The organism is Thermostichus sp. MS-CIW-36 (genome assembly GCF_054059035.1).
Map to the genome: position 1 here is coordinate 1 of NZ_JBSSBR010000013.1, position 57671 is coordinate 57671.

General features: G+C 59.1%; 45 protein-coding genes, 1 tRNA gene and 1 pseudogene (1 of these 47 running past the window's edge). 16 read left to right on the top strand and 31 right to left on the bottom strand.

All coding sequences use genetic code 11. The annotated features are described in order from the left end of the window. The first annotated feature begins 209 nt into the window (after positions 1-209). Entirely contained in the window at positions 210-1520 is a 1311-nt protein-coding gene (locus ACVWVQ_RS07440; RefSeq protein WP_457507706.1) for a (Fe-S)-binding protein, read from the top strand. Positions 1521-1670: 150 nt separating this feature from the next. Here ACVWVQ_RS07440 and ACVWVQ_RS07445 read toward each other — a convergent pair whose 3' ends face one another. The 3 genes from ACVWVQ_RS07445 to ACVWVQ_RS07455 all read right to left on the bottom strand — a co-directional run bounded on the left by ACVWVQ_RS07445 (position 1671) and on the right by ACVWVQ_RS07455 (position 4065). Next, entirely contained in the window at positions 1671-3170 is a 1500-nt protein-coding gene (locus ACVWVQ_RS07445) for a cobyric acid synthase (protein WP_457507779.1), read from the bottom strand. 193 nt (positions 3171-3363) lie between these two features. After that, positions 3364-3435, bottom strand: a tRNA-Gln gene (locus tag ACVWVQ_RS07450). A 72-nt stretch (positions 3436-3507) separates the two neighbouring features. Next, positions 3508-4065, bottom strand: coding sequence for an FHA domain-containing protein (locus ACVWVQ_RS07455; RefSeq protein ID WP_414356749.1), 558 nt, complete (start codon positions 4063-4065; stop codon positions 3508-3510). Positions 4066-4334: 269 nt separating this feature from the next. Between ACVWVQ_RS07455 and ACVWVQ_RS07460 the strand changes: the two genes are divergently transcribed. From ACVWVQ_RS07460 to ACVWVQ_RS07470, 3 genes are all read left to right on the top strand, one after another. Then, positions 4335-5207, top strand: coding sequence for an inositol monophosphatase family protein (locus ACVWVQ_RS07460; protein WP_414384140.1), 873 nt, complete (start codon positions 4335-4337; stop codon positions 5205-5207). Positions 5208-5365: 158 nt separating this feature from the next. Next, positions 5366-6223 carry an ABC transporter substrate-binding protein gene (locus ACVWVQ_RS07465; protein ID WP_457507708.1) on the top strand — a complete coding sequence of 286 codons (858 nt, stop codon included), beginning with the start codon at positions 5366-5368 and terminating at the stop codon, positions 6221-6223. Next, positions 6181-7215 (top strand): DnaJ domain-containing protein, encoded by a 1035-nt coding sequence (locus tag ACVWVQ_RS07470; protein WP_457507710.1) that lies wholly within the window; start codon positions 6181-6183, stop codon positions 7213-7215. The genes ACVWVQ_RS07465 and ACVWVQ_RS07470 overlap by 43 nt, the downstream gene beginning before the upstream one ends. Positions 7216-7227: 12 nt before the next feature. Here the strand turns inward: ACVWVQ_RS07470 and ACVWVQ_RS07475 are convergent, their stop codons facing one another. The 4 genes from ACVWVQ_RS07475 to ACVWVQ_RS07490 all read right to left on the bottom strand — a co-directional run bounded on the left by ACVWVQ_RS07475 (position 7228) and on the right by ACVWVQ_RS07490 (position 11251). Then, positions 7228-8811, bottom strand: coding sequence for a CPBP family glutamic-type intramembrane protease (locus tag ACVWVQ_RS07475; protein ID WP_457507712.1), 1584 nt, complete (start codon positions 8809-8811; stop codon positions 7228-7230). Positions 8812-8909: 98 nt separating this feature from the next. After that, positions 8910-9629, bottom strand: a complete 720-nt coding sequence (gene trmB, locus ACVWVQ_RS07480; RefSeq protein ID WP_457507714.1) for a tRNA (guanosine(46)-N7)-methyltransferase TrmB — start codon at positions 9627-9629, stop codon at positions 8910-8912. Between the two features lie 92 nt (positions 9630-9721). Then, a complete protein-coding gene (locus ACVWVQ_RS07485) occupies positions 9722-10642 on the bottom strand; it encodes an L-lactate dehydrogenase (protein WP_011433746.1) in 921 nt (306 codons plus the stop codon). 249 nt (positions 10643-10891) lie between these two features. After that, the gene (locus tag ACVWVQ_RS07490) at positions 10892-11251 is read right to left on the bottom strand and encodes a hypothetical protein (RefSeq protein WP_011433745.1); all 360 of its coding nucleotides are present in this window, start codon (positions 11249-11251) and stop codon (positions 10892-10894) included. Positions 11252-11914: 663 nt separating this feature from the next. Here ACVWVQ_RS07490 and ACVWVQ_RS07495 point away from each other — a divergent pair. Further along, a complete protein-coding gene (locus ACVWVQ_RS07495; protein ID WP_457507716.1) occupies positions 11915-13930 on the top strand; it encodes a diguanylate cyclase domain-containing protein in 2016 nt (671 codons plus the stop codon). A gap of 36 nt (positions 13931-13966) precedes the next feature. After that, a complete protein-coding gene (locus ACVWVQ_RS07500) occupies positions 13967-15691 on the top strand; it encodes an ABC transporter ATP-binding protein (protein WP_414408756.1) in 1725 nt (574 codons plus the stop codon). Here ACVWVQ_RS07500 and ACVWVQ_RS07505 read toward each other — a convergent pair. The 3 genes from ACVWVQ_RS07505 to ACVWVQ_RS07515 all read right to left on the bottom strand — a co-directional run bounded on the left by ACVWVQ_RS07505 (position 15685) and on the right by ACVWVQ_RS07515 (position 18436). After that, on the bottom strand, positions 15685-16623 hold the full coding sequence (locus ACVWVQ_RS07505) for a carbohydrate kinase family protein (RefSeq protein WP_457507718.1): 939 nt from the start codon (positions 16621-16623) through the stop codon (positions 15685-15687). The genes ACVWVQ_RS07500 and ACVWVQ_RS07505 overlap by 7 nt on opposite strands. A gap of 240 nt (positions 16624-16863) precedes the next feature. Continuing rightward, the gene (locus tag ACVWVQ_RS07510; RefSeq protein WP_457507720.1) at positions 16864-17733 is read right to left on the bottom strand and encodes a M48 family metallopeptidase; all 870 of its coding nucleotides are present in this window, start codon (positions 17731-17733) and stop codon (positions 16864-16866) included. Between the two features lie 34 nt (positions 17734-17767). After that, on the bottom strand, positions 17768-18436 hold the full coding sequence (locus ACVWVQ_RS07515) for a hypothetical protein (RefSeq protein ID WP_457507722.1): 669 nt from the start codon (positions 18434-18436) through the stop codon (positions 17768-17770). 175 nt (positions 18437-18611) lie between these two features. Here ACVWVQ_RS07515 and treY point away from each other — a divergent pair, with 175 nt between their 5' ends. Further along, entirely contained in the window at positions 18612-21413 is a 2802-nt protein-coding gene (gene treY / locus ACVWVQ_RS07520; protein WP_457507724.1) for a malto-oligosyltrehalose synthase, read from the top strand. Positions 21414-21417: 4 nt separating this feature from the next. Here treY and tpiA read toward each other — a convergent pair whose 3' ends face one another. Both tpiA and ACVWVQ_RS07530 read right to left on the bottom strand, forming a co-directional pair. After that, on the bottom strand, positions 21418-22170 hold the full coding sequence (tpiA, locus tag ACVWVQ_RS07525; protein ID WP_457507781.1) for a triose-phosphate isomerase: 753 nt from the start codon (positions 22168-22170) through the stop codon (positions 21418-21420). Positions 22171-22386: 216 nt separating this feature from the next. After that, positions 22387-22797, bottom strand: coding sequence for an FHA domain-containing protein (locus ACVWVQ_RS07530; RefSeq protein ID WP_457507726.1), 411 nt, complete (start codon positions 22795-22797; stop codon positions 22387-22389). A gap of 323 nt (positions 22798-23120) precedes the next feature. Here ACVWVQ_RS07530 and ACVWVQ_RS07535 point away from each other — a divergent pair, with 323 nt between their 5' ends. The 4 genes from ACVWVQ_RS07535 to ACVWVQ_RS07550 are packed head-to-tail and all read left to right on the top strand — an operon-like array spanning position 23121 to position 26299. Beyond that, on the top strand, positions 23121-23426 hold the full coding sequence (locus tag ACVWVQ_RS07535) for a rubredoxin (RefSeq protein ID WP_457384587.1): 306 nt from the start codon (positions 23121-23123) through the stop codon (positions 23424-23426). Between the two features lie 8 nt (positions 23427-23434). Continuing rightward, on the top strand, positions 23435-24424 hold the full coding sequence (locus ACVWVQ_RS07540) for a photosynthesis system II assembly factor Ycf48 (protein WP_457507728.1): 990 nt from the start codon (positions 23435-23437) through the stop codon (positions 24422-24424). A 30-nt stretch (positions 24425-24454) separates the two neighbouring features. Further along, the gene (murG, locus tag ACVWVQ_RS07545; RefSeq protein ID WP_457507730.1) at positions 24455-25540 is read left to right on the top strand and encodes an undecaprenyldiphospho-muramoylpentapeptide beta-N-acetylglucosaminyltransferase; all 1086 of its coding nucleotides are present in this window, start codon (positions 24455-24457) and stop codon (positions 25538-25540) included. An 18-nt stretch (positions 25541-25558) separates the two neighbouring features. Beyond that, positions 25559-26299, top strand: a complete 741-nt coding sequence (locus tag ACVWVQ_RS07550) for an endonuclease III domain-containing protein (RefSeq protein WP_457507732.1) — start codon at positions 25559-25561, stop codon at positions 26297-26299. A 16-nt stretch (positions 26300-26315) separates the two neighbouring features. Here ACVWVQ_RS07550 and ACVWVQ_RS07555 read toward each other — a convergent pair whose 3' ends face one another. The 7 genes and pseudogenes from ACVWVQ_RS07555 to ACVWVQ_RS07585 all read right to left on the bottom strand — a co-directional run bounded on the left by ACVWVQ_RS07555 (position 26316) and on the right by ACVWVQ_RS07585 (position 33006). After that, on the bottom strand, positions 26316-28193 hold the full coding sequence (locus tag ACVWVQ_RS07555; RefSeq protein ID WP_457507734.1) for a chloride channel protein: 1878 nt from the start codon (positions 28191-28193) through the stop codon (positions 26316-26318). Between the two features lie 6 nt (positions 28194-28199). Beyond that, on the bottom strand, positions 28200-28988 hold the full coding sequence (gene map / locus ACVWVQ_RS07560; RefSeq protein WP_414342345.1) for a type I methionyl aminopeptidase: 789 nt from the start codon (positions 28986-28988) through the stop codon (positions 28200-28202). Positions 28989-29183: 195 nt separating this feature from the next. Next, positions 29184-29759 (bottom strand): DUF2062 domain-containing protein, encoded by a 576-nt coding sequence (locus tag ACVWVQ_RS07565; RefSeq protein WP_457507736.1) that lies wholly within the window; start codon positions 29757-29759, stop codon positions 29184-29186. Positions 29760-29898: 139 nt separating this feature from the next. Beyond that, positions 29899-30060 (bottom strand): hypothetical protein, encoded by a 162-nt coding sequence (locus ACVWVQ_RS07570; RefSeq protein ID WP_187147230.1) that lies wholly within the window; start codon positions 30058-30060, stop codon positions 29899-29901. Positions 30061-30189: 129 nt separating this feature from the next. Continuing rightward, positions 30190-30373: pseudogene (locus ACVWVQ_RS07575) on the bottom strand (hypothetical protein); the annotation flags it as partial. A gap of 251 nt (positions 30374-30624) precedes the next feature. Then, positions 30625-31686, bottom strand: a complete 1062-nt coding sequence (locus ACVWVQ_RS07580; protein ID WP_457507783.1) for a DUF1611 domain-containing protein — start codon at positions 31684-31686, stop codon at positions 30625-30627. 237 nt (positions 31687-31923) lie between these two features. Then, positions 31924-33006: a dipeptide epimerase gene (locus tag ACVWVQ_RS07585; RefSeq protein ID WP_457507738.1), complete on the bottom strand. Its 1083-nt coding sequence runs from the start codon at positions 33004-33006 to the stop codon at positions 31924-31926. 178 nt (positions 33007-33184) lie between these two features. Here ACVWVQ_RS07585 and ACVWVQ_RS07590 point away from each other — a divergent pair, with 178 nt between their 5' ends. The 5 genes from ACVWVQ_RS07590 to ACVWVQ_RS07610 all read left to right on the top strand — a co-directional run bounded on the left by ACVWVQ_RS07590 (position 33185) and on the right by ACVWVQ_RS07610 (position 44637). Further along, a complete protein-coding gene (locus ACVWVQ_RS07590; protein WP_457507785.1) occupies positions 33185-34822 on the top strand; it encodes an acetolactate synthase large subunit in 1638 nt (545 codons plus the stop codon). A 160-nt stretch (positions 34823-34982) separates the two neighbouring features. Then, complete coding sequence (locus ACVWVQ_RS07595) at positions 34983-37043, top strand: GspE/PulE family protein (protein WP_457507740.1); 2061 nt, start codon at positions 34983-34985, stop codon at positions 37041-37043. Between the two features lie 131 nt (positions 37044-37174). Then, complete coding sequence (locus tag ACVWVQ_RS07600; protein WP_414383847.1) at positions 37175-38317, top strand: type IV pilus twitching motility protein PilT; 1143 nt, start codon at positions 37175-37177, stop codon at positions 38315-38317. Positions 38318-38502: 185 nt separating this feature from the next. Further along, positions 38503-39729 (top strand): type II secretion system F family protein, encoded by a 1227-nt coding sequence (locus ACVWVQ_RS07605; protein WP_457502728.1) that lies wholly within the window; start codon positions 38503-38505, stop codon positions 39727-39729. A 72-nt stretch (positions 39730-39801) separates the two neighbouring features. After that, on the top strand, positions 39802-44637 hold the full coding sequence (locus ACVWVQ_RS07610) for an alpha-2-macroglobulin family protein (protein WP_457507742.1): 4836 nt from the start codon (positions 39802-39804) through the stop codon (positions 44635-44637). 52 nt (positions 44638-44689) lie between these two features. Here the strand turns inward: ACVWVQ_RS07610 and ACVWVQ_RS07615 are convergent, their stop codons facing one another. From ACVWVQ_RS07615 to ACVWVQ_RS07670, 12 genes are all read right to left on the bottom strand, one after another. Then, positions 44690-46519, bottom strand: coding sequence for an Rqc2 family fibronectin-binding protein (locus ACVWVQ_RS07615; RefSeq protein WP_457507744.1), 1830 nt, complete (start codon positions 46517-46519; stop codon positions 44690-44692). Between the two features lie 546 nt (positions 46520-47065). Continuing rightward, the gene (locus ACVWVQ_RS07620; protein WP_457507746.1) at positions 47066-47671 is read right to left on the bottom strand and encodes a DUF3727 domain-containing protein; all 606 of its coding nucleotides are present in this window, start codon (positions 47669-47671) and stop codon (positions 47066-47068) included. Between the two features lie 107 nt (positions 47672-47778). Then, positions 47779-48015 carry a gas vesicle protein GvpG gene (locus tag ACVWVQ_RS07625; RefSeq protein ID WP_011433717.1) on the bottom strand — a complete coding sequence of 79 codons (237 nt, stop codon included), beginning with the start codon at positions 48013-48015 and terminating at the stop codon, positions 47779-47781. A 189-nt stretch (positions 48016-48204) separates the two neighbouring features. After that, positions 48205-48594, bottom strand: coding sequence for a hypothetical protein (locus ACVWVQ_RS07630; protein ID WP_414342319.1), 390 nt, complete (start codon positions 48592-48594; stop codon positions 48205-48207). 341 nt (positions 48595-48935) lie between these two features. Next, positions 48936-50570 carry an AAA family ATPase gene (locus ACVWVQ_RS07635; RefSeq protein ID WP_457507748.1) on the bottom strand — a complete coding sequence of 545 codons (1635 nt, stop codon included), beginning with the start codon at positions 50568-50570 and terminating at the stop codon, positions 48936-48938. Between the two features lie 45 nt (positions 50571-50615). Further along, the gene (locus tag ACVWVQ_RS07640) at positions 50616-51923 is read right to left on the bottom strand and encodes a pentapeptide repeat-containing protein (protein ID WP_457507750.1); all 1308 of its coding nucleotides are present in this window, start codon (positions 51921-51923) and stop codon (positions 50616-50618) included. A gap of 57 nt (positions 51924-51980) precedes the next feature. Continuing rightward, a complete protein-coding gene (locus tag ACVWVQ_RS07645; protein ID WP_457507752.1) occupies positions 51981-53309 on the bottom strand; it encodes a pentapeptide repeat-containing protein in 1329 nt (442 codons plus the stop codon). Positions 53310-53317: 8 nt separating this feature from the next. Continuing rightward, positions 53318-54838 (bottom strand): Hsp70 family protein, encoded by a 1521-nt coding sequence (locus ACVWVQ_RS07650; protein WP_457507754.1) that lies wholly within the window; start codon positions 54836-54838, stop codon positions 53318-53320. Positions 54839-54843: 5 nt separating this feature from the next. Next, positions 54844-55473 (bottom strand): helix-turn-helix domain-containing protein, encoded by a 630-nt coding sequence (locus ACVWVQ_RS07655; RefSeq protein ID WP_168173627.1) that lies wholly within the window; start codon positions 55471-55473, stop codon positions 54844-54846. Between the two features lie 95 nt (positions 55474-55568). Continuing rightward, on the bottom strand, positions 55569-55778 hold the full coding sequence (locus ACVWVQ_RS07660; RefSeq protein ID WP_099812547.1) for a DUF2997 domain-containing protein: 210 nt from the start codon (positions 55776-55778) through the stop codon (positions 55569-55571). A 9-nt stretch (positions 55779-55787) separates the two neighbouring features. Further along, positions 55788-56162: a DUF1257 domain-containing protein gene (locus ACVWVQ_RS07665; RefSeq protein ID WP_099812548.1), complete on the bottom strand. Its 375-nt coding sequence runs from the start codon at positions 56160-56162 to the stop codon at positions 55788-55790. Positions 56163-56280: 118 nt separating this feature from the next. Continuing rightward, a protein-coding gene (locus tag ACVWVQ_RS07670; RefSeq protein ID WP_457507756.1) for a pentapeptide repeat-containing protein crosses the window boundary here: on the bottom strand, positions 56281-57671 show its 3' portion. The gene runs 307 nt beyond the window's last position; 1391 of the gene's 1698 nt are visible here — the last part of the coding sequence; the start codon falls outside the window, past its right edge; its stop codon occupies positions 56281-56283.

Sequence of the window (57671 nt, forward strand, 5' to 3'; positions counted from 1 at the left end):
CGGGCTTGTTTTGTTCTCTGGTAGAGCAGAACAGGCTCAGGGCTACTGAAAGCCCGCTCCGTACCGCTTAGCGGTCGGAGTCGGGTAGTTTACCCGCTTTGTTCCCGGATTAAGATGCAGGAAACGGGGGCACCTCCAAAACCCCAAAACAAGCCAAAAGGCAAGATTGAGTCTGTACAGCAGGCTTTTGTGCTGAGAGCTAGAGGCCGATGAACGTATCCAAAGGGCCAAGTTTTGACGGCGTGGATCCCCCGGATCCCAAGCTGATCGATGCCTGCGTGCATTGCGGGTTTTGCCTGACCACCTGCCCCAGCTACCGTGTAATCGGCAAAGAGACGGACTCGCCGCGGGGGCGCATCTATCAGATGGAGGCTCTCAACCAAGGTCAAATCTCCCTCTCGGCGGCTACGGTTTCCCACTTCGACAGTTGTTTGGGCTGTTTGGCCTGTGTTACGGCCTGTCCATCGGGGGTGCAATATGACCGCTTAATTGCCGCCACCCGCCCGCAAATCGAACGCAACTACCCACGTAGCCTTTGGGATCGGCTTTACCGCCAGTTCATCTTCTCGGTGTTTCCTTACCCGGAGCGGCTGCAACCGCTGCTGTGGCCTCTCTGGCTGTACCAAAAAATGGGGATCGGCGCTTGGATCCGAAAGGGTCTGGAAAAGGTCTCCCCGCGTTTGGCGGCCATGGAATCCCTGATGCCCCCCCTGGAGGTGGAGCAACTGCTGCCCAAGCGTTACCCTGAGCGGATCCCGGCGGTGGGAGAACGCCGTTTTCGGGTGGGACTCATTTTGGGCTGCGTGCAGCGCCTGTTTGCCCCGCAGGTGAATGAGGCCAGCATTCGCGTCTTGACCCACAACGGCTGTGAGGTGGTGATCCCGCCTGTCCAGGGCTGTTGTGCGGCCTTGCCCCACCATCAAGGGCAACTGCAGCAGGCGGAAACCCTGGCCCGCCAGATGATCGATGCCTTTGCCGATTACGAGTTGGATGCCATTCTGATCACCGCTTCCGGCTGCGGACATACCCTGAAAGACTATGGCCACCTGTTGGCCAGGGATCCCGACTACAAAGAGAAGGCAGCCCGATTTGCCGCCCAGGTCAGGGACATTCAGGAGTTTCTCGCTCAGGTGGGGTTAACGGCTCCTCTACATCCGCTGCAGCCGGAACCCCTGGTGCTGGTCTACCAGGATGCCTGTCACATGCTGCATGGGCAGCGGCTCAGCCAGGAACCCCGACACCTGCTGCGGCAAATCCCAGGGCTGGAGCTGCGGGATCCCGTCGATGCGGCCCTCTGCTGTGGTAGCTCCGGCGTCTACAACCTGTTGCAACCCCAGGTGGCGGATGAGCTGGGATCCCAGAAGGTAAAGAACTTGCTTAACACCGGTGCTCAGGGGATTGTCTCTGCCAATATCGGCTGCCGCCTACAAATCCAGAAACATCTGCGCCTACAGGGCAAAGCCGGGATCCCGATCTATCACCCGATGGAATTGTTGGATCGCGCCCTTACCGCTGCGTGACGCTTTCGCGAACAAGCTACAGGGACTTCTTCGGGTCAGGCAGAGGTAGCCGAGGCAACCGGTTGAGTGGATCCTGGATTTCCGGTCGCGCTGGCGTAACCTGGCGCAACATAGCCTCCCACCCCACTTCTCTCCCCCATCGCCGATGGGCTATTCCATCAACAGGCCCAAGTCCAGGTGAGGCTGCCACAGATCGGCCAGGCGCTCCAGCAATTGCTCCCGCTGCTGAGCATAGTGGCCCTCCAGATCCGGCAAGGGATCCCAGCCTTTTTGTCGGCGCAGCCAGTTCAGCCATTGTCGCCGCCACAGGTGGTTGTCAAACAGGCCATGCAGATAGCTGCCCCAAATCCGACCCGTGGGATCCCGCCAGCCCAGGTTCTCTTGCTCGAACAGCGGCAGGCAGCCAGAGGGATCCGCCTGGGTGGATCCCTGATGAATTTCGTACCCCTGAATGGGGGCCAGGGCAGGCCATCGGCTTTGGGTCTGCACCTGCTGGGTGACCTTGGTGGGTTGTAAAACGGTGGTCAAAGGGAGAAAGCCCAGCCCTGGGTAGGTGCCGGCGATCCCCTCCCAGCCTTCGGGATCGGCGATGGTTTCTCCCAACATTTGCAGTCCGCCGCAAATGCCGACGATATGGCCGGAGTATTGGCGCAGTTGCTCGGCCAGGCCGGTCTTTTGCAACGCGAACAGATCGTTGAGGGTGGTTTTGCTGCCGGGCAGGATGACCACATCCGGGGATCCCAAACTTTGGCCGGGGTGAACCCAGCGCAGATGGACGGTGGGCTCCGCCAACAAGGGGTCAAAATCCGAGAAATTGGCCACCTGGGGCAAACGCACCACAGCAATCTCCAGGCGCCCTTCCCTCAGGGCTTGGCCACCGGCCCGGTCGCGGCGATCTTCCCAAAGCAGGGGGTTGGCTGCAATTCCCATCGAATCCTCTTGGGGCAGAACCCAGTCCACCCAAGGCAAGACCCCGACAACTGGGATCCCGGTGTAGTTTTCCAGCCAATCCAGGCCGGGCTGCAACAGTTCCCGCGAGCCGCGAAACTTGTTGATGACAATGCCCCGGATCAGGGCCCGTTCTTCGGGTTCCAGCAGTTGGAGCGTGCCCACCACATGGGCCAGCGCCCCACCTCGGTCGATGTCCGCCACCAGCCAAGTGGGGGATCCCAAATGCAAGGCAACCCGCATATTTGCCAAGTCCCGATGTTTGAGGTTCACCTCTGCCGGACTGCCTGCCCCCTCGCAAAGGATCCAGTCGTACTGCTTTTGCAGGCGAGCAAGGGCTTCTTTAACCGCTTGCCAGGCCGGCGCAAACCAGCGCTCGTAATACTCTCCGGCGCGGTAGGTGCCCACCGCCACTCCGTTCAAGACGATCTGGGAAGTCAGGTTGCCCTGGGGCTTCAGAAGGATTGGGTTCATCTCCACCGCAGGGGGAATCCCGGCAGCCCAAGCTTGCAGAGCCTGCGCGTAGGCGATCTCTTTGCCCTCTGGGGTGACATAGGCGTTGAGGGACATATTCTGAGCTTTGAAGGGGGCGACCCTTTTTCCCGCTTTCTTGAGAATGCGACAAAGGGCTGTTACCAGCAGGGTTTTGCCCACGTGGGAAGAAGTTCCCACCACCATCAAGGATCGACCTGAACAGCTCACCCCGGATCCCTCACCCTTGGTTTCTGGTTGTTGCCATTCTCTCCGCGGCCAGTCCTGCCAAGCCAGGGCCTCCGTTGGCAAAGGCGACTCTGCAATCCCCTAGTTAACCGCCCTGCTGATGCCTAGAGCCGCACCCTCCGGTCTGCACGGGATCCCAGGGGCTTGCGCTTTGTGCTTTCGACAGGATTTTGAGCTGGGGCAGATGGATTCGAACCACCGAATGGCGGGACCAAAACCCGCTGCCTTACCGCTTGGCGATGCCCCAATTCACATTGCTTAACCAGCTTAATTAATCTAGCGATGCAGCTTCGGGTCTGTCAACAGTTGCAGTGAGCTCCTATGCGTGGGGAAGCTGAAGCTCTTCGCCAAGGTCAGGGCCAATGTCAAGAGGAGTCACGGGGAGAGTGCGGGCTACCTCAAAGAAATAGGCGCGGATCTCCGGCCCGAAATAGATGACATCTCCACTCCTCAAGTAGTGAGTGGCCACCCGCGTGCCGTTAACAAACACCCCATTGGTACTGGACTGGCCCTTGCGGTTGCCGTCGATCAGGCAATAGGTAAACCCTGTCCGGTTGGACTTGGTGGGCACCCGCACCAGGTAAGCGTGGCGACGCGAGACAAACCGATTGACGATCTGGATGGCGTTGGAGGGATCCCGTCCAAGCGTGTAGATACTCTCCCGCAGGATGTAGCTGCAGGGCCGGACAGGATGGCAGATGGACAGGGTGAACTCCGGATGGGACACCGGCCGTTCAGGGACTTGATCGAACAAATCCGCCGGCAGATCAAAGCCCTGGCTGGGAAGAGGACTTTTCCCGCCAACCTCTGTGATGGAGGTGAAAAAATCGTCGTAGCTATGTGGCAAAGGTCTTCCCCCCTCAACGCTCAACGCCATTTACAGCAGCTTGGCTTTCCAAATTCAAAGTCTTATCTATAGTTCCCCAAAACCCTACTGCTTTCAAAGGAACTCTGGTCTTGGCGGGCTGCCGGAAAACCCACAAGCCCCAGTGTACTGTACTATACACCATAGGCAGCCTTGGAGATACCCCCTTTCCCCGGAAACTGGGCTTGGGCTCAGGTTGGGCCCATTTTGGTTTTCAGGAATCCCTTGGGAGCCTCAGCCTTCGCGGGCTATCCTGAGTAACAGATTCTTGAGGTAGGGGTGTGACAGAGGCCCTGCTGCGTCGGTTGGATGTGGCCACAGAAGCTGCCCTGGAGGCAGGGGCTTTGCTGCGCAGTTATGTGGGGGGCACCCTTGCCATTGAGGAGAAACGTCCGGGCGACTTGGTGACGGCGGCGGATCGCGCTTCCGAGGATCTCATCTTGAAAATCTTGAGGCGGCACTTCCCCGAAGATGTCATCTTGACCGAGGAATCAGGCCAGCAGGGATCCCCGGAGGGTGCCTACGCTTGGATGATCGATCCCCTAGATGGCACCACCAACTTTGCCCACGGTTACCCTTTCGCTGCCGTCTCCATTGGTTTGCTGCAGGGGCGGGAGCCGGTTTTGGGGGTTGTTTGTGACGTTTTTCGCGGGGATCTGTTTCGCGCCGTCCAAGGGATGGGGGCTACCCGCAACCGCCAACCCATTCGAGTCTCCACAACGGCTGAATTGTCTCGGAGCCTGCTGGTTACCGGCTTTGCCTACGATCGTCGCGAAACCCCCGACAACAACTACGCCGAGTTTTGCCACTTTACCCATCTCACCCAAGGAGTGCGGCGGGGCGGATCTGCAGCTCTGGATTTGGCCTATGTGGCCACCGGCCAGTTGGATGGCTACTGGGAGCGGGGCCTCTCCCCTTGGGACATTGCCGCAGGGATCGTTCTGGTGCGGGAGGCAGGCGGCAAGGTGACCGCTTATGATGGCAGCCCGGTGGATGTTTACAGTGGCCGACTGTTGGCCAGCAATGGCTGGTTACACGCTGCTCTGCAAGAAGAATTGGCCCAAGTACAGCCTTTGCCGGTCTCCTTTCCCATGCGGCGGGATCCACGCCCAGCCTATCAGAACCGGGAAAGCTCCCCAGTTGAGTTGAATTGAAGACAGAAGTAGCTGACGAATAATCGAGGAATAATCAAGAAGATTCCAAGAACCCTATGTTGGGCAGGGTAGATAGGAGATTGGTTAGCAAGCTCCACAGAAAACAGCGACATCGCTGCCGGGCGGCACAGTTCGGCCTGGCTCTCCTCTTGGGAGCGATGGCCCTTGGGGTCGCCACTGCTGGCCCCGGCTACCCTCAGCCGGAACAAGGGAAGGTTGCCCCCACCGAGCGGGCACAGCCCCTCGATTCCCGTTGGGCTGAGATCCAGGCCCGGGGGCGCATTCGGGTTGGCTTGGATCCCAGTTTGGGGCCGGCCTATCTCTATACCGACTTGGAGCGACAAACCTACGCCGGCTTCGAGTGGGATATCCTGGAGGCGTTGGCCCAAATCCTTCAGGTGCAGGTGGATCCCATCTATGTGGCCTGGAGCGAGCAGTTGGCGGCCTTGCAAGCGGATGAGGTGGACTTGATCTGGGGGGCGCGGGAAGCTTTGGGCTTGGATCCGGAGCAGTTTCTGGCCACCCGGCCCTACTATCTCAGCCCGCAGCGCTTGGTGGTACGGGATCCCTTCCCCGCCTCCGGGCCAGAGGAACCGGCCATTGAAGCACTGTCGCAATTATTTGGCCGCAAAGTGGGCATTGTAGTTAACAGTACGGGGGCAGCCCTGCTGGAGGCGTACAACGAGAGGAGAGGCAACGCCATTCGTCTCTTTGCCACCAGCAACCCTGAGCGCTTGTTTGCTCAGCTACAGGCTGGCCAGTTGGATGCCGTGCTGGTCGATCAGCCTGTTGCCGCCCTAAACCTGCGCCAAGCTGGATCCCGGCTGCGCCTGGTGGGGCCGCCCCTGTTCCCCATGCCTCTGGTGGGAGTAGTATCCTCTCAGCATCCTTCCCTGAAGGAAGCTGTGGATGGGGCGATTTCCAGCCTGATCGAAAACGGAACCTTGCAGCAGATTTTAGAGAAGTGGCAACTATGGGATCCAACTCTAATGTCCCCCGCCTCAACCGAGGACTAGCCCGCTACGAGACTGACCATTTCGCCATCTTGGGCGTCCCTCTCACCGCCGACTCCAAGGGGATCCGGCGCGGCTACCTGCAGGCGGCCAAGGCCCTCCACCCGGATCGGTTTGTGGGGGATCCCGAAGGTGCAGAGCGCGCCAACATCCTCTTTGCCAAGCTGGTCAACCCGGCCAACGAAGTGCTGACCAAAGAGCGGGAGCGAGGGGAATACGAAACTGTGCTCAAAATGCGGATTAAACGCCTTTTGGAGACAACGCCCCCCGACCTTTGGCCCTCTGGGGAAGCTGTCAAAGGCTTGGCCGAGCGCCCCGATTGGCAAGAAGAGTATGTCAGGCGGGTGGAGAAGCTGGCCAAAGAACAATACAGCTCCATGGAAACCCTGCTCGAGAAAACCGAGCAGTTGAGCGAGCTGAACCTGGCCTATTTGTTGCTCAAAGCCGGCTACCAAGGGATCCCGACCGCTTCCCCCAGCCGCACCACCTTGGGAGGGATCCCGGTGCCACCCCCCACCAGCTCTCCTGTTGCTCCGCCCACCCGTCCCCCTGTTCAGCCCGTTCCCACCCCACCTCCGGCTCCCAAGCTCAGCCCTGCGGAAACCCGCTTTATCCAAGCCTTGGACATGATCGAGCGCAAGCAATACCGGGATGCAGTGCAGTATCTGAACTTCGCCATCAGCGCTGAGCCCAACGTGGCCCGCTACTACCTGCACCGGGGCATTGCTCACCTGAAGCAGGGGAATGCTGGCATGGCCAAAGCAGACTTTATGCAAGCCAGTCGCCTAGAACCTGCCAACGCCGAGTTGATGGCAGAAGTGCGCCGTTGGATGCAGCAAGTCACCACTCAACAGCCCGTTCCCGTCCCCAAGGACTCCGTCCCGCCAACGCGAGTGGCCAGCCGTCAAACGTCACAGGCTCAGAAAGTGGTGCCGCCTCCCCGCAAAGAAGACAACGGCGGGTTCTTGAGCCGCCTCTTCGGCAGGAAAAAGTAGGCAGAGCTCCCCTTAACGCGCACCCCCTAGCACCAGCAGCGTGACCAGGGATCCCGTATTCCAGAGGCTGTGCAGTAGGATGGGAGCCAGCAGGTTGCGGCTGTGGCTGTACACCACCCCCAGCACCACCCCCAGCATGGTCAAAGGCAGCAGATCGGAAAGGTTGAGGTGGGCAAGGGCAAAGGTGAAGGCGCTAAGCCCAATGGCGGCCCCCATAGGCAGGTAGCGGCTTAGAGTAGGCAGCCAAAAGCCCCGGAACAGCACCTCCTCAAAAACAGGGGCACAGACAGACACCACGGCCAAAAACACCAACCGCGCCCCCCAGCCATGGCTGTCCAGCAGCAGAGGCAGAATAGGGTTCCCACCCCCTGCCTGGGGTAGCAGCAACTGCGACAGCGCCGCTGCCAGCACCACCAAAGGCAAGGCCACCCAGTAGCCACACAAGCCCCACAGCAGCCAAGGGTCCCACAACCGCACCTGCAGCACCCTCTGCCAGCCGGGGTAGGTGTGCAAGAGACGGTACAACAACCCCGCCCCCAGCACAGCGCCGGAGTTGTAGGTGAGAAACAGGGCTACCGCCTGCTGCCAAGGGCTGAGCTGCCGTGCCCCCAGGCCGAGAATGATGATGTAAAGTCGAGGCACCAAAGCGTTGAGGGCGATAAACCCCAAAAACCAGCCGGTCAGCACCGCTTGCGCCCCGATCCCCGGCCAAGGCACTTCCCAAGCAGGGCCCAGGAGCGGACGTTTGCGCCAAAGGCTCCAGCCCAGCCAGCCCAACAAGAGCATCAACCCCAGCAGTGCCCCCAGCACGGGGATCCCGCCCACCACCGCCAGTCGAAACAGAGCCGCCAAGGCCAATTTTTCCTGCTGTTGGTTGAGGGCATTTAGGCTATCGCTGCGCTGCTGCAGTCGGTAAAGCTGTTGCAGAGCCACCGCCTCAAACCAGCCATCCAGATGATTGCGAATCTGCACTTCCGCTTCTGGCAAGATGCGCCGCGGTGTTCCCCACAGCCCTTGCAAAACCCGCGCTGCCCCCTTTTGGCTCGATTCCAGCTCCACGGGACGTTCCAGGTCGATGATCTGCTGCCATTGCTGCCGAGCAGCTTCCAGATCTTCTTGGTAGGCATAGAGCAAGCCAAGGCGCAGCCAAAGCGCATCCAGCTCCGTCTGCAAATCTTGCATGGAGGCCAGAAGGGCAGGATCCACCTCTGGAGATTGGGCCAGTTCTGGGCTGGCCGCCTCAGATTCGCCAGCAGGAGTTAAACGGGCCAGCCGTTTCAAACGTTTCAGGCGTTCGGTGTAGTTATCGGCGGTCTGCTGATAGCGATTTTGGGCCACCTTGAACACATCCTGACCCAAAAGCGCCCGTGCCAGATCCTGATAGCGGGGATCATCGAGGGTGCGGGAAGCTTGCAGGGCGAGATCGGTTTGCAACAAATCCAACTGCGTTTGGGGCGGCGGCTGGAACCAACTGCTGGAAAGAGAAAGCCCGACAATCACAATGGCCAATAGGCTCAGCAGGTTGAGGATCCCACGGCGAACAGAAAACCAAGCAGAGGAGGGGTCGGCAGAGGCCGTGGTTTCAGAGTGAGACATTGCGGCGACGGATCCAACTCAAGCGGGTTATATCCTATCTTCTGTATTGTCTTGGCGGAATGGAGTTGTTATTACTGCATTACGGATTTGTCCTGTTGTCACCGTCGCTCCAGCCAATAGCGATAGATGGGCAGGCCCAGTTGTAGGCAGTGCCACTCCCGCTCCGTGGGGATGCCGAGGGGATTGGAGTCCAAAGGCCCCTGGTGGGGATCCCAAAACTGCGGATGCTCTAAAAATCGAGCTGCCATTTCTTCGGCCACCTCTTGGATATCCGATTGCAGGAAGACGGGGCTGCCCGGTCGCAGCAGCAGAGCCAGATCCGCCACCAGTTGGGGTTGGACGATCCGCCGTTTGTGATGGCGCTTTTTGAACCAGGGATCCGGAAATAGGATGGTTACGCGGCTGAGATCCCCCGGCGCAAACAGATGCCGCAAAGAGACATTGATGTTGGCAAACAGAAAATGGACGTTATCCAGCCCCAGCTCATCCCGCCAGGCATTGGCCCGCTCCACCAGCGCCTGCCGAATCTCTACCCCCAGGAAGTTCCAGTCGGGCTGCTCCTGAGCGAGGCGCAGCAGAAATCGTCCGCTCCCTGTGCCGATATCCAGATGAAAGGGCTGCCCCAGCCGCCGGTATACCCGTTCCCAATGGGGTGGGGGGGCGGGCTGCTGATACTGTGCCTGCAGGGGATTGACGTGCTGCCGTACCCGGTGACCGAGGCCCCTCTGTAAGGGGATCCCGGCCCAAGGCGGAGAAGGGGGGCGCTTCTCCAGTTGGCCCTCAGGCGATTGCTGCCCCTGTTGCACCTCTGCTTCCATAGACCACCTCCTGCCGCCAGCTGCGGCCCTCGCCCACTGACCAAGGGATCCCCCAGCTTGGAGGGGAGCGACAAAAGTCCAGGAGATCTAGGCTACCACCGGATGCTGTCGATGACTTGCCGCAAGATCTGGGCCGAGCGGTGCAGCTGCTTGCGCTCGCTCTCGGTGAGGGACATGGCCAGCGTGCGTTCCACCCCCTGCCGCCCGACCACTCTGGGCAAGCTGAGACAGACCTCTGGCAGATCGTACTCCCCTTGGGTGAGGCTGCTCACGGTTAAAACGCGGTGTTGATCCCGCAGCAGGGCTTGGACAATTTGCGTCACCCCTAACCCGATGGCGTAGCTGGTGGCCCCTTTGCGACGGATGATCTCGTAGGCAGCGTTGCGCACCTGCTCGAAGATATCCCCCAAATAGGCGGGATCCCAGTCCGGCGAGAGTTCCCCAATCGGGGTGCCGGCGATGTTCACCTTGCTCCAAACGGCCACCTCGCTATCTCCATGTTCGCCGATGATGTAGGCGTGCAGGCTACGCGGATCCACCCCCAGGCGCTCCGCCAAAAGATAGCGAAAGCGGGCTGTGTCCAAAACCGTCCCCGACCCAATTACCTGCCCTGCCGGCAACCCCGACAACTTCAGGGAAACGTAAGTCATGATGTCAACGGGATTGCTCACCACCAAAAGGAGTGTGTCAGGGCAATGGGCCATCAAGGCCGGGATCAAGCCTTTGAAGATCTCGACGTTGCGCTGCACCAAATCCAAACGGGTTTCTCCAGGCCGCTGCTTAGCCCCTGCCGTTAAAATCACTACATCTGACCCGGCGCAATCAGCCAGTTCCCCTGCTCGTATCCGCGTCGGCTCCACAAAGGGGATCCCGTGCACCAGATCCATCACTTCCCCTTCCAGCTTGTTGCGGTCGATGTCGTGAAGGACCAGCTCATCCAGAGTGTTCTGGATTACCATCGAGTAGGCACAGGCCATGCCTACCTGGCCGGCGCCGATGATGGATCCCTTCAAAAGGCGGCGAGAAGTCAGCCCCTCGACCTGCTGCTGGGAGCGCTGCTTGGGTTGGTGCTTAGAAACAGTCATGGCTGCAGCCGCTACTCTTCGTTCTCCAGCTTAAGCCTGCCTAGAGGAAGAAAAAAACAGGCTACCGCTCTCCAGAAGAACTGGAAAGGCGAGAAGAGGCAGGATCGGTTGCCGCAGCGGACTGGATCCATCTGAAACAATAAAAACAATAAATAGCCCTCTAACCTTCAACAGTCCTCAACCCGGCTGCTGGGTTAGCCGCTGCCAAAGCTGCGGAGGAATGCGCTCGTGAGGACACTTTAGGGACTGAATCTGAGCTAAATCTTCCGGCATGTAGTGCAAGGCTACCCGCGCTGCCGGATCCAAAAGGCTGCGCCGTCGTCGGTTACATTGCTCCGCTTCTCCCAGAAACACGTCCAGCCAGCCATCTCGCTCTTGGTAGCGAATCCTCAAAGCAGAGAGAGAAGGCAGAGCAGAGGAAACTTCTTTGCGGTAGAGCCGAAAGCCCTGCTCCAGACTCCAGCCCAACCACCACTGAGGCGCCAATTGCCCCAACTGCCTACACCACACCCCCGCCTGAACCTGTTGCCATGCCATGCTTGCCACTCCGCGACCCGCTCTCCCGAGGGAACTTAACTGCAAATCTTTAGCAATTGCCATTTGGGTAAGCACTCTACCAGACCTCCCTAGCTTGATGCAAGTCTTTATCAAAGAGGATCCCTACTTTGCCGGCACGCTATTGAAAGCTAATCTCAATAGAGCTATGCTGTTACTCGGTTGAGTGGTGGAGTTGTATCCATCAGTCTTCCTCTCTTGCCTTGGATGCATCGGGGATCCCACGCCCGCGGAATTAGCCATCCTGGGTCTGGCAGGGATCCCTTTTCCAGGGCTAGCTGAGGTTCTTTCTAATGAGAGCCGTTCTAACTAATAGGAGCCTGGTTCCTTCCCAAGCGTGTCGATGTACGGGTAGAACAAGTTCGGGAGCCAGAAGCGGTTTAACCTTGAAAACGGCAGCGCAGGTCTCCTCACGCCGGCAGGACAGAGTTCTTGATTAACCTCAAGAGTTGCTTCAAAGAATATCCCCTCCGGAGCACCCAAAAGCCCGTGCCAGCCCGGGGATCTTTTGTATCGAGAGACACAGAAACTCCCCCAACAATTTCATAGGATGACCATAGAATGGCAGAGACAGCGTGAATTCATAGCTGTTTTTTTCGGCTTGCCCTCCCCGTTGCCCGAGCGTCTACTGGGTGTTCCTAGCCTATGGTTGAAAGGGGGACTGCTGGGCCAGACCAGACTGGCAGCGTTTATGATGCGCTGACGCGGGCCGATCTGTGGAATCCCCAGGTCATGTACCGTGGGCGCCCGGTACAGGCTCGGGGACGGGCTGTGCTGCGCACCATGTTCGAGAGCGTCAGCGATGGGTTGTTTGTCCTTGAGTGTCTGCCCCCGGAGCCAGAACAAGGCTCGCCCCAGCCGCGCTATCGGTTTTTGGTGGGTAACCCGGCCTTTCGCAGGATGTTTTTTCTCTCCTCTCGATCTATCGAGGGAGAAGAGCTCCAGAGTTGTCTACCGCCTTCTCTGGCTGCGCAGATTCAACTGCACACCGAACACTGCCTCAGCCATGGCCGGCAAGTGAGCTTTGAGCTGAGCCTAACGGCCTCTGCCGCTCCCGACCCAGAGTCGACCCATGTTCTAATCGTTACCCTTTCTCCAGTAGTTGAGGAGAACAAGCCAATCAGCCGAATTGTCGGTTCCTGTCAGGACATCACAGCACGCAAGCAAGTGGAGTGGCAGCTACAGCGCAGCCAAAAGCAACTGTTGGAGCACAACCGGGCTCTGATGGAGCTCACCCGGCACAAAGCCCTCAGCCAAGGAGACTTACAAGCTGCTCTGCAACAGATTTGTGCTACAGCCGCCCATACCCTGGGGGTGGCACGGGTGGGGGTCTGGCTCTACACGTCGGAGCGCTCCAGCATTCGCTGCATCAATCAATTCGAGATCACCCCAGACAACCCCGAGGGATCCCATACTCAAGGGGCGGAGATCTGGGCCAAAGACTATCCCCGTTATTTTCAAGCCCTGGAGCAAGAGCGCACCATTGCCGCCGACCGAGTGGTGGCGGATCCCCGCACCGCCGAGTTCGGCAATTCCTACCTGACAGCAATGGGAGTGGTCTCGATGCTGGATGCCCCCATTCGACTGGAAGGACGGATGGTGGGTGTTCTCTGCCACGAGCACATTGGATCCCCTCGCCACTGGACCTTAGAAGAGCAAAACTTCGCCGGATCCCTGGCGGATTTGGTGTCTCTGGCCCTCGAGATCTCGGAGCGCCGGCAAGTGGAAGAGGAGCTGCGCCAGGCTGAGGAGCGCTATCGCAATTTTTTCGAGAATGCGGTAGAGGGCATTTTTTTCACCGATGCGGCAGGTCGGTATCTCTCCGCCAACCCGATGCTGGCCCAGATCTGCGGCTACAGCTCCCCCGAAGAATTGATGCGCGAGGCGAAAGAGGCGGGCAAGCGGCAGCTCTATGTGGATCCCAGCCAGTGGGAGGAATTTGTGCGGCTATTGCAGGAACAGGGATCCGTACGCGGCTTTGAGTACCGGCTGCGGCGGCGGGATGGCTCGATCATCTGGGTCCGAGAAAAGGCCCGTTTGGTTAAAGATAAAGCCGGAAATATCCTCGGCTATGAAGGCATCTGCGAAGACATCACCGCCCAAAAGCAGAGCTTAGCCTACATGGAGTTTCGCGCTCATCATGATGCCCTGACAGGTTTGGTGAACCGCGAATCCTTTCGAGAGCGGCTGCAGCAGGCCCTGCAGCAATACTACAGTGAATCACTGGCCCTCTTCTTTGTGGATTTGGATCACTTCAAAGACATTAACGATACCTTCGGCCACGGTGTCGGCGATGCCCTGTTGCAGGGGGTAGCTGAACGGTTAACCAAGTGCGTTCGCCCTGGAGATATCGTCGCCCGCTGGGGAGGGGATGAGTTCACCCTGCTGCTGCCCCGAATTGGCAGCCCCACAGTGGCAGCGCGTCTGGCTCAGCGGATTGTCGATGCCTTTCAAACTCCCTTCTCCTGCGAGGGCCATTCCCTTTCCGTGACCTGCAGCATTGGCGTCGCCCTCTACCCCCAAGACGGCGTAGAAGTGTCCACCCTTTTGCACCATGCCGACTTGGCCCTCTACCAGGTCAAGGAAAATGGCCGCAGCGGCTTTCGACTCTATCGGCCAGTTTCAGGGATCCCGGCAGCAGTCCGCAACACTATCCTGTAAGCTGGTTGGGTCAGAGGCCCTTCTGGTTTGTGATTTGTGCATCCAGGTCGTAGCTATCGCCGTCTCATTCCCTTCATTCGGCCCCACCTGTGGATGTTGTTGCTGGGGCTGACCTGCACCCTTGGCTTTGTGCTAACCATGCCCGCCCTCGCCTACTTGATCGAGTGGGTGGCCCGCTCCATTGGTGCCGGGGATCTGGGGCAATTGCGGATGCTGGCCTTGATTGGGGTGGTGTTTTTCTTGGTGCGCGGCGCTTTCCAATATGGCCAAGACACCCTGATGGCAAGGGCCTCCTTGCAAATGGTTTTGGAATTGCGCCAACAGATCTATGCCCACCTGCAGGCACTGGATCTGGATTATTTTTCCGGCAGCCGCACCGGCGATCTGGTCTATCGCCTTACGGGGGATCTGGATCGGGTGGGAGAGGTGGTGCAACGATTTTTCCATCGCTTCATCCCCAGCGTGCTCACCATCTTGGCGGTGGTGGCCTACCTGTTCTATCTCAACGGCATTCTCACCTTGACCACCTTGCTGATAGCCCCCCTGATGGGAGCCTTGATCAGTTGGTTTGGGGATCGCCTTTTGTTTCGCTCCCGCCTCAACCAAGAGAAGATGTCGGATTTGGCCGCCCTCTTGACTGAAGTGTTTGCTGGCATCAGCCTCACTCGCGCCTTTGCGGCTGAGGACTACGAAATTCGCCGCTTCAGTGCCATTGCCGAAAGCAACCGCCTGGCCCGGTTTCAGACCGAACAGATGAGAGCCATCCAAGACCCGGTGGTGGGTTTTCTGTACGCCATGAGCGTGTTGGGGGTGTTTTGGGTGGGCGGCTGGCAAATTAGCCAGGGCAACCTGACCGGCAGCCAGTTTCTCGGCTTTATCGCCGGTGTTGCCATGTTGATCGACCCTATTGTTCACATCACCAACAACTACAGCGAGCTGAAACAGGGTGAGGCTTCGGTGGAGCGGATTTTCGAGCTGCTAAACACCCGCTCCCAAATCCGGGAGCTGCCCGGGGCCCGCCCCATGCCTCCCATTCAGGGTTGGGTGGAGTTCGACCAAGTTTCCTTTGCCTACAAACCGGATCAGCCGGTGCTCAAACAGATCAGCTTTCAGGTGTCTCCCGGCGAGATTGTGGCCCTGGTGGGATCCTCCGGCGCCGGCAAATCCACCCTGGTGAGCCTGATTCCCCGCTTTTACGATCCCCAGCAGGGCTGCATCCGCATCGACGGCATCGACATCCGCACCGTCACCCTCAAGAGCCTGCGCCGGCAGATCGGCATTGTGCCGCAGGAGATCACCCTGTTTTCGGGAACCATTGCCAGCAACATCGCCTACGGACAAGAGCATTTTGACCTGGAAGCGGTACGCCAGGCGGCCCAGGTGGCCAACATCGACACCTTTATCGAGAGCTTGCCCGATGGCTACGCCACCCGCGTGGGAGAACGGGGGGTCACCCTCTCCGGTGGACAACGGCAACGGCTGGCCATTGCCCGCGCCGTGCTCCTCAACCCCAAGATCTTGATCCTGGACGAGGCCACCTCTGCTTTGGACAACGAGTCAGAAGCGTTGGTGCAGGAAGCGCTGCAACGGCTGATGCAACGCTGCACCGTTTTTGTGATTGCCCACCGCCTCTCGACAGTGCGCACCGCCCACCGCATTTTCGTCTTGGAGCAGGGGCAATTGCTGGAGCAGGGAAATCACCGAGAATTGCTGGGCAAAGGGGGTCGCTACGCCCAGTTTCACCTGCGCCAGTTTCATTGAACCCTTGGCCTCTGGATCTCCTGAATCTCCCATGCCTGCCAGAAGGGCCGGTAAAACTCCGGATCCGCAGGCGCTCCCCCCGGGATCCCACAGATGGCCGCTGCAAATTGCACGGCCCGTTGCACCAGAATCGCCTCCGGCCATCCCCGCAACAGCCCCAGGATGGCCACGGCGCTAAATGCATCTCCCGCCCCCACTGTATCCACCAGCTGAGGCGCGGGCACTGGGTCGGCCCGATGGATCTGAGTAGGGGTGATCAGCAGCGCGCCTGCCGCTCCCAAGGTCAGAAATAGACCTTTCAGGTTCAGATGAGCCCGGAGGATCTGTCCTTGCTCCAGCAGGTCTCCAGGAGGGATCCCTTCCAGTTGGGCCACTTGCTCCAGCTCTGCCTGGTTCAGCTTCAGCCAAGTGCAGGTGCGCAGCATCTCCTGGATGGCGTCTGGATGCCACCAGGGATCCCGCAGGTTGAGATCCAGAAACACGGGACAGCCCAAAGCGGGGATCCCCTCTTGAAAGTGGCGATGGGCTGCCTCCCGGCGGGCTGCCAAGCTGCCCCGGTAGAGCAGGCTGGGCTGGAGAGCTTGCAGAGCCCCGATATCCAACTGGATGTAGTCGTAGGCTTGGTCGGGCAAGATGGCGAAGGTGGGGATCCCTTGCTCATCCAGGGTTACTTGAACCTTGCCGGTGGGGTGAACAGAATCCTGCTGCAGACCCTCCAGGCGCAGCCCCTGCCGTCGCAAGGCCCCCAGCAGCTCTCTGGCGGCCTCGTCCTGGCCAACACGACTGAGCAAGAGGGGATCGGATCCCAGCCCCTTGAGGTTCCAAGCCACATTCAAAGCTGCTCCGCCCAGCACAATCTCTGTGGGGAAGCAGTCGAAAAGCACCTCCCCCAAGATGAGCGGCAAACCCAGGGGCACATGAGAGGGATCCATCTTGAGCACTCAGCTAGAAATCGCAGGAGCCCCGTGCTGTACCGGTAGGATCAGTGTCGAGAGGAAAGTCCGCCTCCATGGTTATAATTGTACTGCGGACACCAGAAACGGTTGTTTAAGGCACTGGTAACGGTCGATTGGGGGTGCTGTAAACCACCCCAGAGGCTCGTGGTTGGCTTGCCAACTGCAGGGCTACTAAAAGCCCGCTCTGTACTGCTTTAGCGGTCGGAGTCGGGTAGTTTACGAAGCAGCCGTTGATGTCCGCGGTGCGGAGCCCAATCCCTGGAGCTCCAGGATCTGCTGATAGGTGTTGCTGCGGAACCAACGCTCGATTTCTCTGGCCCGTAGCACCGGCAGCGGATGGGTGCGCCCCACCGTTTGCATCTGCTTCAGCTCCATCTGCCACAGATCCCCGTCCAGCTCGTCGTAAGTACGGGCCTGCTCCAAAAAGGCGTCCACGTTCAGCTTGGAGGCCAATTGCGGGGATCCCCCACACAATTTCATCAACACCGAGATCACCGTCTTGGCATCTTGGGTTACCAACAGCGCCGCCCGGTCACAGGTAAACTCAGCACACCGCAGCCAGTGCATTAGCTGATCCTGCAACGCCTGATAAAACAACCCCCCGAAGGGGAGCAAGCTGGTGGAGAGCATGAGAATGTTGGCCATCGTCAAGTAGACCCCGTGATTGCACTTCAAGTGGCCCAACTCATGAGCGATCACGGCCTGAATTTCCGGCGGCTCCAACAGATCCAGCAGAGAGCTGTGCAAGACAATGAAGGGCTTTTTCCCCTGCATGGCAAAGGTGTAAGCATTGGGCGTGGGGTTCTGCCGCACGTAGAGCTGGGGCACCTCCAGATCCAAGATGCGACAGGCCTGCACCAAAAGCTGATGAATTTCCGGCAACTGATGCTCGTTAATTTGGATACTAGAAGCAATGTTGTCCAGATAAAATATCTGTCCTGCCGTTGAGCCAAGCCAATTTTGAATCAGCAGGCCCAGCCCCGGCACTTGCTGCAGAGAGCGGGTGGCCTGCAGATCCACAGGATGACGAAATTGGTCGGCCCGCAGGCCCAACAGAATGCGAGGTTCTCGTTGAATGGACGACATAGACAATAGACAACAGAGGGAGAAAGGACTTCGGTTACAACTCGTAGGGCACAAACTGGCGGTGGCGATTCAACAAAAATAGCCGCTCCGGCGGCGGATCCGGCAGGGTCGGCTTGTCAGTAAAATCAAACGGGTTTTCTCCAGAGGGGATCTCCCAATAGACCACATGATCTTGAATGCGAGTGCCATCGGTAACAAAGCGCCCAGTATCGGCGGCAGCACGCTCAGCGCGGCGATAGAGTCGCCCTTGCCAGGTCAAGTGCGGGGGCAGCCCCAATCCCAAAAACAGTTGCTGCCGACTGGATTCCTGGTTGAACACCGTTTGCAGGCGATCCGCCCAGATCCTTGCCAGATCTGCCGGTTGGGGAGCAGCATGAGCCTCTGCATCGGCTGGAGTTACCTCCAACAGCAGTTGCTGGTTCAAAAGAATCCGAGCGGCTTGAGCTGGGGGATCCCCGCTGCCGGTCGTCGAGGGATTGGGACTGGGGATATCCAGACTGACCTGCACCTGAGGGCTGCTGGCCTGTAGCAAAATCTCTTCCAACCGTTGCTTCAGCAGACGGAGGCGAGCGGGGGCATCGGGGGTGCGCAGGGTCAAAACCAGCTCACTCCCCACCCGAAACTCGCTTTCTGCCCAGGTTGCCTCACTCCGCCAACTCCCCATCAGCCCACCCGCGAGCAGGATCCCTGCCCACCTCGCCATCCTTGCCGGCCCCCTTACCGGGGTTGAAGCGCTCCTCTGTGGCCTTGACAAGTTCACTAACCTCGCCTCTCCCCTGCAGGACTCCTTGATCTTAGCCGCTACCCTAGATACATCTGTTCTCTTGACCCTATGCCGTTGACAAGCTCGGCTTCTTTGTCATTGTTCTAAGGTCATCATGCGGATCCCGACTTCCACCTATCGCATTCAGTTTCATGCTGGGTTTGACTTCGACGCAGCACGACAGATTGTTCCCTACCTGAAGTTGCTGGGCATCAGTGACTTGTATGCCTCTCCCATCTTCCAAGCCCGCAAAGGCAGCACCCACGGCTACGACGTGGTGGATCCCAGGCAGATTAACCAGGAACTGGGGGGAAGCGAAAAGTTTGAGCTCTTGTGGGAAGCCCTCAATCAGCAGGGAATAGGCTGGATCCAGGACATTGTGCCCAATCACATGGCCTACGATGGCCAGAACCAGATGCTCATGGATGTTCTGGAGAGTGGCCCCAACTCAGATTTTGTTGACTACTTTGATGTGAATTGGAATCACTCTTACCTGGGGATCAAAGGCAGAATCTTAGCTCCCTTCTTGGGAGATTTCTACGACAAATGTTTGGAGTCGGGTCAAATCCAGCTTCGTTATGATGCCGATGGCCTAAGTATTAACTACTACAACTTGAGGTTCCCCCTCAATATTGACACCTATGCGGATGTTTTTACCTACAACCTGAGCAAGCTGCGGCGAAAATTGGGACGCAGCCATCCCGACTACGTCAAGTTACTCGGGATCCTCTTCAGCCTGAAATTCATTCCCAGCAAGGAAGATCTCCTAGAGCGCACTGATCAAATTAGCTTTGCCAAGCATTCGTTGTGGGAACTCTACACTTCTAGCCAACCTATCCAGAGCTTTTTTGACGAGAACATTGCCATTTTTAACGGCAAGCCAGGGGATCCGTCGAGCTTTGACCTGCTGGATAGTCTTCTGGCGCGGCAACATTTCCGCCTTTCCTTCTGGAAGGTGGGTGCTGAGGAGATCAATTATCGTCGTTTCTTTACCATTAACGAGCTGATCTCGCTGCGGGTGGAAGATCGCGAGGTGTTTCGCAAAACCCATCAGCTTATCTTTAAGCTTGCAGAACAGGGGCGTTTTAGTGGTTTGCGCATCGATCATATCGATGGGTTGTTCAATCCCGAAGAGTATCTCCATCGCCTGCGGGAACGCTGCCCAAATCTCTACATCGTAGTAGAAAAAATACTAGAGGCTAATGAAAGTCTGCCCCAAAGCTGGCCGGTTCAGGGCACAACGGGCTATGATTTTTTAGCTAAGCTCAACGGCATCTTTTGTCAAGAAGAAAATGCAGAGGCTTTTGACTCTCTCTATCAAAATTTCACAAATCTACGGCATTCCCCAGAGCAGGTTATCGAAGATAAAAAACGCCTGATCATCGAGCGCAACCTGTCAGGAGATATGGATAACCTTGCTTTTTTGCTCAAACAGATCACCAGCCACCATCGCTATGCCAATGACTTTACCCTCTACAGTTTACGTCGAGCTTTGGTAGAAGTTTTGGTGTGCTTTCCGGTCTACCGCGTCTATATCCACGAAGGGATCCTCAGTCCAGAAGGTCAACAGGTGGTTCGTCAAGCTGTGGAGAAGGCCAAGGAGAACCTGCCCGTTTTGGTGAATGAGCTGAATTTTATTCAGCGCTTTCTCTGCCTGGAGTCTCTGGACAATTTATCAGACCAGGAGAAAAATGAGCAGATCCATTTTGCCATGCGCTTGCAGCAGTTGGCTGGCCCTCTCATGGCCAAAGGGGTAGAAGATACTGCTTTTTATGTGTACAACCGCCTTTTATCTCTCAATGAAGTCGGCGGGGATCCCTGTCGCTTTGGCCTTTCGGTGCAAGAGTTTCACCGCTTTAATCAAGAGCGGTCAGCTCGGTGGCCTCTGTCCATGAATGCTTCTGCTACCCACGACACCAAGCGTGGCGAAGATGTGCGGGCCCGGCTGAATGTGCTTTCTGAAATCCCCGCCGAGTGGGAAAAGCACATCAACCTTTGGCATGAACTGAACCTCGGCTACAAAGTCCGCAGCAAACAAGCCAAGCGCTCAGAACTGCCGGATCGCAATGACGAGTATTTGCTCTACCAAACTTTGCTCGGCTCCTATCCCTTCCAACCGGAAGAGGTACCCCAGTTTGTACAGCGGGTCAAAGATTATGCCATCAAAGCAGTGCGGGAAGCTAAGGTCCACACCGCTTGGCTTCGCCCCGATACCGAGTACGAAGAAGCCACTACCGCCTTTATCGAACGGATCCTTCAAGGTCCTAACCCCTTTTTGGAGTCCTTTTTGCCTTTTCAACGGAAAGTTGCCCACTTTGGCATTTTTAATTCTCTCTCACAGACGCTGATCAAGCTCACCAGCCCTGGGATCCCGGATATTTACCAAGGCACGGAGCTGTGGGATTTGAGCATGGTGGATCCCGACAATCGTCGGCCTGTGGATTTTTCCCGTCGCCTCGCCTATCTAGAAGAAATTCAACGGCGGGTTAAACAGGATCCTCTCCAACTCATCGCGGATTTGCTACTACACCGCAGCGACGGACGCATTAAGCTGTTTCTGATTTACCACGTGCTCAAGGCCCGCCAGGAACAGCCCCAATTGTTTCTCGAGGGCAGCTACATTCCTCTGCAAATCAGCGGATCCCATGCTGACCATGTTGTGGCTTTTGCCCGTCAGCACGGTAAGCAGGTATTGCTCACGGCGGTGCCGCGTTTCCTGACAAAGTTGATCGACGAAACCCAAGATCCTCTGGGAGAATCCGTTTGGGCAGATACCGAAATTCATCTGCCGCGTTGGAAGCGGCTGGACTGGGTGAACGGGCTAACCCAGGAAAGGATCCCTGCCGGCGAAACCTTGCCGGTGGGCGTTGTCTTGAAATCCTTCCCGGTAGCCCTGCTGTGGGGACAATCCCGCTAGCGGCCTAGGCGGGAGCTAGGGCCTGAAAGTTGACGATGCGGGCAAACTCTTGGGGGTCTAGGCTGGCCCCTCCCACCAACACGCCGTCGATCTCAGGCTGGGCCATCAGCTCATCGATGTTGCCGGCCTTCACCGAGCCGCCATACAAAATGGGCAGTTGGGCATTGCCCAGGTGTTGCCGGATCAAGCCGATGACCCGGTTGGCCTCTTGAGCTGCACAAGTATGGCCGGTGCCGATGGCCCAAATGGGCTCATAGGCAATCACCAAGTTCTCCAGATCGATCCCCGGCAAGGCGCGATCCAACTGCCCCACAATCCAAGACTCGGTCAAGCCTTGCTCCCGCTGCTGCTGGCTTTCTCCCACACAAAGGATGGGGGTGAGCCCGTGCCGCTGGGCGGCTGCCAGACGCCGATTGACGGTTTCGTCCGTCTCGCCGAAGTACTGCCGCCGTTCGCTGTGGCCGACGATGACATAGCGCACCCCCAATTCCGCCACCATGGGGCCGGAAATTTCCCCGGTAAAAGCTCCCTGATCCTCCCAATGTAGGTTTTGTGCTCCCACGGCTATGTCGGATCCGCGGCTTTGCTCTGCCACCACCGCCAGGTCTGTAAAGGGCACACATAGGATGATCTGCCGCTGGGATGCTGACCCTGACGGCGATGACCGTAAAGCCAGGCCCAACTCTCGCAGAAACTCGCGAGCCTCAGCCTGAGTCTTGTGCATTTTCCAGTTGCCGGCGATGAGGATGGGGCGCAAGATGGATCCTCCCTTAGAGACAACAGAAGGAAGGGATCCCGCAAGCAGAAAGCCCAATAAAACAGCAGGGATCCCAGCTTTGTTTTTTCGTATGACACAGTTTACCAGCAAGCGATCCCGAAAATACGGCGACGGGATCCCCTCTCCAAGCGCCGGTTAACCCTTCAACCAGCATGCAGACGGGACAGGCCAAGACCCAACAGGGAAGGCAGCTTCCTACAGCCCAACGATCTGGGTGTTTTCAAAAGTAGCCAGGATTTCATCCAGATCCTTGTTTTGCACCGAGTAGGTAGCAGTGGCATCGTTGCCAAACTGAATTTCGTCCCCGTCCTCCAGATCCCGAAATTCCACCCGTTGCCCACGCACGTAAAGGCCGTTGGTGCTGGGGGTGCCCTGAATGTCTCCGTCGATGATTTGGTAAGTGAACCCATTGGGAGAAGAGGGGGATTCTGTTTTGACCAAAATGGCGTGGTAGCGAGAGGCGTACTGGGAGTCGATGCGAATGCTGTTGCGTGGATCCCGGCCTAAGGAGTAGAGCTCAGCCGTCAACCAGTAGGCTTTTGGCCCATGACGATCCTTGACGATGAGCACGTGATTGAGGGCTGGTCGGCGAGGGGGCGTGGTCATGAAAGGCACCCGCTTGCACAACACTGAGGGCAAGATACCCAAAACATAACATAGGATCCCCCAGGTGGATCCCTGTGTCCACCGGATAAGTCTCTTCAGGTCGGCATCCCAGGCTGGTGCGGGATCCCCCTGAGCAACAAGAAAGGGTCTGAGTAGATTTTTGTAACAATTCCTCTCATAATAGGATCGACGATGCAGATGGATCCCTGACCATGAATGGCTCGCAACCGGATCCCAGTGCTCAACCCCGTTCTCCCCAGACACCGAAGCTCATTGAGTTGCCGGAAGATGAAACCGATGCGCAGCTCAGCGATCCCCTGCGGATGCAGCGCTACGAATGTCGTTCTTGTGGCTATGTTTACGAACCGGCCAAGGGGGATCAGCTCAATCGGATCCCGGCGGGCGTGCCGTTTGAGGAATTGCCAGCCGATTGGAAATGTCCGGTGTGCCGAGCCGACAAGCGCTTGTTCCAAGCAGTGGGTGCCAAAGGCAAGCCTTCGGGTTTTCAAGAGAACTTGCGCTACGGCCTGGGGGTGAACGTGATGACCCCTGCTCAAAAGAACCTGCTGATCTTCTTGGGACTGGCGCTGGGATTTTTATTTTTGATGAGTTTCTATTTCGTCGAGTGAGGGTCAAGATGTTCAAACCCCTGAGGCTGGTGCTGCTGATTGCTGTCTCGGTGCTGCTAATGGCGGCGCGGATGCCCAACATGCGGGTGGTGCCCTGGGAGCAGGTGGAAGTGCCCACCCAGAACATTCTGCTGGACATTGCCTTCACCGGCACCACCCCTTCCCATGGCTGGTTGGTGGGAGACAAGGCGACGCTGCTGGAATCCCGCGATGGGGGTCTGCACTGGCAGGTGCGGGAGCTGCCGGGTCTGGAGCCGGAAGCCTACCTGGACTCCATTAGCTTTGCTGGGGCAGAAGGCTGGGTGGCCGGGCAGCCGAAGATCCTCCTCCACACCCTAAACGAGGGATCCGACTGGACTTCCATCCGCCTTAACAACCAACTGCCAGGGGAGCCGCTCTTGATCCAGGCTCTGGGCCCTGGCGCCGCCGAAATGGTGACCAATGTGGGGGCCATCTACCGCACCGAAGATGGCGGTCAGACCTGGCATGCCCAAGTGGATGAGCCGATTGGGGCCATCAAAAACATTGCCCGCGGCCCTGAAGGCGAATATCTGGCGGTGTCGTCGCGGGGCAGCTTCTACTTTCTGTACACTCCTGAAAGTCGCACCTGGAAGCCCTACCCGCGGGAAAGCTCCCGCCGCATTCAAAACATGGGCTTTGGCCCCCACGGCAGCGCTTGGAAATTGAACCAAGGGGCGGAGATCGCCTTTACCGATGACTTCACCTCCGGCCAGTGGTCGTCGCCGCTGCGTCCAGGGCGGGCCCTCAGCTTTGGCTACCTCAATGCCGCCTATCAAAACGACCACGACCTGTGGGTGGTGGGGGGTGGCGCTACCCTGATCCACAGCCCTGACGGTGGCAAAACCTGGGAACAGGCCAAGAAACTCAGCAACATCCCCGCCAACTTCTACAGCATTGAGTTTTTCGGCCCCGAGCAAGGGTTTATTCTGGGGCAACGGGGCACCCTCTTGCGCTATGTCAGCTCCAACAACTCCTGAAGGTCTCAGGGATCCCTAACCGGCACACGGGTGGACACACGCGCCAAGGATCCAGCTTCACGCCCTCGGCTGCTGGTTGCTGCCAGCGGCACTGGTGGCCACATTTTTCCGGCCTTGGCCGTTGCCGAGCAGTTGCCTGACTGGCAGATTGAATGGCTGGGGGTGCCGGATCGCATGGAAGGGAAGCTGGTGCGGGAGCGGTATCCCTTGCACCGGGTCGTCATGTCGGGCTGGCAGGGATCCCCTCTCCACAGGCTGCAGGCCTTGGCCCAACTGGCCCGTGCGACCCTACAAGTGCGCCGACTCCTTATGTCGGGACGGTTTGATATTGTCCTGACCACCGGTGGGTACATTGCCGCTCCGGCCATTTTGGCCGCCCGTTCGCTGGGGGTGCCGGTGTTGCTGCACGAGTCCAATCGGATCCCGGGCAAAGTGACCCGTTGGCTGGGGAGATTTTGTCAGGTGGTGGCGCTGGGCATGGCGGAGACGGCAGAGCATTTGCCAGGGGTGGCCGCCCAAGTGGTGGGCACGCCAGTGCGGGCCGAGTTCTACACGCCCCAGCCTTTCCCTGCCGACCTCCCCATTCCCGACGGGGATCCCCTCATTGTGGTCATGGGGGGCAGCCAAGGGGCGCGGGGCCTCAACCGCATGGTGGCCGCCTGTGCCGAAGCTTGGCTGGAAACAGGGGCCTGGATCGTGCATTTGACCGGCGACAGCGAGCTTCAACCCACCCATCCCCGCTACCGGCCCTTTCCTTTCCGTCGAGATGTAGCTGCCCTGCTGCAGCGGGCCAACTTTGCCATTAGCCGGGCCGGGGCCATGAGCCTGGCGGAGTTGCTGGTCACCGCCACCCCGGCCATTTTGATCCCCTATCCCTTTGCTGCAGAAGATCATCAGTATCAGAATGCTCTGGCCTTCGTGGGGCGCAGTGGGGGGGTGGTCATGCGAGAATCCGAAGAGAATCTGGACTTGCTGCGGCAAACGGTGTTGACCTGGTTGGCCCAGCCGCAGGTGGTTGCCCAAATGGCCGCCCACTTGCAAGCCACAGCTCCCCCCAATGCCAGCAAGGTTCTTGCCCGCCTGTTGCAGGAAATCCGCCAGAGTTCTGCCCGTTAAGCCGTGGTACAGCCAAGATTGGACAGCCTTTCCCACTGCCCGCCTGCGCCCGCTCAAGCAGCGGAGCCCCCTGCCCTGCTGGCGGAACTCCCGCCCGCCGACAGGATGGAATCGCTGTTGATGCGGCTAGAGCAGTGCTTCGGGATCCCCCAGGGGGCTCCCAATGGGCTTTCCCCCCGCCCGGATCTCCTGGACGAGTTGGTGGGCACGATCCTTTCCCAGAACACCACTGACACCAACAGCAGCCGTGCCTTCCGCGCCCTCAAAGCCGCCTTTCCCTCTTGGGAAGCGGTCTTGGCCGCCGATCCGGCAGATCTGGCCCAGGTGATCCGCTCCGGCGGCTTAGCCCACCTCAAGGCAGTCCGAATTCAGGAGATCCTGGCTGCCATTCAAGAACGACAGGGATCCCTGAGCCTCGACTTTCTGCGCAACCTGGACGACGCCGGCGCCCTCGATTTTTTGCTCTCCCTGAAAGGGGTAGGGCTGAAGACCGCCACCTGTGTGTTGTTGTTCGGGCTGGGTCGGGATCTCTGCCCGGTGGATACCCATGTGCATCGAGTGGCCAACCGTCTGGGCTTGGTACGGGCCAAACATCCCGACGACACTTTTGCTCAGCTTTCCCCTCAGATCCCCAGAGGCAAAGCCTATTCCCTGCACGTCAACTTTGTCCGGTTGGGCAAGCGCATCTGCAAGGCCCGCATGCCCGAATGTGGCCGCTGCCCGCTGCGTCCCACCTGCCCTTCTGGGCGGCAGCGCTGATCCCGACAGCAGGGCTCTATTCTGCGGGCGCAGTAGAAGCATCTGGGATCCCCTCTTGTCCGTTCCTGCCGGCGTCTCTCTCTGCTGGGGGAACTTCCAACTCCAGGGCTTGCCGCACCGATTGAATCTCTTGGGAGAGCAGCACCCGCTCTCGATCCAACAGGCCGACGATCTGCTCCGGGTCTTCCCGCGAGACCACTGGCAATTGGCGCAAATCGTATTCGTACATCGGCTCAGCTGCCACTGCCACCGCCTCATCGGGGAAGGTGGTGAGAACCGGAGATTGGCTGACCTCCTGCACGGTCAGCTCCGCCAACTCCGCCGCCTCCTTGTGGGCCAAGGCCCGCTCCAGATCTTCCAGGGTGAGAATGCCCCGCAGCCGCTCCTGTCCGTCCACCACCAACGCGCTATGGCACTTTTGCTGCAGCAAACTCTCCAGAGCTTCTCGCAGCGGTGTGTCTTGCCGAAGCAAAAGAGATGGGGGCACCATCACCTCTTGCACCGTCAGCTCTCTAGGCTCCTGCCCAAGGACTCCTTCTCCCGGAAGCATGGCGTGGCGATAGCGACGGGCGGAAGGGTAGATGGCCGGCGAATGCAACTGCTCCGTCAGCCAGATGCTCAAACCCACTGCCGCCATCACCGGCAGCGCAATGTGATAGTCCCGCGTCATCTCAAACAGCAGCAAGATGGCCGTCAGCGGAGCCCGCACGCTGGCCGCCAACACCGCCGCCATGCCCACCATGGCGTAGGCAGCAGGGGGAGACAAGGCAATCAAGGGCAAAGCTTGAGATAGCACCTGACCGTAGCCTGCCCCCAGCACTGCCCCCATGAACAAAGCCGGGGCAAAGGTTCCCCCCACAAAGCCGCTGCCCAGGCTCAAAGCGCTCAGCAACAGCTTGCCCAATAGGAGCAGGCCCAGATGGCCAAGAGAAAAGGGAACGGCCTGCAGAATCGACTCAATGGTTTCATAGCCCACTCCCAGCGCCAACGGGATCCCCAAGCCCGCGCAGCCCAGGATCCCGCCCCCCAAAATGGGCTTGCTCCAAGCCGGCCAAGCCGCCAGGGGGCCACTGTTGAACAGGTGCTTGCCCCACTCCAGGGTGTAGCTGAAAGCTATAGAAACCAGGCTGGCCAAAAAGCCCAAGCCGAGATACAGAGGTACCTCCAGCAAGCTGTGGATCTCGTAGTCCGGCAAGACAAAAGCCGGCTGGGTGATGGTGGGCAAAAGAAAAGCGGGTTGTGCCCCCAACCCCACCTGGGCGATCAAGGCGGAGACCACCGCCGCCAACACCACCACACTGACAGCAGAAGTGGTGAAGGTGCGGGCCAAAGCCAGCTCCAGCGCCAAAAACACCCCGGCAATGGGCGCGTTAAACCCTGCCGCCAGGCCAGCCGCTGCTCCGGCAGCCATCAACAGTTGCACCCGCTCCCGCGAGAGGCGTAGGTTTTGCCCCAGCAGGGATCCCAGCAAAGCGCCACTTTCCACACTGGGGGCCTCAGGGCCAAGGGAAGCTCCCGCGCCCAACGAGATGGCAGCCGCCAAGAGCTTGAGCGGGATCCACCAGGGCTGAAGTGCCAAAGGACGAGCAGGACTCACCAAGCCGGAGAGGCTCAAGTTGGGAAAGGGCACAACTGCCCCCAAAGCGCCGATCAGCAGGCCCCCCAACACCGGCGCCAAAGCCAGCGGCCAGGATCCCAGCAGCCACAGGCCATAGTGTTCTGCAGCCCTGCCGAGGCCATCGACGAGGGTGTCCTGCAGCAGATAGCGCCACCAGCCAATCAAGTAGCGAAATCCAACCACCAACAGCCCCGTGGCCAACCCCACTGCCGCCGCCAGCAGCAGCAGCAGGTTCTCGGAGGAGAGGCGCAGGCGGAGAGCGGGGGCGCTGTTCATGATGGCTCAAGGGCTTTGGGAAGGCAGGGTTAAAATTTCTACACCGGTTTCGGTAACGGCGACTGTATGTTCAAATTGCGCCGAGAGCTTGCCATCCAAAGTGACCGCCGTCCACCCGTCGGAGAGCACCTTCACCTCCCAGGTGCCCTCGTTGATCATCGGCTCGATGGTGAACACCATGCCGGGGCGGAGTTTCTCCCCTTTTCCTCGCTCGCCGTAGTGGGGGATCTGGGGGGCCGTGTGGAATTGCCGTCCCACCCCATGCCCGACAAAATCCCGCACTACGCTGTAGCCCTGGGCCTCGGCGTATTCTTGAATGGCAGCGCCAATGTCGCCGACTCTCCCCCCCGGCTTTACAGCAGCAATGCCCCGCCGCAGACATTCTTCGGTCACCTCCACCAGGCGCCGCGCCCGCTCAGAAGGCTGTCCGACAAAGAAGGTTTTGGAGGTATCGCCGTGGTAGCCATCCAAAACCGGGGTGACATCGATGTTGATGATGTCGCCTTCTCGCAGGATCTGCTTGGGGCTGGGAATGCCGTGGCAGACCACGTGGTTGACGCTGGTGCAGATGGACTTGGGAAAGCCATGGTAGCCCAAAGGGGCACTTTTGGCCCCATGCGCCCGCGTCCATCGCTCGGCCTCGTCGTTGAGCTCTTGGGTGGTGACCCCTGGCCGCACCATCGGCTCCAAGTGCTTGAGCAGATCTGCTGCCAGGCGACAAGCCCGCCGCATTTTCTCCAGTTCCCGTGAAGAGAGCAACACAATGGGCTGAGGGGCTTGCGTGAGCTGGTTCATACCCGTCTGCAAAGCGGATCCCAACTGCTCCCCCCATCGCTGGGAGCGACGGCTGAGGTCTGTCAACAACGCTCGCATGTCTTCCATCATGAGACCTTATCTGTGAAAAGCTCTGTGAAAACGGATGGATCTCTGCACCTGCAGACTGTCCAGGATTGGGTTCTCAGTTGGGATTCTGAATCGCCTTGCGCCCATTCACAGACCCCTGCCGGCCATTTTCTGCCGCCGACGAATCCGCTGCACCAACCACAGCCCCAGAAAATAGCTGACAAGGGATCCCCAAAAACCGACAAATGCACAGCCGACAAACAGCGTGCCCGACATCTCCAAGCCCCACTGCATCCAGTTTTGCCAAGTGGCCGCCACCAGCTCTGTGGAAGGGGATCCCAGCAGCCATTCCCCCACCCGGTAGTTAAACGTATAGATGGGCACATAGGTGAAGGGATTACTCACCCAGGTTCCTGCCGCCGCCGCCAGCTTGTTGCCCCGAAACGGAACAGCCAACACCAGAGCGGCCAACGTTTGAAAGCCAAAGATGGGGAAACAGCCGGCAAAAACCCCTACCGCCAAGCCACGGGCAATTTCTTTTGGCGACGATTGCAGCCGCAACAGGCGCAGATAAAGATAGCGCAGCCAACGCTTCCAGGAAGGATCCCGGCGGGCTAGGGTCGGCCCTGGTTGAGATCCAGAGTAGGATCCAGAATAAAGCCCAGGGGATCCCGGCGAAGGCCAGGAGAAAGAGGGCAGCCTCAACCAAAAGAGGGGGCTCATGGTGGCAAGGGGGCAACTGAGAGAAGGTGTTAAGTCCTGTAAATCCAGTGTATCTTTCCTGCCGTCGGCGACAAAGGGCCATTGGCAAATCCGGGCCAGCAGCAACGGGGTGACGCCGGGGGATCGGTTTACGGAGTGGTCACCTGAGCTTGTCCACCAAGGCCAGCACGAAGTTAAGACCCAAGTAGGAAACCAGCACCACCAAGAATAGGAACAGGGCAATGTTCAGCCCGGATCGCAGGGCAGAGGGCAGGGATCCCGATTTCATCTTGGGGTTAGGCCTTTCGGGGGGAGTTGTCATCTGGAGTTCTGGGGAAGACTGTGAATCTAGGATCCCATCTTGGCTGTGCAGGTGTACCCATCGGCTTACTTTCCGAAGATTGAAGGCCTGATACATTTACGCTGAACACTGCTGAACATCACTGTTCAACTATGCAGCGATAGCATTCTGTTTGTTTCCAACCAGAATGGCGGTATCCCGCAAAGCTTTGAGTAGAATACCCAAAGCGCAGTTTCCGTGTCGTCTTACTACCAATTTTCTGCTTTGCTTTGGCTACCATGTTGGCAGACTCGAAAGTAAACAGAAAGATCAACTGGTAGTAATCCGTACTGAACATATTATACATTATTTTCAGTATAGTTGAGCTTATTATTGACTAGAGTCATGCTCTTCTCTGAACACGGAGCAAGCCCAGTTCCTGGCCCCCGGCCAATGGGAGCGACTTGGATCGAGAATACCTGGCTGAGGAGATCGCATCTCAGAGAAGACAACGGCACCGGGAACCATCTGAATCGCTCACCTGTTGAAGATGATGAGTTTTTCCCAGATGGACAATGGGAGTGGATCCGCTGTCTGCAAACTGAGTTATCCTGCCGCCAGAATTGCCTCCAACAAGGGATCCGCCCCAAAACGCACCACATCCGTACAGGGCCGTCCGGTCTCGGCTTCCACCCGGCGGATCTGCTCCAGGGCTGCTTCTTCCTCCCAGCCGAAGGTATTGAGGGCAATCCCCACCACGGGCGCGGGGGCAAAAGCCCCGGCAGCTGCCGCCACCTGTTCATACAGCTCAATCACCTTGGGTAAGGGCGGGATGGGCACGTAGTCTATCCCCTTGATGTGGGTCTGGCCGGCGCGGTGTACCAGGATAAGGTGGGTGGGCTGGGATCCGCGCAACAGGGGCAAGGTGGCCGTAGAGGCGGGGTTGAGCAGGGATCCCTGACCTTCCAGGTGCAGAATGTCGTGGTCAGAGCCATAGCGTAAGATCAGTTGCTCCACCGCCCCACTGGCATAGTCCACCCGCACCGCATCCAAAGGGATCCCCTCGCCGCCGATCAGAATCCCGGTTTGCCCGGTGGCCAAAAAGCGGGAGCGCAGGCCCCGCCTCAGGCTGGCCCGGTGCAGCTCTAGGCTGGTGGACATTTTGCCCACGCTCATGTCGGTGCCCACCGTCAACACCCGTTTACAGGGCAGGGTGCGGGCCAGGGCTTTCCCCACCGACAGGTTGGGGGGCTCGCGGCGAATATCCCAGATCCAGGCCCCCGGCTGCAACCACTGCCGAAACTGGGGATCCTCGGCCAAAGGCGTGTGCAGCCCATTCACCAGAGACAGGCCAGCTCGCAGGGCCAGGCCCAACTCCTCCCGCCAGTCTGGCGGCAACTGCCCCCCTGAAGGGGCGATCCCAATCACCAGAACTTCAGGCCGGTGGGCCAGCGCCTCCTCCACCGAGGCCACGATGGGAATGTCTTTGGCAATTCCGGTCAGATGGGCCAGGGATCCCCCCGCCTGCTCCCGGTCGATCACCGCCACCACCGGGAAGGAGCCGTAGCGCAGCAGCCCCAGCCCCGTTTTCCCATGCTCCCCCAGCAATCCCCCGTGGAGCAGGATGGCCACGCGACTTTCGCTGGACAGGGATCCTGGCTTTCCCATCATTCCTGATACATTCACGCTGAACTCTCCTGAACATGGTTCAGGAAAGAAGCGATCGCATCCTGCCTATCTCTGAGCAGGAAGGCGGTATCCCGCAAAGCCCTGAGGAATACCCCCCGAGCGCTTTCCCCCTTCACTTCCCGGCAACCGTTGCGGTGGACTCAAGGATCAGGGGGAAACTTGGTCTACTATATCCCTCTCAATGACTTTTGCCAAACCGCCTAAAGCTCAGTAAATTCAGCAAAGTTCAGGGTTTTGGGGGTTAGAGGCATGCTCCCTCAGCTCTACCCCCAAACCCGGTCGGTCGGTGGGGAGCAGGCAGCCGTCCTGCAGGATGGCCCCGGCAAAGGGATCGTCGATGAGGTTGAGGTGGCTATCCAAGTCCAGGTAATCCACCAGGGGAGCCAAGTGGGCTGCCGCTGTGTTCCCCAGAGCTGTGTTGCTGTAGCAGCCCAACATCACCTGTAGGCCGTGGGCTTTGGCGGTGTGGATCATGCGCCAGGCTTCGCTGAGGCCTCCGCACTTCATCAGCTTAATGTTGATCCCGTGGACGCGATCCACCAGAGGGGGGATATCGCGGCTGTCCATACAGCTCTCATCCACAAAAATGGGCAGCTTCGACTCGTGCCAGAGGGTGATCAGCTTCGCTTCCTGCCCCCTCTCCAAAGGCTGCTCCAGGTAGCTCACCCCTTGCCCCGCCAGCCAGTTGCTCATGCTCAGGGTTTGCTCCACCGTCCAAGCGCCGTTGGCATCCACTGTAATCAGGGATCCCAGCGGGATCACCTCTTGTACAGCAATCAGCATGTTCTGATCCGCCATCAGTCCTGAGCCGCTGCCCAGCTTGATCTTAAAAGCCCGCGCTTGGGTCTGTTCCATCCAGGCCAAGGCGCGCTGGCGGGCCGCCTGCGGGGTGGAGATGCCGATCGTCATCGTCGTGGGCGGAATGCGGGAGCGATCCAGCCCCCACAACTGCCACAGGGGCCTCCCCAGCCGTTTGCCCATCCAATCGTGCAGGGCCATATCCACCGCTGCCCGCGCTGCCGAAGGGATCCCGGCCCGCAGCAGTTCTGCCTCGATTGGCTGTCGCTCCCAGGGGGAATGGCGGCGCAGGATCCCTTTGGCCACCTCCAGACCCATCAGGATGTCGTCCAGAGACTGGTGGTAGTCGTCGCTCACCGAAAAAGGGCAAGCCTCTCCCCACCCTTCAACTCCCTCCTCCTCAATTCGCACCCAAGCCAAGGTTGTATCGCTGTGGGTACCTCGGCTGATGGTCAAGGCGTAGCGCTTGTGAACGGTGAAAGGTTCGACGTAGAGCCGCATGGGCATCTCCAGAAGAGGAAGCTTGGAGGGGCAATTGGGCCTGGGCCGCCCCTTTGAGCTTAGCTTGGTTCCCAGCCCAGCCTGCCCCCGTCCCCAAGCCCAGAAAACAAGTTATCCCTTGCCCCGTCCGCCGTCTATGGTGGGATCCAGATCCACCGTTCTCCATACCCTTGCCACCATGAATACCGCCGAACTGCTGGTTCGCTGCCTGGAAAATGAGGGGGTGCAGTACATCTTCGGCGTTCCTGGCGAAGAAAACCTGGAAGTCCTGCAAGCCCTGCGCCGCTCCTCAATTCGCTTTATCACCACCCGCCACGAACAGGGGGCCGCCTTCATGGCCGATGTCTATGGCCGGCTGACGGGCAGAGCGGGGGTGTGTCTCTCCACCTTGGGGCCGGGCGCCACCAACCTGATGACCGGAGTTGCCGATGCCAACCTGGATGGAGCACCCCTAGTGGCCATCACCGGCCAAGTCGGCACCGACCGCATGCACATCGAATCCCATCAGTACCTGGATTTGGTGGCCATGTTTGCCCCCGTCACCAAGTGGAATGCCCAGATCGTGCGCCCCAGCATCACCCCGGAGATCGTGCGCAAGGCTTTCAAATTGGCCCAAGCCGAGAAGCCCGGGGCCGTCCACATCGACTTGCCGGAAAACATCGCCGCCATGGAAGCCAGCGGCACTCCCTTGAGGAGAGATCGCCTGGACAAAACCTACGCCTCCTATCAAAGCCTGAACGAAGCGGCGTCCCTGATCTCCCGCGCCCGCAACCCCTTGATTTTGGCCGGCAATGGGGCCATTCGCGCCCAAGCCAGCAGTGCCCTCACGGAATTTGCCACCCGCTTGAACATCCCCGTGGTCAACACCTTCATGGGCAAAGGGGTGATCCCCTACACCCACCCCTTGTCCTTGTGGGCCGTTGGCCTACAGCAGCGGGATCTGGTCAGTTGTGGTTTCGACCGAACCGATCTGTTGATCGCCGTCGGCTACGACCTCATCGAGTACTCTCCCAAGAAATGGAACCCCGACGGCACCATCCCCATCGTTCACATCGCCGCCCTGCCGGCTGAAATCGACAGCAGCTACATTCCGCAAGTGGAGGTGGTGGGAGACATTTCCGACTCCCTGATGGAGATCCTGCGCCGCTGCGATCGCACGGGCAAGCCGGATCCCTATGGCATCAGCCTGCGGCAGAACATCGTCCGCGAGTACACCTGCTATGCCCAGGATCAGAGCTACCCGATCAAGCCCCAAAAGCTGATCTACGACCTGCGCCAAGTCCTGCAACCGGAAGACATCGTCATCTCCGATGTCGGCGCCCACAAGATGTGGATGGCCCGCCTCTACCACTGTGACAAACCCAACACCTGTCTCATCTCCAACGGCTTTGCCGCCATGGGCATCGCCATTCCGGGGGCCTTGGCCGCCAAATTGGTGCATCCCGACCGGCGCATCGTGGCCGTGACCGGAGATGGGGGGTTCATGATGAACTGCCAAGAGCTGGAAACTGCCCTCAGGGTGGGCACCCCCTTTGTCACCCTCATCTTCAACGATGGCGGCTATGGGCTGATCGAGTGGAAGCAACACAATCAATACAACGAGGCTGCTTTCGTCAAGTTCGGCAATCCAGACTTCGTCAAGCTGGCGGAGAGCATGGGCCTCAAGGGCTACCGTGTCGAAAAGGCTGCCGAGCTGATCCCCATCCTGAAGCAGGCCCTCGAGCAGCCGGTGCCCACCCTCATCGACTGCCCTGTCGATTACAGCGAAAACCTTTACTTGACCCAGCGGTCGCAAGCGCTGGTCTGCGAGACTTAGGGGGTGAGGTGGATAGGAATGCGAGATTTGAGCCGAGTTGGGGCATAGTAAGCCTAGGGTTGGCGGCCTCTGGGAAGTCCAGACTTATGTATCTTTACCGTTGACCCTTAGCAGCCAAGTGCAGTGAAATAGAGGCATTGTGTGTGGGTGACCCGCCAGCATGAGCGATCTTCCTTCCCCTCCCTTTACCTCGCGCCGCGCCGGCGCTGCCAGCAAAGCTCTGGCCATCGCCAACGTCAGCATTACCCCCTTTGGCCGCAAGTTAAAGGAGCTGGGCTTTGCCGACGATAAGCAGATCCAGGACATCCAAAACGCCCTCAAAGCGGATCGAGAGGGCAACAGCAAGGCCCTGGCTCTGGTGGTCAAGGATATCGTGGGCAAAGAGATCACCCCTGACCTGGAGCGGGCTTACAAACGGCAGCAGCTCTTTGAACTGAAAATCATCTACGGGATCCCCTCCCTGGATGTCGACCTGGAGCCGGTGGAGATCTCCGAGATGATTGGGCTGATCGACTTGATCTTGCCCCTCGACATCTGCAACCGCTACAAGTTCTTGCCCATCCGCCGCCAGGATAACCAAGTGATGGTGGCAATGGTCAAGCCGGACAACCTGCAGGCGTTGGATGACATCCAACGGCGCTTTCGCATCCAAGGGCTGAAGCTGCAGCGGCGGGTCTTCACCCAGCGGGATTTCGAGACCCTGATCAACCGCTACATGGATGTGCAGGCGGATTTACTTGCTGTTAAAGGGATCAACGACGCTGTTGCCCAGCAGGAAGAAGAGGTGGTGGTCAATACCGCCGAAATCGATCTGGACAGCATCGAGGATGTGGCTGCCGATGAGGTCGGCGAGGGATCCCTGGAGCAGCAGGTCAAATCGGCAGATGATGCCCCGATTATTAAACTGTCCAACCAGATCCTGGTCAAGGCCCTGCAGGACGGGGCGTCTGACATCCACATCGAGCCACAAGAAGAATACCTGCGCATCCGCTTCCGCAAAGATGGGGTGTTGCGGCAGGCTTTTGAAAACTTTCCCAAGAAGATCGTCCCCGCCCTCACTGCCCGCTTTAAAATCATCTCCGACCTGAACATTGCCGAGCGGCGCATGCCCCAGGATGGGCGGATTCGGCGGGTCTTCAAGGGGCGCAAGGTGGACTTTCGGGTCAGCACCCTGCCCTCCCGCTATGGGGAAAAGATCGTGCTGCGGGTTCTGGACAACTCCGCCACCCAACTGGGGCTGGACAAGCTGATCACCGACCCAGAGACCTTGGAAAGCTTCAAGGAGATTGTCAAGCGACCCTTTGGCCTAATCTTGGTGACCGGGCCAACGGGATCCGGGAAAACCACCACCCTCTACTCGGCCCTGGCGGAGGTGAACGACCCGGGCATCAACATCAGCACCGCCGAGGATCCCATTGAATACTCGCTGCCGGGGATCACTCAGGTGCAGGTGATCCGAGAAAAGGGCATGGACTTTGCCATGATCCTGCGGGCCTTCTTGCGGCAAGACCCGGATGTCATCCTGGTGGGGGAAACCCGCGACCACGAGACGGCCAAAACCGCCATCGAAGCCTCCCTCACGGGCCACTTGGTGTTGACCACGCTGCACACCAACGATGCCCCTGGCGCCATTGCCCGTCTGACGGAGATGGGGATCGAGCCATTTATGATCTCCAGCTCGTTGCTGGGGGTGTTGGCCCAGCGCTTGATGCGCCGGGTGTGTACCGAATGTCGGATCCCCTACCACCCCACGCCGGAGGAGCTGGCCCGCTATGGCCTTACCCTCAGTGGCGACGGCGAGCAGCTCACCTTCTACAAAGCCAACAAGCTCTCCCCCAAAGAAGTGGAGCAGCGCAAGGCCACCGGCAAGCCCATCTGCGAGAAGTGTGGGGGCGTGGGCTACAAAGGTCGGGTAGGGGTGTACGAGTTCATGCGCATGAACGACCGCCTTGCGGACTTGATCAACAAAGAGGCCCCCACGGAGGTGATCAAAGAAGCGGCGGTGGAAAGTGGCATGAAAACCCTGCTGGCCTACAGTTTGATGCTGGTGAAGCAGGGCCTCACCACGCTGGAGGAGGTGGATCGGGTGACCCTCACCGACAAGGGTCTGGAAAGCGAGCTGAAGGCCCGTGCCAAGGCTCTCAGCACCTGCCGCAACTGTGGCGCGGCCTTGCATGTGGACTGGATGGACTGCCCCTATTGCCTGACCCCGAAGTTTTAGGAAGTCGGCTTGGCACTTGACGATGTTGGGGTGCCGACTATAACAGTCCTATACAGTTGCCTTTCTCACATGGCTTTGGCCGGCGGCTCTTTTGATAGACAGTTCTACTCGCCTTTGGAGAACCCAACCCTATGCCCCAACTGATGATCGAAGACCTCATGGAAGCAATCGTCCAAAAGGGCGGTTCCGACATTCATATCTCGGCGGGTTTGCCCCCCTACTTCCGCATCAATGGTCACCTTGAGCCGACAGAGCATGAGCCTCTCTCGGCAGAGGAGGTGCAGCGGTTGATCTTCAGCATGCTGAACAACAACCAGCGCAAGCAGCTGGAGCAAAACTGGGAATTGGACTGCTCCTATGGGGTGCGGGGGATCGGGCGCTTCCGCGTGAACGTCTACCGCGATCGCGGCACCTATGCTTGCGCCATGCGGGCCCTGGCTTCTGAGATCCCCAACATCGACAAGCTGGGCCTGCCGGATGTGTGTAAGGAAGCAGCTCGCCTGCCGCGGGGCTTGGTGCTGGTAACCGGCCCAACGGGATCTGGCAAATCGACTACGCTGGCTTCCATGATCGACATGATCAACCGCGAACGGGCCGAGCACATCCTCACCATCGAGGATCCCATTGAGTACATCTACACCCCCATTCGCAGCATCATCCACCAGCGGCAACTGGGGGAAGACACCAAGAGTTTTGCCAATGCCCTGCGGGCAGCGATGCGGGAGGATCCGGATGTGATCCTGATCGGGGAGATGCGGGATCTGGAGACCATCCAGTTGGCCATTACCGCCGCCGAGACGGGCCACCTCTGCTTTGCCACGGTACACACCAGTTCTGCCGCCCAGACGGTGGATCGCTTGGTGGATGTGTTCCCGCCCGAGCAGCAGCAGCAGATTCGCGTGCAGCTCTCCAACTCCCTCAAGGCCGTCTTCTCCCAAACTTTGGCCCGCCGCCTTAACCCCAAACCGGGAGAGCCTGGACGGGTGCTGGTGCAGGAGATCATGGTAGTGACGCCGGCCATTGCCAACCTGATTCGGGAGGGCAAAACTGCCCAGATCTACTCGGCTATCCAGACGGGGGGCAAGCAGGGCATGAAAACGCTGGAGCAAGATCTGGCTAACCTTTACCTACAGGGCAAGATCGACTTCGATACGGCCATGTCTAAGACCTCTCGCCCCGAGGAGTTGCAACGGCTTTTGGGCAACGTTACCGGGCCCTCGCCAGCCGCGGCTGCCCAGCAACAGCGGCCACCAGCAGTTGCCGCCCGTCGCTAAACCTCGTTGCCACCAGGCAGTGCTGGGATCCCGGGGTGAGGGTTCATTGCCGATCTCTAGCCGCTGACTTGATTTGTGGCTAAGCTCTAGCTGAGAGATTGTTGATCTGCCCAAGGTTTGGGCTGACTTCTCTTTTGCACCTGCGAAACATTTAAAGCCATTTCGTTCTAGCCGGGGGTACAGCCATGCCGCGCTACAAGGTTCGGGGGTTAAAGGCCGGTCAGCCGGTACGCCTGACGGTGGTGGCCAACAACTTGACCGAGGCCCGCGCACGGCTGCGCCGAGATGGGATTTTCGCCAAACAGGAGGACATTCAGGAAGAAAAGCCCTTTTTCTCCTTGGAGACGTCTTTCGATTTGTCGATGCTGGGATCCATCGACATTCGCGACAAGGCGGTGTTTTCCCGGCAGTTCGCTGCCCTGATCAACGCCGGCGTGTCGATGGTGCGCTCTCTTACCATCATGGAGGAGCAAACCGGCAACCCCAAGCTCAAAAAATACCTGAGGGCCATTCGCTCAGACGTGGAAGCCGGGAAAAACCTTTCTGACTCCATTCGCCCTTTCCCGGATGCCTTTGATGGCCTTTACTGCAGCATGGTGCAGGCAGGAGAAGTGGGGGGGGTTCTGGATGAAGTGCTCAACCGTCTGGCCAAGCTGCTGGAAGACATGGATCGCCTGCAGAAGCAGATTAAATCAGCCATGACCTATCCGGTGGTGGTGACAATTTTGGCAATCCTTATTTTTTTAGGGATGGTGCTGTTCATCTTGCCCACGTTTGAGAGCATCTACAACGACTTGGGAGGGGAGCTGCCTGCCTTCACCCAGTTTTTTATCAACATCAGCAAGTTCCTGCGCACGCCCCAGTACAGCTTGGGGCTGGTGGGCTTTCTAGGGGCCGTCTATTTTGCTTTCCGGCGCTTTTACCGCACCCCTGCCGGCAAGGAGACCATCGACGCGCTGGCCCTCAAGCTCCCTATCTTCGGGGATCTGATCCAGAAGTCGGCGGTGGCTCGCTTCTGCCGCACCTTTGGCGCTCTCACCCGCTCCGGGGTGCCGGTGCTGACTTCCTTGGAAATTGTGCGCGACACCTCCGGCAACCAGGTGGTGGCCAACGCCATTGACGCCGCCCGCCAATCCATCTCAGAGGGAGGGCAGATTGCCCCTGCTCTGGACAAGGCCAAGGTCTTCCCAGTCATGGCCATTCAGATGATCAGCGTGGGGGAAGAGACAGGGGAGCTGGACGCGATGCTGATGAAGACGGCGGATTTCTACGAGCTGGAGGTGGAGGAGGCGGTACGCGCCCTCACCAGCCTGCTGGAGCCGTTGATGATCGTGATCCTGGGCGGTATGGTGGGCTGCATTATCGTGGCCATGTACCTGCCCATGTTCAACGTCTTCGAGCTGGTGAAGTAGTGGATTGGGCTGACCCTTGAACCCCCAGGGCGGCCAGGGCACAGGGTAGGAGCAACAAAGGAAAGGGATCCCATGCTGAGGCGATGGTTAGCGGCCCTGGTGCTGTTGTTGGGGGTGGGGCTGGCAGTTTTGCTTTCCGAACAGCCGACGGGATCCCTGGCGGGACGGGTGGAGCTGCCGGCAGGGGTAGCTCTGGAGAGCGTCCGGGTGATCGCCGCCGGCCCGGTCACGCGCAGCGCCAGCTTGGCCTCAGATGGCGAATATCGCTTGGATCGATTGCCTGTTGGGGAATACCAGGTGACGGTGCAGGGATCCGGCCTGGAAACGGTGGGCAGCCAGGGATCCGTTCTGGTGCGGGAGGGGGCAACGGTTCGGATCCCCACCTTGCGCCCTCAGCTTGTCCCCCCCGGTCTCTATCTCTACAGCACCAGCCAGGTGTTTACGACCGCAGAACCGGCGCGGCTGCAGTGGCGGGCCACCAGCCTGGGCTCGGTGCAGCTCAGCCTCTATCGCTTTTCCCTGACAGAGCTGCAGGGATCCCCTCTCTTGCGAGATTTGGCGGATGCTGGCTATGGCTCCCTGGATCCGGCTCTGTATCCCACCCTGCGGCGGGAGCTTGTGCGCAGTTGGCAGCAGCCGGTGCCACGACGAGCGGGAGAGGGGTGGACAGCCCAAACCTTGGAGCTGGGGATCCTGCCGCCGGGGGCCTACTGGGTGGAGGCGGAGGGCCGGGAGCCGCTGAATGCGGCTGCACCCTTGCCCCGTTTCGACCATTGGTTTTTGGTGAGCGATCTCGGCCTCATCCAGAAGCAGGATGCCAGCCAGTTGGTGGTGCAGGCGGTGCACCTGCGGGAGCTGCGTCCCCTGGCCGGGATCCAGATCCAAGTTTTCGGGGAGAGGGGGGATCCCTTGGCGGCCACCACCGATGCAGAGGGGCTGGCCCGCTTTGGACTGCCGGCGGGAGCTAGCTCCTCCGTGGTGGTCTATGGCCGCAGCGCCGACAACAGGTTACAGGCTTTGTCCCGCAGCTACGCCTATGGCTGGAACCAGCCCCACCGCATCTACGCCTACACCGACCGTCCCCTCTACCGTCCCGGCCAAACCGTCTATTTCCGCGCCCTGGTGCGAGAGCAAACCCGCCTCATGCCGCCTCCCCCAGGACAAGCAGTGCGCCTGACCCTCACGGCCCCCAACGGGGATGTGTTGAGCGAACAAACCCTGGCCACCAATGCTTTTGGCAGTGTCCATGGGGAGTTTCAACTGCCAGAAGAAGCGTCCCTGGGCAGCTACGGCCTGGAGTGGCAGGTGTCAGGGCCGCAGGGATCCAGCCGCGAATACACCTCTTTTCAGGTGGAAGCCTACCGCAAGCCGGAGTTTGAGGTGGCGGTGGTGCCCGACCGACCTTGGCTGGTGCGGGGGGGATCCCTGAAGGTGCAGGTGGAGGCCGAGTATCTTTTCGGCGCGCCGGTGGCCGCTGCCCAGCTTCGCTACCGAGTTTACAGCAGCCCCGACTGGAGCCTGCGCTATGGGCTGTTGCCCCGTTCTGCCGAGGAAGACTATTTCGCCGACGACCTGGGAGAGGAGCAGGGCTACTACGGCGGCTACGGCCAGTTGGTGGCGGAAGGGGAAGGGGTGACGGATGCCCAAGGGCGGGCGGAGTTTCGCCTGGATCGCCTGCTGCAGGATCTCAACTGGGAAGAAGACAGCTACTGGGGCCCCCAAGAGGTGCAGCAGTTGCGCATCGAGGTGGAGGTGACCGACATCAGCCGTCGCACCGTGACCGGAACGGCGCGGGCCTGGGTAACAGCTGGCGAATTTGCCCTCTTTGCCGAGGCCGACCGCCACCTGCCCGCTCCGGGGGATACCCTCACCTACCGGCTGCAAGCCCGCGATTACGATGGCCGCCCCGTCAGCGCCACCGGAGAGCTGAGCCTGGAGCGCTGGCGCTGGGATCCCAAGAGCAGCACCTACCAACGGCAAGGTACCCTGCTGCGGCAGCCTTTTCAGATCGTCAACGGGGAGGGCAGCCTCACCCTCAGCTTGCCCGCCGACCTGGAGCCGGGAGACTACCGGGTGCGGTTGACGGCATGGGATCCCCCCCGTCAAAGTGCTCTGCACCGCTGGCGCGAACGGGTGCAGGAGGTGGACTATCTCTGGGTGGTGGAGCCGGGCAGCCCCCTGCAAAGTTGGGGATCCCTGCCCAGCCTGGAGGTGGTGGCGGATCGGCAGATCTACCAGGTGGGGGAGGAGGCCCAGATCCTGATAGTCTCGCCGCTGCCGGATGTGGCGGTGCTGGTGGGCATTGAGGGATCCCGGCTGCACCAGGTGCAGGTGCTGCGTCTCCAGGGGCATACGGCCACGCTGCGGCTGCCCATCCGCGGCGACTATCGTCCTAATCTCTACGTCACTGCCACTGCCATCGGCCCAGAGCGGCGGCTGTACCGAAGCGAGGCCCTGCTGCGGGTCTCCCCCTTGGATCGCTTTTTGCAGGTGGAGCTGCAGACCGATAAGCCCAACTATCGACCGGGCGAGACCGCCCAAATCCAAATCCGCACCCGCGATGCCCAAGGGCAGCCGGTGAGCGCCGAGGTGGGCCTAGGGATTGTAGACAATGCCCTCTACCTATTGCGACCCGACTTCACCCCGGATATTCGCCGCTTCTTCTATGGGCGCCAGTACAACCAAGTTACCACCACTACCTCTTTCCCTCAGCAATATCCCGGCGGTGCTGACAAGCTGGCCGGCCAAGTGCGGGAAGACTTTCGCGATACCGCCGCCTGGTTTCCGGATCTGGTCACCAATGCCGATGGCCTGGCTCAGGTGCAGGTGCGCTGGCCCGACAACCTGACCACCTGGCGCTTGACCGCCCGCGCCGCCACTGCCGACACCCAGGTGGGATCCGCTCTTGCCACAGTCTCGGTTAGCAAAGACCTGTTGGTGCGCTTGGCCGCTCCCCGCTTTTTCCGGGTGGGGGATCAGCTCACCTTGGCGGCCATTGTGCAAAACCGCACGGGTCAAGCCCAAGCGGTGGAGGTGCGGCTGGAAGTTCCTGTTCCTGCCGGTGGGATCTTGAAATTGCAAGGCCCGGAACGACAACGCCTCACCGTGCCGGCCCAAGGAGCGGGGCGGGTGGAATGGCCTCTCCAGGTTCTGGGGGCCGGAGATACCTCTCTGCGGGTCTGGGCGGAAGGGAATGGGCTGAAAGATGCGTTGCAACTGCGGATCCCCAGCCAGCCCTTTGGGGCGGCGCATCGCTTCTCCCAAGTGGGCCAACTGGGAACCCCGTCTGGCTTGCGTGAAGGGGAGTCTGGCAGTCTGGAGTTGCCGCTGAATTGGCCCGCCACCTGGGTGCCGGGATCCCGGCAGCTACATCTGGAACTGGCTGCCAGCCCGGCAGCAACCCTGCTGGGGCCGCTGGATTACCTGGTGGAGTTCCCCTACGGCTGCACCGAGCAGACCTTGAGCCGCTTCTTGCCCGCCCTAGCCGTCGCCCAAGTCAGCGAGCAGTTGGGCTTGAACCTGCGCTGTTGCTCCGCAACGCCGACGCGACCGCAAACCCTGGAGCGGCTGCCTCGAGTGCTTCGATCCGGCTTGCAGCGGCTGGAGGGATCCCAGAACTACGATGGGGGCTGGGGCTGGTGGGCCCATGACCGGAGCAACCCCTATCTGACCGGATACATCCTGCAGGGATATCATCTTGCCCAAGCTGCTGGCTATGCCCTCAAAGAGTGGCGGGTGCGGCAGGCCTTGGACTATCTGGCCGCTCAACTGGCCCAGCCACAAGCCCTCTCCCCGGATCTGCAGGCTTTTGTCGCCTACAGCCTGGCCCTCTGGGATCCCGCTTTGGTAACTGCCGACCTGCCGCCGCCGGCCCAGCTTTCCACCTTTGGCCTGGCCTACCATGGCCTGGCTGCCCTGCAACTGGGCCAGAGGGATCTTGCCCAGGCAGCCCTGGATGAGGTTCTGGAGCGGCGGCAACAGGATCCCCAAGGGCGCTGGTTTATCCCGGCTGCCTCTTCCTTGGCAACCCACGAGCGCTCCACCTACGACGACATGGAGGTGGCCGGCCCGCTTTTGCAATTGGCCGTTCGCTTGCAGGATGACCGGGCTGCCCAGATTGCCGAGGCCCTTCTCCAGCAGCGGCAAAACAACCGCTGGCGCACCACCAAAGCCACCGCCGATGCTCTCCTCGGCCTGTCCGCCTACTACCAAGCCCAGCAGCAGCAGCTTCCCGGCCCCGGCGAGGTGCGGGTGTTGGATGGGACAACTGGATCCCTTCTCGGTCGCTGGCAGGCCGGCGCTGGGGATCCCCGCTATGGGCTGGATTGGGCTGACGCAGAAGTGGGGAACCTGAGCAGCCTGCGCCTGGAAAAGTCCGGCCCCGGCCCCCTTTACTACAGCTTGAGGGGAGAAGCCTTCGTCCCCAACCCTCTGCCCTCTCAAGCCCAAGGCTTTGCGGTGAGCCGCAGCTACTTCCGCCTACAGCCCCAGCCCCAACCCAACGGGAAGATCCGCTACCGAGAGCAGCCGCTGCGCCCTGGCGACACAGTAAGGGCCGGAGAAATCCTCCTGGCCCGGTTGACGGTGGAAGCCGAGCGGGACAGCCACTACGTGGTGGTCGAGGATCCCCTGCCCAGCGGCGCCGAGATCACCTCCCAGGATCTGCGAAAGTTCACCGGCTTGGCCCCAGACTACTGGTGGGACTGGTTTTGGACCCGCCAAGAGAATCGGGATGACCGCGTGGCCTTTTTCAGCACCGAGCTCAAGCGGGGCCGCCATGAGTTTGTCTATCTCTTCCGCCCGGAGATCCCCGGCCAATTCCAGGTGGCTCCTGCTTTGGCCGAAGAAATGTACGACCCCAGCCGCTATGGCCGCAGCGCCCCTTACTCCCTCAAGGTTCTTCCCTAGATTCCCTCAAGCCTGCTCGTGGCATGGGCCAGAAACGAAGTAACCAGTTGCGTCAGTGTGGCCCAAGGGCTGACGCAATGAGCAGCTGCGCATGGCTGGGCCGCCCCCAAAGCACCTGCTCCTGTTTGTAAACGACCATGCCGGGCGGGGATCCCTTGGGTTTGAACACCAGTTTCGGGCGAGTGTAGACTACCGGCACCTGTTCGCTGAGGCGACCGCGGCTGAAATGGGCCGCCAAATCAGCAGCCGCCTGCAGATCTTCGCTTTCTGCTACAGCCCCGGGGGGCAAGCGCAGCAGCACATGACTACCGGGGATCTCCTGGGCATGAAACCACCAATCGTGTTCCTGGGCCACGCGAAAGGTGAGCTGGTCATTTTGCAGGTTGTTGCGCCCCACCCAGATGGAGAAGCCACTGGGGCTGGTAAAGCGATGGGGATTGAAGGTTGCCGGTGAGGCATGTTTTGAGCTCGCCCGCAGAGACTCTGTCCCGCTGTTGCGAGTGGGACTCTCCAAGTAGCGCTGTTGAATCAGCTCGGTCTCAATTTCCTTGAGGGTGGTCAAGTCTTGGGGATCCCGATAGGTTTCCAGCTGCTGTAGAGACGCTTCCACCTGCTCGAGGTAGAGGATCTCTTGGCCGAGCGCCTCTTGTAAAGGTCGGAGGGCATCCTGGGCCCGTTTTTGTTTGCGGTGCTTGCGGTAGTAGGCTTGGGCATTGAGAATAGCATTTTTCTCAGGGTCGAGAGGGATCTTGACCGTCTGGCCGCTGGCAAAATCCGGCAGCTCGATGTGATGCAACCCTGGCCGCCAGAGGTGGAGGTGGGCCATCAACAAGTCGGCAGCCTGCTTGGAGGCTTCCGCTTGGGTGGAGTCGGCCAGCATTGCCTCAAATTGCTCTCGCCGCTGATGGAGCTTTTTCAGCAGGGTGGATACCCTTTGCAGCAGACGGTGGCGCTCTCGCTCAAACTGTTCACGATTAAGCTGAGCCTGGTAGTAGCTTTCCAGAAGTTGGTGCAGGTTGAGTCGAGAAGGTTGTTGCAGGGACTCCGTCCCGCTAACGGGAACGGCACCGCTTGCCCAGCCGAGAACGGTGTATCCCTGGGGAGTGGGAGCTGGGTCAAACTGGCCTGTTTCCAGACGGGTTAACCAGTCTTGCCACCTGGCAAACAGTGCCTGCCAATCGCGGGCAGAGAGGTGATCGGTGGAGGTTTGGGGCGGGATCCCAGCCTGATGACACATCGCTTCCACCAAATGCCGACTGAGGCCGCGATAACAGCGCAACAGCCGTTGGCCGATGGGGCCGGGGATCAGGGCAACGCGCTCTTGCCAGCAGGAGAAGGGCTCGGATCGCTGCGGGATCGGGTCGGTTAGGGCCGGAGGAGCCTCGTAGGGCAGGCCCGGCTGCACTGGACGGATTCGCGATTGGCGCTCGCTTACCCCATGGCCACTGGCCAGGATCATGCCCGCCTCGTCCACCAAAATGGCATTGCTGTGCTTGCCCATCACCTCCAGGTAGAGATGGCGATAAGGGGGATCCCCGGGCCGAGGGGCAAAGCGCAAGTCAATCACCCGTTCCCAATCCTCCAGCAGAGCCAGCTCCGTCAGAGCCAAACCCTTCAGGTGCCGTTGGAGGAACTGGCTAAATTGAAAGCCATCCGGCTCTTTGGGAGGAGGCTGACAGAGGTGGAGACGGGCCGCCTGAGGATGCCAGCACAACAGCAGGCAGGGGCGGGCAGTGAGGGTGCGCAAGCCGATGACCACCGTCCACAGATCGGTCTGTTGGATCCATTCCACGCGGGCAGGCAACACTGGATCCCGACCTGTCTTAGCCTGGGTTAGATCGGCGAGCACAGCACGCAGGGTGGTTAAATCAACCGGCTGCATCCCTGTTGCTGATACATTTACGCTGAACACTGCTGAACATCACTGTTCAACTATGCAGCGATAGCATTCTGTTTGTTTCCATTCGCGTTAGCGGGACGGAGTCCAAACAGAATGGCGGTATCCCGCAAAGCTTTGAGTAGAATACCCAAAGCGCAGTTTCCGTGTCGTCTTACTACCAATTTTCTGCTTTGCTTTGGCTACCATGTTGGCAGACTCGAAAGTAAACAGAAAGATCAACTGGTAGTAATCCGTACTGAACATATTATACATTATTTTCAGTATAGTTGAGCTTATTATTGACTAGAGTCATGCTCCTTCGCTACGCAATGCTCAGGCGGCTGGTCTGAGGCTGGCTTATTCTGACCCTTGGCCCGCAGATCCGACGCCCCCGACAGATGTTGAGACGGGTCTGGAGTGGCTGGTGAAAAACTCTGGGCAAGTTTTACCGGGTAGTTTCACCACCTCTATCCCTATGGTGCTCCGCACCGCCGAGGCGACTGGCTGGGCAGGAGTATCCAACTCGGCAGAACAGAAGGGGTTGACCGCCTAATCTTCGTCTTCATCTTCTTCGTCATCTCCATCTTCCCATTCCTCATCGAGATCCAGCAGCAGGGCATAGAGCTGATCAAAAAGCTCTGGCGGCTCATCGGGGGTGAGCAGGTAGGGATCCCCTTCGTCAGGCAGAGCGGCGTAGAGCAAAACGGGATCGAGGGGGGTAAAGATGCCGTATCTCTTCTCTTGGTAGAAAAAGGTAGCTAGCAGTTGAAACTCCTGGGCATCTTCCTCGCTCTCGCCCAGCTCGAACACATCTTCCTCTTCGACTGGGGGCAATTCCCCCTGAACCGTGAGGATGTCGAAGCCATTTTGCTGCAAGGTGAGGTTCAACTCCCCCAAGACAGCCTGGATGGTGGGCAGGGCAGCCTGTAGCTCTTCGGGATCCGGCTCGTCCAGGATCCCTTCCATGTTGGCATCGCCGTTCACCGCTTGGCTGGGTTCTTCTTCCCCTTCCCAAACCAGCACTTTGATCACAGCATCAACGGGAGTCACCAGAGCATAGGTCTGCTCGTCGATGACCACCTGACGCAGGATCTCGCACTTGAGAGGCTGGTTTTGCTCGTCGCGGAGCACCAAGGTTTCATGGGATTCAGTCATTGAAAACAGCCCAGGGTAGGAAAGACGGGGGTGTACAGAAGCTCATTCTCCCATGTTCTGCCCCCCTGCAATGCTGAGGGATCCCTTCCAGGCCCACCGGCAGAACTCTATGCTTCGGCTTCTCCTTCTGCTTGGGTTAAGGCTTCCAGAGCCAATAAAATCTCCTCTTCTCGGCGGGCGTAGGTTTCTTCGTCAATTTCTCCCAAATCTAGCTGAATTTGCAGGGCCGTAAGTTCTTTTTGCAGGTTTTCTTTGCTATCCAGCTGTGCTTCGGCGCGTTCTTGGATCTGCTCTGCTAGCCAAAGCAAACTTTGGGCCGGCCACGTCAACAGTTGCCAAACCATCCCAGGGCCCCTAAAGCAGATGATGAGTCTTCGTAATCCTATCAATTTGGATTCTCAGGTGGCCATTGCCCCGGCCTAGCCGTGAAACTTTTTGTTCCCTTCCTCCCCAAGCTGGAAAGACTGGGACACGCACGAAGCGCCAGGGGAAACACTGGCTATTGGTGCTCAGGCAAGTCCTAGCCGCGAAGACTAATCCTCTCGCTGGTGCTTCTCGATCCACTCCATGAGCTCCCCCTCGGAATGGGTACACAGGCGCTCTCCCGTGATTGGGTCTTGGACAGACCACCAGACCATGCCGCTGCCATCTACCCACTGCCGCACCCGCAGTTCATCGCAGGCCGCCAAGACTGCCTTCAGGCTCTGCCAAAGGTGGCGCAGTCCTCTGAAGAGCGCTGAAGAGAAGGGATCCCTGCCGCCGTACTCGGCTGCCAGCTGCCGCTCTTCTTGTTTCAGCAGCTCCATCAAGCGGGTGTTGTTGGCCGCCCTAGCTGCTTCCAAACGACGGGCCAGGGAGGCTGCTATGTTTTGGCGATGGCGGGCCAGGAGACTTGTCCCCCTCATTTCAGCGATTGCACTCATAAGGCTGCTCTACATACCAGTACCTCTACACGATCAATCCTACCAAAAAATCTGTAGTCAAGGATACGAAAAGTGCAAAACCATCGGTCCTGCACGCTAACGTGCGGGATCCGATCCCAGTGCCCTGCCTGGGAGCTGCCGGAAGTTAATCCAACAAGGGGCCACCTGAGCAGCTCAGATCAATCGGCGGCTTCCCCGGACGGATTTAACGGGGGCTAATCCACAGGCAGCAAATTCAAGCGGAGCGGCAACCGGAGTTTTTCTGCGTCTTGCAGGAAAAAATGCTTGCAAGCCTACTTCCACGGAGCTGCCACAACTCGGAACGAGCCGACCAAAACAGCTTAGGCAGGAGGTGGAGAGGAAAAGGATGGGGGACTATCAACTTCAATGTAGCCTAACCCTCTCTTCTGGACGATGGTCCGTAGCTCCTGAATCAACTTTTGATCTTGGGAAGCGGTACGTGCTCCTGACTCGGCAGCCCATTCTTTCAAGCTTTGAATTTGGTCACGAGCGATGGCAGCTAGAGGAACCGTTTGGCGAATGGCGGTCAGGATATCTTCTTGGGTGAACTCGCGGGGTGGATCCTGATTAAAGGCCATGTGCATGGCATCGTAAATGGTCTGTTCAATTTCCGCCCCGCTGAAATCTTCTGCAGCCATGGCCAGCTCAGTATAGGAGAAGTCTCGTACTCGGTTGGACCGTAGCCGTTGGACATGGACTCGAAAAATCTCTTCCCGCTCCCGTTGGTTGGGCAAATTGACGAAGAAAATTTCGTCAAACCGGCCTTTGCGCAGCAGCTCGGCCGGCAAGATGCGGACATTGTTGGCGGTGGCAACAATAAAAACGGGTTTGGTTTTTTCCTGCATCCAGGTGATCAGGTTGCCGAAGACCCGCTTGCTGGTGCCCGAATCCCCTGAAAACTCGCTGTTGACGCCGCCAAAGGCTTTATCCAACTCATCAATCCACAACACACAAGGGGCCATGGCTTCGGCAATTTGGATCATCTGGCGCACGCGGCTTTCGCTTTCGCCGACGATCCCGCCGAAGAGTCGCCCCACATCCAGCCTGAGCAAGGGCATGCGCCACTCGCGGGCTATGGTTTTGGCACATAGAGACTTGCCGGTGCCCTGGATCCCGGCCAGCAAAATGCCCTTAGGACTGGGCAAGCCATAGGCACGGGCCTGGGCACTAAAACTGTTGCGGCGCTGCCGAATCCAGGCTTTGAGGTTTTCCAGGCCGCCGACATTTTGCAAGGTCTCGGAGGGGTTGTAAAACTCCAGGATTTCCGTCTGGCGGATGTATTGTTTTTTCTCTTCCAGAACAAGGTCAATATCGCCCTCGCTGACCTTGCCCTTGGCGGCTAGGGCGCGGGCCAGGATCCGCTCAATGCGCTGCCGGGTCAGTCCTTGGCAGGCTCGAACCAGTTGTTCCCGCGCCGGGCCGCTTAGCTCCAGTTGACGGGCAGGGATCGCGCGGGTAATGATCCGCTCAATTTCGGCGATGCTGGGCAGGGGAAAATCATAGACCACAATTTCCTCGCGCAGCTCGGCAGGGACAACGGCTTCTTGGCTCAAGAGGATGATGGACTTGCGGCTGTGGCGGCTCTCTCTGGCCAGGGTTTTCAGGTAGCGGATGACGGGGTAATTGTCCGAGCGTTCCGGATTTCTCAGGGTGGGGTTTAGGTCTTTGAGAACACAAATAACCGCCTCGTCCTCTTTGATGGCGCCGATGCGGCCCAGAGCAGGCATCAATTGGCCTTTGTTTTGGCCGTTATCTGACCAGCCGGAGACGATATCCCAGATTAGGAGTTTGCGCTTGGGCTTGAGGGAATCGGCTAGAACTTGCAGGAGCTCCTCTGCCGGGGCTTCTTCGGGAGTAACCAGGTAGATCAAAGGGTAGCGGGCGCGAACCACTAAGTCCAGCAGTGTGAGGATGTCTTGGTGATTGCTGGCAAAGGCGAGATCTGAGGGACTCATGGATCCACTGAGAGCGGCTGTAGGTAGTGTAGCCAAGGGATCAGGCTAGGGATGGATGGCTCCGTCGGGGAGGATGGCCCCTTTCAAGTCGGCGAATTGATCCCAGCCGGGACTTAGTTTTGCGCCCCATAGGTTTGCCCCCTTTAGGTTCGTGCCACCCAGCTTTGCTCCCCTCAGGTCAGCCCTGCTCAGGTCGGCCCCGCTCAGGTTGGCCCCGCTCAGGTCAGCCCTGCTCAGGTTGGCCCCGCTCAGGTTGGCCTGGCTCAGGTTGGCCCCGCTCAGGTTGGCCTGGCTCAGGTTGGCCCCCCTCAGGTCGGCCCCGCTCAGGTCGGCCCCGCTCAGGTTGGCCCCCCTCAGGTCGGCCTGGCTCAGGTCGGCCTGGCTCAGGTTGGCCTTGCTCAGGTTGGCCCCGCTCAGGTTGGCCTGGCTCAGGTTGGCCTGGCTCAGGTTGGCCTTGCTCAGGTTGGCCTGGCTCAGGTTGGCCCAGCTCAGGTCGGCCCAGCTCAGGTTGGCCCCGCTCAGGTTGGCCCCCCTCAGGTTGGCCCCCCTCAGGTTGGCCCCACTCAGGTCGGCCCAGCTCAGGTTGGCCTGGCTCAGGTTGGCCTCAATCAGGTCGGCCCCGCTCAGGTTGGCCCCCCTCAGGTCGGCCCCGCTCAGGTTGGCCCCACTCAGGTCGGCCCAGCTCAGGTTGGCCCAGCTCAGGTCGGCCCCGCTCAGGTTGGCCCCACTCAGGTTGGCCCCCCTCAGGTTGGCCCCCCTCAGGTCAGCCCTGCTCAGGTCGGCCCCGCTCAGGTTGGCCCCGCTCAGGTCAGCCCTGCTCAGGTTGGCCTGGCTCAGGTTGGCCCCACTCAGGTCGGCTCTTCTTAGGTCGGTCTTGCTCAGGTTGACCTCAATCAGGTCGGCCCCGCTCAGGTTGGCCCAGATCAGGTTGGCCTGGCTCAGGTTGGCCTGGCTCAGGTTGGCCTGGCTCAGGTTGGCCTCAATCAGGTAGGCCCCCCTCAGGTTGGCCCAGCGGAAATCCCGCTCTCCCGCTTTATACCTTGCTCGGACATCTCCAACCTGTCGGAGGGGAAGTCGATGGGACTTTGCCACCTGCACCTGCTGCGGATCCTTCGATTCCAGCAGCGTCTCCCAAGCCGCAAACTGCACTTCCCAGTTGGGATCATTTCGCAGGGCTTGGATGACAAGATCCGCTCCTTTTGCGCCATATTGGAGAGCCCTCTTAATTGCTCGGATTCTCACCTTGGGATCCGGGCTAGCTAGAGCTTGCTGAATAGCCACCAGGCCACCCATGACTGGATCAAATCCACCCGGCCCTTGTCCCCCCAAAACAGGATCGAAGTTCTCGGCCACTGAATCACCTCCCTCATTCTTCCAAGCGACTCTCTACAAACCTTGGGGCCACAAAGTCTAAGGATGGCGTGTCCCATCGGGGAGAATTGTGTCCGTCAAATCTTTGAACCATCCCCATCCAAGATTGAGCCTGGCACCTGCTAGGTTGGCCCCTCTAAGTTGAGTACCCCACAGCTTGGCCCAGCTTAGGTCAGCCCCACTTAGGTTGGCCCGGCTCAAATTAGCCTCGTCCAAATCAGCCCCAATGAGCCGAGCTCTGCTCAGGTTGGCCCCAGTGAGGTTGGCACCTCTCAGGTTGGCGCCTATCAGGTAAGCCCCAGCCAGGTTAGCTTCTTGCAGATCGGCCCTGCTTAGGTCGGCCTCAATTAGGTTAGCGTCGCGCAGGTCGGTTCCATATAGGTTGGCTTCACCCAGGCTAGCTCTGCTCAGGTTGCTCCCGCTCAAGTTGGCCCCGCTCAGGTCAGCTCCGCTTAGGTTCTTCAGGCCGGCCTGACTGTTGACGATTTCCCAGACTAACCGCCACTTGGGATCTAGCCGGGTTGCTTCAGAAATAACCGACTCCCTCAAGTTAGCCCCGCTCAGGTTGGCCCTGTTCAGGTTGGCTCTGCCCAGGTCAGCCCCCCTCAGGTCAGCCCCCCTTAGGTCAGCCTCATTCAGGTTGGCCCTGCTCAGGTTGGCCCAGAAGCTCAGGCTGGCCTGGCTCAGGTTGGCCTCAATCAGGTTGGCCCTGCTCAGGTTGGCCCTGTTCAGGTTGGCTCTGCCCAGGTCAGCCCCCCTCAGGTCAGCCTCACTTAGGTCAGCCTCAATCAGGTTGGCCCTGCTCAGGTTGGCCTCGCTCAGGTTGGCCCAGCTCAGGTTGGCCTCGCTCAGGTTGGCCTCAATCAGGTCGGCCCCGCTCAGGTTGGCCCCCCTCAGGTCGGCCTCGCTCAGGTTGGCCCCCCTCAGCTTGGCCCCCCTCAGGTTGGCCCAGCTCAGGTCGGCCCAGCTCAGGTTGGCCCCGCTCAGGTTGGCCCCCCTCAGCTTGGCCCCCCTCAGCTTGGCCCAGCGGAAATCCCGCTCTCCCGCTTTATACCTTGCTCGGACACCTCCAACCTGTCGGAGGGGAAGTCGATGGGACTTTGCCACCTGCACCTGCTGCGGATCCTTCGATTCCAGCAGCGTCTCCCAAGCCGCAAACTGCACTTCCCAGTTGGGATCATTTCGCAGGGCTTGGATAACAAGCTCGGCCCCTCTGGATCCGTACCTCAGAGCACCCTTGATTGCTTGGATTCTCACCTTGGGATTCGGACTGCCCAGGGCTTGCTCAATGCCCACCAAGCCTCCCATGACCGGATCGGATCCGGCTGGTTGCTGTCCACCCAGAACAGGATCAAAGTTTTCCGCCATCCCTAACCTCAAGTTAACCTTCCAACCACCTGCTGCTGCATAAGGGTCTTTTGAGTTTGCAAATCTACTACCGTTACCCGCAAAGTTCGCCCGGCATCGACGGCAAAGGTGACCTGCAAACGATCCACTCCCACCCGCCCTAGCGGCTTGAGGGGAATGGAAAGCTGGTTGTGGATCCCAAGGGGACGAAAGCTAGAAGCTGCGGTGCTGTTGCGGATCTGCATCCGACCGTCGGGATCGTAAACAACCTCAGTTGCCCCTTCCTCGGCCATCTCACCAACCACCAGGTTGATGTGGCTTTGCCCATTGGCGTTGGCCTGCAAGGGAGGCAGTTCCACCGTGGCAGGATAAGCCGTGCCGCTCTTAAAGAGAGGGAAAAAGTCGGGCGCCTGCAAATAGGGATTCCAGAGCCGCAGGGCATAGGTATGGCGGAGATGATCTTGAAGGCGGGCAAACTGGGTGAAGGCCAGAGCGCCGTGGGCCACTGCCTCAAACGGCTTGTGGTACTTGACCTTGTCGCGGCCAAAGAGGCTAATGACCTGATGCTGCACTCCTGGGATGAGGCTGGTGCCACCCACCAACACCACCTGGTGGATATCTCGTTTAGAGATCCCTTTATTGTGGGCTTTCTCGATGACCTCATCGATGGCTTCTCTCAGCCGCGTCAGCAGGCCGCGCTCTTCCAACAGCTCCTGGAGTTGCTCGCGCTGAAGCGTTAAAGTGTGGGTCTCAAAGGAGTCTTCATCCAGCCAGGCCTCGCTGGCCTGAGAATGGCTGGAGAGGCGGATCTTGAGCCGCTCGGCAACCTCGCACAGAACCTGGAAGCTGCTGGCCGGGACCTGCTGTCGCTTGCGGCCCAACTGCTCCAGCACCCATTCGGCAATCCAGATATCGATATCGACGCCGCCACAGCCATAGGCCCGGTCAGTTTTGGCAATGACCTCAGCTCGGTAAGCAGTGCCCTGCTCTGGCTTCAAGATTTTGACCAAAGAGAGGTCGAGAGTTCCGCCCCCCAAATCGATCACCAAAATCAGGGATCCCGGCTGCTGGATCCCGTAGCCCAAAGCAGCCGCGGTGGACTCGTCGAGGAACACGACCTGTTGGATCCCTAGGGAGCCAAACACCTCTTGCAGGTTGTGCAAATAGCCCTCGTAGGCTCCCACCGGCACGGTCAAGATCACCTTATCGGGCTGCCAGCCCTCTGCCTGGAGTTTGGCAAGAAGCTGCTGCAGAAAGATCCGCGTGGCCTCTTGGGCTGTGTAGGCCTGTCCATCCACATAGGTTGGAGCCGGCTGGAATTGTTGAGAGAGATCCCGCTTAAAGCCTTTGAATAGGCGCTTGGGATCCCGTTTGGCCTGGGCAGGTGCCCCAATCAAAAATTGCTGATTTTGGCCGACAAAGAGAACCGAGGGAATTAGAGGGGGGCTGCCGTCGTAGCGGTGGGTGATCCCTGGTATATCGATTGCAAGGGGTTTTTGGTTTTGGTAGGCACAGACCACCGTATTGGAAGTGCCAAAATCAATAGCCAACGTCGTCATGCTGCCAAGGAAGGTAGAGTGCGACTGACTTTGGCTCGAACTAAAACTTGATCCCTAAGTCGATAGCCCACAAAGCGAACGTAGACCGGCTCTCCCGCCTGGATATCCTCTTCATCGGGCTGGTGGCTTTCTGGGTCATAGGCCACCTGTTGCCACACCTGGCCAATGGTTTCCAACTGCCAGTCTTCCAACAAGTTGCCCAGACAGGTCAGCAAAGCCAAGACTTGCTGCGCGGGGTAATCCGGTCGCCTCTGCACAACCTGCTGCAGGGTAGGATATTGCACCAAAAGAGGCTTGAGCTTTTCCACCAGTTCGGCGCGGATTTGATGGCGCAATTGCCCTTCCTGCTGTTCTAGCTGTTTGTGCAGCCGCTGCAATTCCTGAGCCGTTTCTACAGACTCCGATGCTAGCTCAATTCCGCTAAAATCCTGAATAAGGTTCGGCAAGGGTACTTGCAAAATGCTGGCCGCTCGATTGAGATCGGCTAACTTCAGCTTTTCGGCCTGTCCAGTTCTCAGGGCATTTAGGGCTCCTCGACTCAGTTTGGCCTTTTGTCGAAGCTCTCGCCAGGTTGAGATACCGGCAGCCTGCATGAGATTGCGCAGCAGGGCATCATGACTTTTCATTTCAGAGTTACGACTCCAAAATGGAATCCTAGCCAGAGTCTTTTGGATCCCTTTGGTTAAACTAGACAGGGGATCAAGAAAGGGGTTTGGGGCATTCATAGACGCTCCACCTGACGCTGGACATCTTCTTCTATGACTGGTACCTGGTCATATTCAGGCAACAGTTCCCTTTTTTGAACTGTGCCCAATGCCCTTTCTATTTCCTCAGTTAGTTCAAGGCAGCCCTTGCCTTTGACATTGAGCACGCGCTCAATCACGTTGCCATCTTTGTCGATGATGTATTCAACCTGTTGATATTCCGCCATAATGCCTCCTCAAGCCCAGCGCCCCAACACAATCCTGATCTGCCCTTTTTCATCCACAGATTCCGACTCTACCGTAAATCCCTTCTCCGCGGCCGTCGCAAGAAGCTGCTCGCGGGTATAGGCTTGGCGGATTGGCGCTAAGAAAGCCTCAGCGCTGACTCCCGTTCCCCAAAAGTCGGCAATCATCTCCAGGCTGTCCCCCCGTTGGCGAAAGCCAATGTCGTAGCCGTTGCTGCGCCTAACCACCAGATCTGCCTGGACACGGTTCCCTCCATACCCCCGGACATAAGTGTTTTCCAAGACCTCGTGACCTTGGGCAACCAAAGCGCCTTTCAGGATCTCTTTATTTTTGAACTGAACCTTGATGCTGGTGAAGTGCGACACTGTGGGGATTCTCCTCAGAAGAACATGCTTTATCCTAGAGCAGTCCTCTTGGCTTGAAAAGTTTTGCTAGGGCACAAAGCCGCGTGGCCCTAACCAAAGAAATTGAGGGAGCCAACCATTAGTTTCCCTTGGCTAGAGGATGCCGGTGGGGATCCGAGGTAGCAGGAAGAAGCAGGCGAGGGACATCGCGGTAACCAAACCAGACGCTCGCCAAACTTTTGAACCAAAGGGAGAGCCAGGTCAACTTCCACTGAAAATCAAGTCTTGCGCCCTGGAGATTTGCGCCTCCTACCTTGGCATGGTCTAGGTTGGATCCTTCCAGGCTGGTGTAGCTTAGGTCGGCCCAACTGAGATTGGATCCGCTGAGGTTGGCCCGGCTGAGGTCAGCCCCCCTCAGTCCGGTTCCAACTAGGCTGGCTCCCCTCAAGTTTGCACCGACCAGTTTCGCCCCGCTCAGGTTAGTCCAGTTCAGGTTGGCGCCGCTCAGGTCAGCTCCACTCAAGTTTCTCTTGGAGGCGTGACCGTTGACGATCTCCCACACCAGCCGCCACTTGGCCTCGATCTGGGTTTCAGGAGAAAGGATCACTCGTTGCAGATTGGCCAGCTCCAGATTTGCCCCTCTCAGGTCGGCGCCGCTTAGGTTGGCTCTGCCCAGATAAGCCCTACTGAGCTGGGTTCCACTGAGATCGGCTTGGGTTAGGTTGGCCCCACCCAGCTTGGCCCTCTTCAGATTGGCTCCACCTAGGTTGGCCTCGCTCAGATCTGCCCCAATCAAGTAAGCCCGGCTTAGGTTGGCTCCGCTGAGCCTTACCCCCCTGAGGTCTGCCTGGCTAAGGTTGGCCTTTCTCAAGTCCGCCTCTCTCAAGTCCGTCCGGCTCAGCTCCTGCGAATGGGCGCAAGCATGGAGAATAATTAACCACCAGCGACTCTCCGGGCTGTCCTCTGCAGAAATCACCGCCCCTCTCAAGATAGGCAAGTTTAGGCTTGTCTTGCCCAGTTTGGCTTCGCCGAGGTCGGCCCCGATGAGGCTAGCCCCCCTTAGATCTGCGCCGTTCAGTTTAGCCCGCCTCAGCCTGGCTCCGATGAGCTTGGCCTGTGTCAACTTGGCCCCCACGAGTTTAGCCTTGGCTAGTTCGGTCTTGATCAAGCTGGCGCCACTGAGGTTGGCAGCGCTTAGGTCTGCGCCGCTGAGATCTGCTTGGTTTAGATTGGCCCCCCTCAGATCCGCCTGGCTCAGATTGGCTTTGCTCAACTCTGCCCACTTTAAGTCTGCGCCGCAGAGGTTAGCCCCTCTCAGGTCGGCTCCCACCAAGTTCACGCCGGTGAGGTTGAGCCCGCTCAGATTTGCCCAGCTCAAGTTCGCCCCGCTCAAGTCTGCCTGAGCTAGATTTTTCCCCTGGGCGTGGCCGTTGACAATTTCCCAGATCAGTTGCCACTTGCGGTCAATTTGCGTTTCGCGGGAAATGACGACCCACTTCAAGTTGGCGTCTGCTAGATTGGCTCCCCGCA

Bases quoted from the DNA above. Each gene is read 5' to 3' on its own strand.
- ACVWVQ_RS07440 (WP_457507706.1), top strand. From the start codon at position 210: ATGAACGTATCCAAAGGGCCAAGTTTTGACGGCGTGGATCCCCCGGAT.
- ACVWVQ_RS07455 (WP_414356749.1), bottom strand. From the start codon at position 4,065: ATGGCGTTGAGCGTTGAGGGGGGAAGACCTTTGCCACATAGCTACGAC.
- ACVWVQ_RS07465 (WP_457507708.1), top strand. From the start codon at position 5,366: ATGGCCCTTGGGGTCGCCACTGCTGGCCCCGGCTACCCTCAGCCGGAA.
- ACVWVQ_RS07470 (WP_457507710.1), top strand. From the start codon at position 6,181: ATGGGATCCAACTCTAATGTCCCCCGCCTCAACCGAGGACTAGCCCGC.
- ACVWVQ_RS07475 (WP_457507712.1), bottom strand. From the start codon at position 8,811: ATGTCTCACTCTGAAACCACGGCCTCTGCCGACCCCTCCTCTGCTTGG.
- trmB (WP_457507714.1), bottom strand. From the start codon at position 9,629: ATGGAAGCAGAGGTGCAACAGGGGCAGCAATCGCCTGAGGGCCAACTG.
- ACVWVQ_RS07490 (WP_011433745.1), bottom strand. From the start codon at position 11,251: ATGGCATGGCAACAGGTTCAGGCGGGGGTGTGGTGTAGGCAGTTGGGG.
- ACVWVQ_RS07495 (WP_457507716.1), top strand. From the start codon at position 11,915: ATGGTTGAAAGGGGGACTGCTGGGCCAGACCAGACTGGCAGCGTTTAT.
- ACVWVQ_RS07505 (WP_457507718.1), bottom strand. From the start codon at position 16,623: ATGGATCCCTCTCATGTGCCCCTGGGTTTGCCGCTCATCTTGGGGGAG.
- ACVWVQ_RS07510 (WP_457507720.1), bottom strand. From the start codon at position 17,733: ATGTCGTCCATTCAACGAGAACCTCGCATTCTGTTGGGCCTGCGGGCC.
- ACVWVQ_RS07515 (WP_457507722.1), bottom strand. From the start codon at position 18,436: ATGGCGAGGTGGGCAGGGATCCTGCTCGCGGGTGGGCTGATGGGGAGT.
- treY (WP_457507724.1), top strand. From the start codon at position 18,612: ATGCGGATCCCGACTTCCACCTATCGCATTCAGTTTCATGCTGGGTTT.
- ACVWVQ_RS07530 (WP_457507726.1), bottom strand. From the start codon at position 22,797: ATGACCACGCCCCCTCGCCGACCAGCCCTCAATCACGTGCTCATCGTC.
- ACVWVQ_RS07535 (WP_457384587.1), top strand. From the start codon at position 23,121: ATGCAGCGCTACGAATGTCGTTCTTGTGGCTATGTTTACGAACCGGCC.
- ACVWVQ_RS07540 (WP_457507728.1), top strand. From the start codon at position 23,435: ATGTTCAAACCCCTGAGGCTGGTGCTGCTGATTGCTGTCTCGGTGCTG.
- ACVWVQ_RS07555 (WP_457507734.1), bottom strand. From the start codon at position 28,193: ATGAACAGCGCCCCCGCTCTCCGCCTGCGCCTCTCCTCCGAGAACCTG.
- map (WP_414342345.1), bottom strand. From the start codon at position 28,988: ATGAACCAGCTCACGCAAGCCCCTCAGCCCATTGTGTTGCTCTCTTCA.
- ACVWVQ_RS07565 (WP_457507736.1), bottom strand. From the start codon at position 29,759: ATGAGCCCCCTCTTTTGGTTGAGGCTGCCCTCTTTCTCCTGGCCTTCG.
- ACVWVQ_RS07570 (WP_187147230.1), bottom strand. From the start codon at position 30,060: ATGACAACTCCCCCCGAAAGGCCTAACCCCAAGATGAAATCGGGATCC.
- ACVWVQ_RS07580 (WP_457507783.1), bottom strand. From the start codon at position 31,686: ATGGGAAAGCCAGGATCCCTGTCCAGCGAAAGTCGCGTGGCCATCCTG.
- ACVWVQ_RS07585 (WP_457507738.1), bottom strand. From the start codon at position 33,006: ATGCGGCTCTACGTCGAACCTTTCACCGTTCACAAGCGCTACGCCTTG.
- ACVWVQ_RS07590 (WP_457507785.1), top strand. From the start codon at position 33,185: ATGAATACCGCCGAACTGCTGGTTCGCTGCCTGGAAAATGAGGGGGTG.
- ACVWVQ_RS07595 (WP_457507740.1), top strand. From the start codon at position 34,983: ATGAGCGATCTTCCTTCCCCTCCCTTTACCTCGCGCCGCGCCGGCGCT.
- ACVWVQ_RS07600 (WP_414383847.1), top strand. From the start codon at position 37,175: ATGCCCCAACTGATGATCGAAGACCTCATGGAAGCAATCGTCCAAAAG.
- ACVWVQ_RS07605 (WP_457502728.1), top strand. From the start codon at position 38,503: ATGCCGCGCTACAAGGTTCGGGGGTTAAAGGCCGGTCAGCCGGTACGC.
- ACVWVQ_RS07610 (WP_457507742.1), top strand. From the start codon at position 39,802: ATGCTGAGGCGATGGTTAGCGGCCCTGGTGCTGTTGTTGGGGGTGGGG.
- ACVWVQ_RS07615 (WP_457507744.1), bottom strand. From the start codon at position 46,519: ATGCAGCCGGTTGATTTAACCACCCTGCGTGCTGTGCTCGCCGATCTA.
- ACVWVQ_RS07620 (WP_457507746.1), bottom strand. From the start codon at position 47,671: ATGACTGAATCCCATGAAACCTTGGTGCTCCGCGACGAGCAAAACCAG.
- ACVWVQ_RS07625 (WP_011433717.1), bottom strand. From the start codon at position 48,015: ATGGTTTGGCAACTGTTGACGTGGCCGGCCCAAAGTTTGCTTTGGCTA.
- ACVWVQ_RS07630 (WP_414342319.1), bottom strand. From the start codon at position 48,594: ATGAGTGCAATCGCTGAAATGAGGGGGACAAGTCTCCTGGCCCGCCAT.
- ACVWVQ_RS07635 (WP_457507748.1), bottom strand. From the start codon at position 50,570: ATGAGTCCCTCAGATCTCGCCTTTGCCAGCAATCACCAAGACATCCTC.
- ACVWVQ_RS07645 (WP_457507752.1), bottom strand. From the start codon at position 53,309: ATGGCGGAAAACTTTGATCCTGTTCTGGGTGGACAGCAACCAGCCGGA.
- ACVWVQ_RS07655 (WP_168173627.1), bottom strand. From the start codon at position 55,473: ATGAAAAGTCATGATGCCCTGCTGCGCAATCTCATGCAGGCTGCCGGT.
- ACVWVQ_RS07660 (WP_099812547.1), bottom strand. From the start codon at position 55,778: ATGGCGGAATATCAACAGGTTGAATACATCATCGACAAAGATGGCAAC.